Source organism: Pedobacter gandavensis, assembly GCF_032677645.1.
In the GTDB taxonomy this organism is placed as follows: Bacteria; Bacteroidota; Bacteroidia; order Sphingobacteriales; family Sphingobacteriaceae; genus Pedobacter; species Pedobacter gandavensis_A.
Map to the genome: position 1 here is coordinate 403552 of NZ_JAVTSB010000003.1, position 56540 is coordinate 460091.

General features: G+C 41.0%; 40 protein-coding genes, 1 tRNA gene and 1 pseudogene (1 of these 42 running past the window's edge). 30 read left to right on the forward strand and 12 right to left on the reverse strand.

The annotated features are described in order from the left end of the window. A protein-coding gene (locus R2Q66_RS07560) for a response regulator (protein WP_316747444.1) crosses the window boundary here: on the forward strand, window positions 1–255 show its 3' portion. 141 nt of this gene lie to the left of the window's left edge; 255 of the gene's 396 nt are visible here — the last part of the coding sequence; the start codon falls outside the window, past its left edge; it ends in the stop codon at window positions 253–255. 63 nt (window positions 256–318) lie between these two features. Here R2Q66_RS07560 and R2Q66_RS07565 read toward each other — a convergent pair whose 3' ends face one another. Further along, window positions 319–945 (reverse strand): tetratricopeptide repeat protein, encoded by a 627-nt coding sequence (locus R2Q66_RS07565; protein ID WP_316747446.1) that lies wholly within the window; start codon window positions 943–945, stop codon window positions 319–321. A 377-nt stretch (window positions 946–1322) separates the two neighbouring features. On the opposite strand from R2Q66_RS07565, the gene lon reads away from it, so the two are divergent. The 3 genes from lon to R2Q66_RS07580 all read left to right on the forward strand — a co-directional run bounded on the left by lon (window position 1323) and on the right by R2Q66_RS07580 (window position 5362). Continuing rightward, a complete protein-coding gene (gene lon, locus R2Q66_RS07570) occupies window positions 1323–3809 on the forward strand; it encodes an endopeptidase La (RefSeq protein ID WP_316747448.1) in 2487 nt (828 codons plus the stop codon). 24 nt (window positions 3810–3833) lie between these two features. Further along, entirely contained in the window at window positions 3834–4343 is a 510-nt protein-coding gene (locus tag R2Q66_RS07575; RefSeq protein WP_316747450.1) for a hypothetical protein, read from the forward strand. 62 nt (window positions 4344–4405) lie between these two features. After that, window positions 4406–5362, forward strand: coding sequence for a lipid A deacylase LpxR family protein (locus R2Q66_RS07580; RefSeq protein ID WP_316747452.1), 957 nt, complete (start codon window positions 4406–4408; stop codon window positions 5360–5362). Here R2Q66_RS07580 and arfB read toward each other — a convergent pair. Beyond that, window positions 5359–5781 (reverse strand): annotated as a pseudogene (arfB, locus tag R2Q66_RS07585) (alternative ribosome rescue aminoacyl-tRNA hydrolase ArfB); the annotation flags it as partial. The gene R2Q66_RS07580 and the pseudogene arfB sit on opposite strands and share 4 nt — an antisense overlap. Window positions 5782–5810: 29 nt before the next feature. Between arfB and cmk the strand changes: the two are divergent. From cmk to R2Q66_RS07610, 5 genes are all read left to right on the forward strand, one after another. After that, window positions 5811–6491 carry a (d)CMP kinase gene (gene cmk / locus R2Q66_RS07590; protein WP_316747456.1) on the forward strand — a complete coding sequence of 227 codons (681 nt, stop codon included), beginning with the start codon at window positions 5811–5813 and terminating at the stop codon, window positions 6489–6491. Window positions 6492–6732: 241 nt separating this feature from the next. Beyond that, window positions 6733–7320, forward strand: coding sequence for a TetR/AcrR family transcriptional regulator (locus tag R2Q66_RS07595; protein WP_316747458.1), 588 nt, complete (start codon window positions 6733–6735; stop codon window positions 7318–7320). Between the two features lie 55 nt (window positions 7321–7375). Next, window positions 7376–8539 carry an efflux RND transporter periplasmic adaptor subunit gene (locus R2Q66_RS07600; protein WP_316747460.1) on the forward strand — a complete coding sequence of 388 codons (1164 nt, stop codon included), beginning with the start codon at window positions 7376–7378 and terminating at the stop codon, window positions 8537–8539. Between the two features lie 9 nt (window positions 8540–8548). Beyond that, window positions 8549–11725: an efflux RND transporter permease subunit gene (locus R2Q66_RS07605; RefSeq protein ID WP_316747462.1), complete on the forward strand. Its 3177-nt coding sequence runs from the start codon at window positions 8549–8551 to the stop codon at window positions 11723–11725. 21 nt (window positions 11726–11746) lie between these two features. After that, window positions 11747–13153, forward strand: a complete 1407-nt coding sequence (locus R2Q66_RS07610; protein ID WP_316747463.1) for an efflux transporter outer membrane subunit — start codon at window positions 11747–11749, stop codon at window positions 13151–13153. Between the two features lie 99 nt (window positions 13154–13252). Here R2Q66_RS07610 and R2Q66_RS07615 read toward each other — a convergent pair whose 3' ends face one another. Genes R2Q66_RS07615 through R2Q66_RS07625 form a run of 3 tightly spaced genes read right to left on the reverse strand, consistent with a single transcriptional unit; the run spans window position 13253 to window position 18921 of the window. Further along, a complete protein-coding gene (locus tag R2Q66_RS07615) occupies window positions 13253–16432 on the reverse strand; it encodes a multidrug efflux RND transporter permease subunit (RefSeq protein ID WP_316747465.1) in 3180 nt (1059 codons plus the stop codon). A gap of 15 nt (window positions 16433–16447) precedes the next feature. Further along, window positions 16448–17563 carry an efflux RND transporter periplasmic adaptor subunit gene (locus R2Q66_RS07620; protein ID WP_316747468.1) on the reverse strand — a complete coding sequence of 372 codons (1116 nt, stop codon included), beginning with the start codon at window positions 17561–17563 and terminating at the stop codon, window positions 16448–16450. Window positions 17564–17571: 8 nt separating this feature from the next. Further along, a complete protein-coding gene (locus R2Q66_RS07625; RefSeq protein ID WP_316747470.1) occupies window positions 17572–18921 on the reverse strand; it encodes a TolC family protein in 1350 nt (449 codons plus the stop codon). A gap of 357 nt (window positions 18922–19278) precedes the next feature. Between R2Q66_RS07625 and R2Q66_RS07630 the strand changes: the two genes are divergently transcribed. From R2Q66_RS07630 to R2Q66_RS07650, 5 genes are all read left to right on the forward strand, one after another. After that, window positions 19279–19962 carry a response regulator transcription factor gene (locus tag R2Q66_RS07630; RefSeq protein ID WP_316747472.1) on the forward strand — a complete coding sequence of 228 codons (684 nt, stop codon included), beginning with the start codon at window positions 19279–19281 and terminating at the stop codon, window positions 19960–19962. Window positions 19963–19976: 14 nt separating this feature from the next. Next, window positions 19977–21296, forward strand: coding sequence for a HAMP domain-containing sensor histidine kinase (locus tag R2Q66_RS07635; protein ID WP_316747475.1), 1320 nt, complete (start codon window positions 19977–19979; stop codon window positions 21294–21296). An 81-nt stretch (window positions 21297–21377) separates the two neighbouring features. After that, on the forward strand, window positions 21378–21575 hold the full coding sequence (locus R2Q66_RS07640) for a hypothetical protein (protein WP_316747477.1): 198 nt from the start codon (window positions 21378–21380) through the stop codon (window positions 21573–21575). Between the two features lie 107 nt (window positions 21576–21682). After that, a complete protein-coding gene (locus R2Q66_RS07645; protein ID WP_316747479.1) occupies window positions 21683–22648 on the forward strand; it encodes a DUF1080 domain-containing protein in 966 nt (321 codons plus the stop codon). A gap of 92 nt (window positions 22649–22740) precedes the next feature. Beyond that, window positions 22741–22814 (forward strand) — tRNA-Arg (locus tag R2Q66_RS07650). A gap of 157 nt (window positions 22815–22971) precedes the next feature. Here R2Q66_RS07650 and R2Q66_RS07655 read toward each other — a convergent pair. Together R2Q66_RS07655 and serC are read right to left on the reverse strand one after the other, a co-directional pair. After that, window positions 22972–23832, reverse strand: coding sequence for an RNA polymerase sigma factor RpoD/SigA (locus R2Q66_RS07655; protein ID WP_316747480.1), 861 nt, complete (start codon window positions 23830–23832; stop codon window positions 22972–22974). Then, window positions 23829–24932: a 3-phosphoserine/phosphohydroxythreonine transaminase gene (gene serC, locus R2Q66_RS07660; RefSeq protein ID WP_316747535.1), complete on the reverse strand. Its 1104-nt coding sequence runs from the start codon at window positions 24930–24932 to the stop codon at window positions 23829–23831. Before serC ends, R2Q66_RS07655 begins: the two co-directional genes overlap by 4 nt. Before the next feature lie 316 nt (window positions 24933–25248). Between serC and R2Q66_RS07665 the strand changes: the two genes are divergently transcribed. After that, complete coding sequence (locus tag R2Q66_RS07665; RefSeq protein WP_265841666.1) at window positions 25249–25710, forward strand: Lrp/AsnC family transcriptional regulator; 462 nt, start codon at window positions 25249–25251, stop codon at window positions 25708–25710. Between the two features lie 294 nt (window positions 25711–26004). Beyond that, window positions 26005–26979: a GlxA family transcriptional regulator gene (locus R2Q66_RS07670; protein ID WP_316747483.1), complete on the forward strand. Its 975-nt coding sequence runs from the start codon at window positions 26005–26007 to the stop codon at window positions 26977–26979. Here R2Q66_RS07670 and R2Q66_RS07675 read toward each other — a convergent pair. The 3 genes from R2Q66_RS07675 to R2Q66_RS07685 form a co-directional block, all read right to left on the reverse strand. Then, window positions 26960–28360 carry a PepSY-associated TM helix domain-containing protein gene (locus R2Q66_RS07675; protein ID WP_316747486.1) on the reverse strand — a complete coding sequence of 467 codons (1401 nt, stop codon included), beginning with the start codon at window positions 28358–28360 and terminating at the stop codon, window positions 26960–26962. The two genes, R2Q66_RS07670 and R2Q66_RS07675, sit on opposite strands and share 20 nt — an antisense overlap. 106 nt (window positions 28361–28466) lie before the next feature. Continuing rightward, the gene (locus R2Q66_RS07680) at window positions 28467–29981 is read right to left on the reverse strand and encodes a SusD/RagB family nutrient-binding outer membrane lipoprotein (RefSeq protein WP_316747488.1); all 1515 of its coding nucleotides are present in this window, start codon (window positions 29979–29981) and stop codon (window positions 28467–28469) included. 36 nt (window positions 29982–30017) lie between these two features. Continuing rightward, the gene (locus R2Q66_RS07685; protein WP_316747490.1) at window positions 30018–33071 is read right to left on the reverse strand and encodes a SusC/RagA family TonB-linked outer membrane protein; all 3054 of its coding nucleotides are present in this window, start codon (window positions 33069–33071) and stop codon (window positions 30018–30020) included. Between the two features lie 75 nt (window positions 33072–33146). Between R2Q66_RS07685 and R2Q66_RS07690 the strand changes: the two genes are divergently transcribed. The 3 genes from R2Q66_RS07690 to R2Q66_RS07700 all read left to right on the forward strand — a co-directional run bounded on the left by R2Q66_RS07690 (window position 33147) and on the right by R2Q66_RS07700 (window position 37901). Beyond that, window positions 33147–34118, forward strand: a complete 972-nt coding sequence (locus R2Q66_RS07690; RefSeq protein ID WP_316747493.1) for an AraC family transcriptional regulator — start codon at window positions 33147–33149, stop codon at window positions 34116–34118. Window positions 34119–34242: 124 nt separating this feature from the next. Next, complete coding sequence (gene rpsA / locus R2Q66_RS07695; protein WP_265841660.1) at window positions 34243–36177, forward strand: 30S ribosomal protein S1; 1935 nt, start codon at window positions 34243–34245, stop codon at window positions 36175–36177. 86 nt (window positions 36178–36263) lie between these two features. Next, the gene (locus tag R2Q66_RS07700) at window positions 36264–37901 is read left to right on the forward strand and encodes a beta-N-acetylhexosaminidase (protein ID WP_316747496.1); all 1638 of its coding nucleotides are present in this window, start codon (window positions 36264–36266) and stop codon (window positions 37899–37901) included. 32 nt (window positions 37902–37933) lie between these two features. On the opposite strand, the gene R2Q66_RS07705 is transcribed toward R2Q66_RS07700, so the two are convergent. Then, window positions 37934–38332 (reverse strand): thiol-disulfide oxidoreductase DCC family protein, encoded by a 399-nt coding sequence (locus tag R2Q66_RS07705; protein ID WP_316747498.1) that lies wholly within the window; start codon window positions 38330–38332, stop codon window positions 37934–37936. A 228-nt stretch (window positions 38333–38560) separates the two neighbouring features. Here R2Q66_RS07705 and pyrR point away from each other — a divergent pair, with 228 nt between their 5' ends. From pyrR to R2Q66_RS07760, 11 genes are all read left to right on the forward strand, one after another. Next, window positions 38561–39109 carry a bifunctional pyr operon transcriptional regulator/uracil phosphoribosyltransferase PyrR gene (pyrR, locus tag R2Q66_RS07710; RefSeq protein WP_316747500.1) on the forward strand — a complete coding sequence of 183 codons (549 nt, stop codon included), beginning with the start codon at window positions 38561–38563 and terminating at the stop codon, window positions 39107–39109. A 1-nt stretch (window position 39110) separates the two neighbouring features. Next, window positions 39111–40043 (forward strand): aspartate carbamoyltransferase catalytic subunit, encoded by a 933-nt coding sequence (locus tag R2Q66_RS07715; RefSeq protein WP_316747502.1) that lies wholly within the window; start codon window positions 39111–39113, stop codon window positions 40041–40043. 132 nt (window positions 40044–40175) lie between these two features. Further along, window positions 40176–43193: a tetratricopeptide repeat protein gene (locus R2Q66_RS07720; protein ID WP_316747504.1), complete on the forward strand. Its 3018-nt coding sequence runs from the start codon at window positions 40176–40178 to the stop codon at window positions 43191–43193. A gap of 10 nt (window positions 43194–43203) precedes the next feature. Next, on the forward strand, window positions 43204–44907 hold the full coding sequence (locus R2Q66_RS07725) for a TonB-dependent receptor (RefSeq protein WP_316747507.1): 1704 nt from the start codon (window positions 43204–43206) through the stop codon (window positions 44905–44907). Window positions 44908–44962: 55 nt separating this feature from the next. After that, window positions 44963–46519: an SPOR domain-containing protein gene (locus tag R2Q66_RS07730; protein WP_316747509.1), complete on the forward strand. Its 1557-nt coding sequence runs from the start codon at window positions 44963–44965 to the stop codon at window positions 46517–46519. 3 nt (window positions 46520–46522) lie between these two features. Continuing rightward, window positions 46523–47233, forward strand: a complete 711-nt coding sequence (locus R2Q66_RS07735) for a MotA/TolQ/ExbB proton channel family protein (RefSeq protein ID WP_316747511.1) — start codon at window positions 46523–46525, stop codon at window positions 47231–47233. Further along, window positions 47233–47634 carry a biopolymer transporter ExbD gene (locus R2Q66_RS07740; RefSeq protein ID WP_316747513.1) on the forward strand — a complete coding sequence of 134 codons (402 nt, stop codon included), beginning with the start codon at window positions 47233–47235 and terminating at the stop codon, window positions 47632–47634. Before R2Q66_RS07735 ends, R2Q66_RS07740 begins: the two co-directional genes overlap by 1 nt. Beyond that, entirely contained in the window at window positions 47634–48449 is an 816-nt protein-coding gene (locus R2Q66_RS07745) for an energy transducer TonB (protein WP_316747515.1), read from the forward strand. The genes R2Q66_RS07740 and R2Q66_RS07745 overlap by 1 nt, the downstream gene beginning before the upstream one ends. Before the next feature lie 28 nt (window positions 48450–48477). Then, window positions 48478–49764: a folylpolyglutamate synthase/dihydrofolate synthase family protein gene (locus R2Q66_RS07750; protein WP_316747517.1), complete on the forward strand. Its 1287-nt coding sequence runs from the start codon at window positions 48478–48480 to the stop codon at window positions 49762–49764. Window positions 49765–49887: 123 nt separating this feature from the next. Beyond that, complete coding sequence (pafA, locus tag R2Q66_RS07755) at window positions 49888–51555, forward strand: alkaline phosphatase PafA (protein ID WP_316747520.1); 1668 nt, start codon at window positions 49888–49890, stop codon at window positions 51553–51555. A 187-nt stretch (window positions 51556–51742) separates the two neighbouring features. Then, complete coding sequence (locus R2Q66_RS07760; protein ID WP_316747522.1) at window positions 51743–55135, forward strand: methylmalonyl-CoA mutase family protein; 3393 nt, start codon at window positions 51743–51745, stop codon at window positions 55133–55135. A gap of 94 nt (window positions 55136–55229) precedes the next feature. Here R2Q66_RS07760 and R2Q66_RS07765 read toward each other — a convergent pair whose 3' ends face one another. Continuing rightward, on the reverse strand, window positions 55230–56210 hold the full coding sequence (locus tag R2Q66_RS07765) for an acyl-ACP desaturase (protein WP_316747524.1): 981 nt from the start codon (window positions 56208–56210) through the stop codon (window positions 55230–55232). Window positions 56211–56540: the final 330 nt, after the last annotated feature.

Here is a 56540-nt window from a genome sequence, read left to right on the forward strand (position 1 = left end):
GATCAGCCGGATTTATTACCAGATGTGATTTTTCTGGATTTAAATATGCCGGTATTGGATGGCTGGGGATTCCTGGAGGAGTATTTATTACTGGAGCCGAAGATTAGTAAGAAAATTGAGATTTATATTGTCTCTTCTTCGATCTCGCCATCAGAGTTGGAGCGTTCTCAAGGTATCCCGGTGGTAACCGACTTTCTGACTAAACCATTGAGTCGTTCCAAATTTGTAGAAATATTTGAAGGAGCAACCGTATAAAAAAAATGCCTGCTATTGCGGTTGCAATAGCAGGCATGAGCTCTTTTAAGAGAAATCCTTTTCTTATTTGATGCTGGCAACCTGTGCTTTAACATAATCGACTAAGCCGATAATGTCTTTACGCAAGGGCTGCACGATCAATACTTTCTGGAAATCAGCGATGGAATTGTTAAATAAAGCGATTACAGCTGTTTTTTCCGGACCTTTCTTCATCTTGTAAGATTTATAGATCGCGTAATCTTTATAAGCCAATCCTCTATTTTGCAACAATTGTATATCTTCTTCCCCATTTATCTCTATTGCCTTACTGAAATCTTTAATAGAAGATAGGTAAAAGTTGTCTCTCATTTGACTCAGGGACTCTTTTGGATCGTTTGCAATATTCAATCTCGCTTTACCTCTATAATAATAGGCAGAGTAATCTGAAGGCTTCACTACGATCAAACGGCTATAAGTAGCGATTGAATTTTCGAAATCTCCACATTGAAAGTAAGAATATCCCAGCATTTTTAACACATTAGCATTGTTCGGAGACTTCGCATCCGCTTTCTCCAATTGTCCAACTGCAGCTTTATAATCCCCCTTCATCATGGCTTGCATGCCTAATTTATCGTAGCCGCTGTTTTGTGCGATACCGACCTGAGCAGAAAAGACAAATAATAATAAGATGGTTTGCTTGAAATAGTTCATTAAGTTTTATTTAAAAATATTAAATATATTTAGATTTGATTCCCTGCCCGCTAATTAATTTGATACAAATTTTAGGCCCGGGGAATATAAAGGTATTTGAAGGCAACTATCATACCAGTTACAAATATCTCTCTTAAACGCTAAATAAATGAAAATATGATGAGCCGAAGAATTATTCTGATTTTTTTTCTAAAAAGGTCAGACAATTAAGCATCTTGTTTCCAGAAATCCAGTGTTATACCTGACTTTTTAACAGGGAAAAGGAGGTAACATTCTTTTGGCACAGGAGTTGAAAATATAGATAATACAATATAATTAATAATTTCGTAGACGGCATACTGTCAGATTGTCGTTTTTATTTTAGAAAGACTTAATAAATGAGTAAACAAGATCATTTTGATTTTAGCAACGCACTACCCATTATAAATGAAGATACAGAGTTTTTCCCGTTGATGTCCCAACAAGACGAAGACGAGATGAACAATGAAGAAACCCCGGAGATACTGGCCATCCTTCCTTTAAGGAATACCGTACTTTTTCCGGGAGTTGTCATTCCAATTACTGTAGGCAGGGACAAATCTATCAAGCTTATCAAAGAAGCTTATAAAGGCAACCGGATTATCGGGGTTGTTTCTCAACGGGATGTTTCTATTGAAGATCCTACTTTTGAGCAACTAAACAGTGTAGGAACAGTGGCGCAGATCATCAAGATGCTGCAAATGCCAGACGGGAATACCACGGTGATCATCCAGGGGAAACAACGTTTTCGCCTGATTGAAGAAGTTCAGTCGGAGCCTTACATTAAGGTAATTATCAGCAAGTTCGAGGAATCTAAGCACAAGAGTGATAAAGAATTTAAAGCGATGGTGGCCTCTATCAAAGAGATGTCTTCGCAGATCATTCAATTGTCGCCGAATATTCCTAGTGAAGCTGGTATCGCTTTAAAAAACATCGAAAGCACTTCTTTTCTAATCAATTTCATCTCTTCAAATATGAATGCAGATGTTTCTGATAAACAGAAAATGCTGGAAATGGGCAACTTGCGTGAACGTGCGATGATGGTGATGGAACTATTGACGCTGGAACTTCAAATGTTGGAGTTAAAAAACCAGATTCAATCTAAGGTTCGCACTGACCTGGACAAACAGCAAAGGGATTATTTTCTGAATCAACAATTAAAGACCATACAAGAAGAACTGGGTGGCTCTTCGTCGGATCTGGAATACGAAGCTTTACAGCTCCGTGCAAAGAAGAAGAAATGGTCTCAGCCAATTAAAGAACATTTTGGCAAGGAGCTGGATAAACTGGGAAGAATGAATCCCGCAGCACCTGACTATTCTATACAAATCAATTACCTGGAGCTCTTATTAGACCTGCCATGGAATGATTTCACGAAGGATAATTTTGACCTTAAACGCGCACAGCGTGTCCTGGACAAAGATCACTTTGGTTTAGAGAAAGTAAAACAACGTATTATAGAATACCTGGCGGTATTGAAGCTTAAACGCGACATGAAAGCCCCGATCATTTGTTTGGTAGGCCCTCCGGGAGTAGGTAAAACCTCTTTAGGGAAATCAATTGCGAAAGCGTTGAACCGTAAATATGTGCGTATGGCATTGGGAGGCATCAGAGATGAAGCTGAAATCCGTGGCCATAGAAAGACTTATATCGGTGCAATGCCAGGCCGGATTATTCAGTCGATTAAGAAAGCCGGTGCTGCAAACCCTGTATTTGTACTGGATGAAATTGATAAAGTAGGTTCTGATTTTAGAGGTGATCCTTCTTCAGCATTGCTGGAAGTATTGGATCCTGAGCAAAACTCCGCCTTTAACGACCATTATGTAGAGGCCGATTATGACCTTTCCAATGTGTTGTTTATCGCGACTGCGAATTCATTGAGCAGCATTCAGCCAGCTTTACTGGATCGTATGGAGATCATCGAAGTCAATGGTTATACCATTGAAGAGAAGATTGAGATTGCGAAAAAATACTTGTTGCCTAAGCAAAAAGAGCAACATGGCATCAAGACTAAAGACATCGTACTTAAGAATAGTCTGATTGAAAAAGTAATTGAAGATTACACCAGAGAATCTGGAGTTCGTGGTCTGGAGAAAAAGATAGGTTCCCTGGTACGTGGTGTGGCGACTAAAATCGCGATGGAAGAAACGTATGAGCCAAACCTTAGCTTAGAAGATGTGGAGCGCATTTTAGGTGCCCCTATCTACGATAAAGATCTTTATGAAGGTAATGAAGTTGCCGGTGTAGTGACTGGTTTAGCCTGGACTCAGGTTGGTGGTGATATTTTATTTATTGAGGCGAGTTTAAGCCCTGGTAAAGGAAAATTAACCTTAACCGGTAACCTTGGTGAGGTAATGAAGGAATCAGCAGTGATTGCTTTAGCTTACTTACGTTCGCATGCGGCTCTTTTTGGAATTGATTATGCCTTGTTTGATCAATGGGATATTCATGTACACGTACCTGCTGGTGCGACACCAAAAGATGGTCCATCTGCGGGTATCACCATGTTGACGGCCTTAACTTCTGCATTTACACAACGTAAAGTAAAATCTAACCTGGCGATGACCGGTGAGATCACCTTACGTGGAAAAGTATTGCCTGTTGGTGGTATCAAGGAAAAAATTCTTGCTGCGAAACGTGCCAACATCAAGGATATCATCCTGTGTAAATCAAACAGAAAAGACATCTTAGAAATCAAGGAAAGCTATATTAAAGACTTAAATTTCCATTATGTATCGGAGATGCAAGAAGTGATTGAGCTGGCCTTAATGAAAGAAAAGGTGAAGAATGCGCAGGATCTTAGCGTTAAGATCAGACCGGTTGCAAACCCGGACGGTTTTGCTTAATATTGTGGCACCAAACAAACCACAATGAAGAAATTAACATTAGCGCTACTTTTATCTGTCATCAGTATTTCCGGGCTTTTTGCACAGGAAAACAACACGAGCAGCACTCCTCCGGCAGTTTCGAGGGCACAAAACATCTTTATTGAACTGGGTGGTCAGGGTTTAACGTTTACCGCAAACTATGACTCCAGATTCTTCAAAAAAAGAGATGGTCTTGGGGGCCGTGCAGGTATTGGTTATTTCTCTGTAGATGGCGATAAGGTAACTACGGTTCCTTTATCATTAAACTACCTGCTTGGAAAAAACGGCAAGTACTTTGAACTTGGATTGGGTGCTACCTTTATCTCTACAGGTGGAGATGCAGAAGTACTTTTCAATAAGAACGAAAGCAATGTAATCGGTACCATGAGCTTTTTCTACCGGGTACAACCGGAAGATAGCGGTTTTGCTTTCAGGATCGGTTTAAGTCCGGTCTTCAGCAGAGACTTCTTCCTGCCTTATTATGGTGGTCTAAGTCTTGGTTATACTTTTTAGGATAAAAAATACGATATTCAACTCCGGCAAATTTGCCGGAGTTTTTTTTTAGCAAAATAATAATGAAAGTAATCAGTAAAGCAGTGCTATCCCTGATCTGTTGTTTAGCAGCGAATCAGGTTTCGGCACAAAGCTTCAAAAATGAGTTTGGGTTTAAGAGTGATAATGATTCTTACCTCATGCAAGGCTCTGACCGCTATTATACCAATGGTTTATTTATCAATTTCCGTCATGCTTTAAATCAAAGCGGGCTTCCGGAAAAGCTGGAAAAGAAAACTTATGAGCTAGCGGTAGGTCAGAAAATGTATAACCCTTATTCAGGTTCAGCACCGGACCCGGCAAAACAAGATCGTCCCTTTGCGGGCTATTTATATGCGGAAGGTGCTTTGAACTGGTTTTATAAAAATGAAAGCATTCTGAAAACCAGCGCACAGGTTGGCGTAACCGGCCCTTCCTCTCTGGCGGAGAAAGGTCAGGAGTTATTGCATAAAACCGTTGGTTTCTATAAGCTGGAAGGCTGGGATTATCAGATTAAAGAAGAGATGCAGGTCAATCTATCTGCTCAATACACAAAGTTGCTACACCGCTTTAAAGATCAGGCTGCTGACTTCTCATTTGAGGGTTATGCTAACGTAGGAACTACTTTTAGTGGTGCAGGAGCAGGTATTTTGTTTCGCGCAGGACGGATTAACCAGTTGTTCAATTCTGCAGCGACCAATTCGGTGATCGGTAATCAACCAAAGACAAAGAATTTAGTAAAATCGGAGTTGTTCTTTTATGCAAAACCGCAGCTTAATTTTGTGGCTTATGATGCGACGATACAGGGCAGTATGTTTAACAACAACAGTCCGGTTACTTTTGGGGTTAAACCAGTGGTGTTTGCACAGCAATTAGGATTTAATTACAGCAGTCAGCGATTTACGGTGGATTTTGGGATGATCTTTAAGACCAAAGAAGTGAAAAGTGTTGCCAGAGCACATCAATATGGCAGTATCAGTCTGTTTTACCGTTTCAATTAGTCCAGGGCAGGACGTTTCCTCAAGGTTTTCTTCGAGGAAACGCTCTGTTTGTCCTGTAGCCTTCTCCTGATCACCGATTTCGGTGTTTTGGTAGGCTTTCTTTTCTTTTGAATGTGCAGCGCTGATTTCAGCAGGGCAATCAATTTCAGCATCGTTCTTTCTTTGTTCATTAGCTGACTTCGATCTTCCTGAGAAACGATGTGCAGGTTTCCTTCCTGATCCAGGCGATTGGCTAACCTTTCCATTAAGAGCGCTTGCTCTTCTTCCGTAAAAAAACCTGCGGAAGGAATATGGAGGATCAACTCTACCTTACTGGAAACCTTGTTTACATTTTGTCCGCCTTTACCCCCACTACGTGAGGTTTTAAAGCTGACAACTTTAAGGATATCTTCTTTATTGGGTATCATACCGGCAAAAGTACCTAAAGAAAATACTAACTTTGCGCTATATGAGGAAAAATCTGGTTGTAGCTATTGATGGCTACTCATCATGTGGAAAAAGCACATTAGCGAAAGCATTGGCAAAGAAGCTGGGTTTCATTTATATTGACAGCGGAGCGATGTACCGTGCGGTAACGCTTTATTTCATCCGCAATCATGTAGATATTAATGATACTGAAGCGGTAAAAGACGCCTTGCAACATATAGAACTAAACTTTCATTCCAGGGATTATGAATCGCACATTACATTAAATGGCGAAGAGGTATCGGAAGAAATCAGGAAGATGCCGGTTTCGGAAGCAGTTAGTGGTGTATCGGCTAATAAATATGTCCGTAAGGATATGGTAAAACAGCAGCAACGCATGGGCAAATCCAAAAACATAGTGATGGATGGCCGTGACATTGGAACTACTGTTTTCCCGGATGCACAGGTAAAGTTCTTCATGACTGCCGATCCGAAAGTAAGAGCAGAACGTCGTTTCAAAGAGATGCAAAGTAAAGGCGATACTTCTACGAGTTTAGAAGATGTATTTGAAAACCTTGCACATCGCGATTACGCGGATACTACCCGTGTAGAAAGTCCGCTGACCCGTGCAGAAGACGCGGTAATCCTTGACAATACCGAAATCACCCCGCAGCAACAGCTTGATTTTGCATTGGAACAGGTAAAACTTCATTTCCCGGCCTAAGGCCAATCCGTTTTTACGAAATTTTGCAAAGCAATTTGCAGGATCAGTAAAAATGACCTGAATAACCTAATTATTGTACCTGACAAAGGTAATTATCACCATATAGAGAAGGGCTTTTAGCCCTTTTTTTTGTCAATAATCAGTTACAAAGCCTCCCTAAATCCAAACATTACAATTCCATGTTTTAACTCAAAAGGAGGTTTAATACTTTTGTTTAACAAATTTGTCAAACTCAAAGTATATGTCAACTCGCGACACTGGTACGGAACAATTAATCAAAGATACAGCCAAGCACCTGTTTTTTGCGGAGGGCAAATTACATGCCACCACGCAGGAAATCGCGGATGCGGCCGGCGTAAACCGGACCCTGGTAAATTACTACTTCCGCTCCAGGGACATCCTGTTTGACCAGGTGTTCAAGGAAGCACAGGAAGGCTTTGTCTGCACGCTGGACGAAGTATTTGAATCCAAGATGCCTTTCAAAGAAAAGATCAGAAACCTGATCACGGTATTCATCAAAGAAACGGCACAATACCCCTTCCGTCAATTGTTCATCATTACCGAGATGAACAGACATGTAGAGATGCAGGCTAAAAAAGCCTCCCCAAAAAAAGTACAGCTTTTTATGAAGGAAGTAGCCGAAGAAATGGATAAGGGCGGACTTAAGAAAATGGATCCAAGGCAGTTTATACTTAATTTATTTTCCTTAATGGCACATCCTTTCCTTACTGCACCCCTTCATAAAGTCTTATTTGGCATGAATGATGAAGAGTACGCGACTTTGATGGAGGATCGTAAGCAACTGATCTACGAAACCATTTTTCCTTAAAAATAAACATATATAATTTCCATTTAAAACACAAAAACGAACAATACCCATAAAAATGAGATACACAATTCAATCACTATTATTGCTTCCGGCACTAATGATTATCAGTTCATGCGGAAATAGCGGACAGAAAGGCGGCCCGGCAGGGGCGGCTCCTCAGGTCAAAGAATACAAAGTATTAGAGTTGCAGCCACGCAGCGCAACGTTAAACACCGATTACCCTGCAAGTATCCAGGGCCAGCAAAATATAGAAATCAGACCAAGAGTAGATGGGTATGTAGAGAAGATTTTTGTAGATGAAGGCGCGGTAGTTAGAAAAGGACAGCCATTGTTCAAAATCAATGCTCCACAATTTGAGCAGGAAGTGCGTACGGCTACAGCGAGCATCAAAGCTGCAGAAGCTGATGTTAGCGCTGCAAATATGGCGGTAAACAAAGTAAAACCATTAGTAGAAAAAGACATCGTATCTAAATTCGAATTAGAATCTGCACAATATACTTACCAGGCGAAATTAGCTGCACTGGCACAAGCAAAAGCAGCCTTATCTAATGCAAGAACCAATTTAGGTTATACTACCGTAACCAGTCCGGTTGACGGTGTAGTAGGTGCGATTCCTTTCCGTTTGGGAAGTTTAGTGAGCGGTAATAATGCCGAACCTTTAACTACCGTATCAAGCACAGGAAACGTATATGCTTATTTTGCATTTAATGAAAAACTGCTGCTTCATTTCTTTAAAGACGGCAGTGGTATGACGCTTGCACAAAGGCTGGCTAAACTTCCTGAAGTTTCCCTGATCTTATCTGATGGTACTTTATACGACCATAAAGGACGTATTCAAACCATTACAGGTCAAATCAACACGACTACAGGTTCTGCCAATGTACGTGCAAGTTTCCCTAACCCTAAAGGTATGATCCGCAGCGGTAGCAGTGCTACAGTAAGGATTCCTGATCCAATTAAAGATGCGCTTCTGGTTCCACAGAGTGCCACTTTCGAATTACAGGATAAACGCTTTGCAGTTGTAGTAGATAAAGACGGTAAAACGAAAAGCACTGCCATCAAGGTGATGAAAAATACTGCCGGTACTTACTTCGTGGTTGAAGAAGGACTTAAAGCAGGTGATAAAATCGTATTAGAAGGCGTTGCCACGTTAAAAGACGACACACAGATTAAAGTATCCCCGGTAAGCGATGCAATTGTTTACGCAGATTTAAAATAAGATCCATATATGTTTAAGATATTCATACAGCGCCCGGTGCTGTCTACAGTGATCTCTGTGATCATTGTGATCCTGGGACTACTAGGGCTGCTCGCGCTGCCCATTTCACAATACCCCGACATTGCCCCTCCTACCGTGCAGGTTTCTGCGTCTTATACGGGTGCAAATGCCGATGTGGTACTTAAAAGCGTAATCATACCACTTGAAGAGCAAATTAACGGGGTAGAGAACATGACTTACATGACCTCTACTGCAACCAATGATGGTTCTGCAAGTATTAACATCTTCTTTAAAGTAGGTACAGATCCCGATTTAGCTGCCGTAAACGTGCAGAACAGGGTATCCAGAGCCACCAGTTTATTACCTCAGGAGGTAACACAAGCAGGGGTTACGGTAACCAAGAGTCAGAGTAGTAATCTGTTGATTTTCTCACTTTACAGTGATAATCCGGCATACGACCAGACTTTCTTACAGAATTATGCAAAGATCAACCTTGTTCCCGCGATTCAAAGGGTAACTGGTGTAGGTAATGCAACGATTTTCGGATCTAAAGATTACTCGATGCGTATCTGGTTAAAACCGGATATGATGGCACAATACAGCCTGATTCCTGCAGATATTTCTGCTGCACTAGCAGAACAGAATATTGAAGCAGCGCCAGGTAAATTTGGCGAGAACGGCGACGAAGCTTTTCAATACGTTATCAAATACAAAGGAAGGTTAACTAAAGCCACAGAATTTGAAAACATCGTAGTTAAAGCAGCAGGCAATGGCCAGTTGTTGCGACTAAAAGATGTAGCCAGAGTAGAGCTGGGTTCTTTAAGTTATGCCTCTAACATTACCACCAACGGTAAACCTTCGGTAGGTATGGCGATTAGTCAGACTCCGGGTTCCAATGCAAGAGACGTAATTATTGAATCTAAAAAGATCATTGACCAGGCGGCAAAAGACTTCCCTAAAGGCGTAAACTATGTTTACCTGGTGGATGTGAATGAAAACCTTGATGCTTCAATTGAGAAGGTAATACATACCCTTATTGAAGCCTTTATCCTGGTATTTATCGTTGTATTTATCTTCTTACAGGATTTCCGTTCTACCTTAATTCCTGCGATAGCAGTACCGGTAGCAATTGTAGGTACCTTCTTCTTCTTAAACTTATTTGGTTTTACGATCAACTTACTAACCTTATTTGCACTCGTCCTCGCCATCGGTATTGTGGTGGATGATGCGATTGTGGTGGTAGAGGCGGTCCATGCCAAATTAGATCATGGTTATAAATCAGCCAGAAAAGCAACCATCGATGCGATGAGTGAGATTTCAGGAGCGATTATTTCGATTACTTTAGTAATGGCCGCGGTATTTATTCCGGTAACCTTTATTACAGGTTCTACGGGGGTATTCTACAAGCAATTCGGTATTACACTGGCCATTTCGATTATCTTATCCGCAGTAAATGCCTTGACATTAAGTCCGGCACTATGTGCTTTATTACTGAAACCACATACAGACGACGTTAAGCATCAAAGCTTTGTACAGCGTTTCTATACGGCTTTCAACGTATCATTTGACAATATCACCAGCAAATACAAAAAATCTATCCAGTTCCTTTCTGTTAAGAAATGGATTGTACTAGCTTCTATTGTATTGTTCAGTGGAGCTTTGGTTTTCATGATGAAAACTACACCTTCAGCTTTCGTTCCTTCGGAAGATCAGGGAACTATTTTTGCCAATATCAGCTTACCGCCATCATCATCTCTGGAACGCTCTACGATCATCGCGAAGCAGGTAGATAGTCTGGCACACACCATTCCGGAAGTAAAAAACACTCTACGTATAGTTGGGCAAAACTTTACCGCTGGTCAGGGTAGTGCTTATAGTATGGTAATTCTGAAACTGAAAACCTGGAGCGATCGCGACCGTGGTATTGAGGAGATCATAGGCGAACTTTTCAAAAAAACAGCAGGCATCAGAGATGCGAGTATTTTCTTCATCTCTCCTCCTACGATTCAGGGATTTGGACAGAGTGGTGGATTTGAGTTCCAGGTACAGGATAAAGGCGGACATACCGTTCAGGAACTGTTCAAGGTAAACTCTGATTTCCTTGCCAGTCTGGCTAAACGTCCGGAAATTCAATATGCGACGACTTCATTTAACCCGAATTTCCCGCAATATATGCTGGATGTGAATCTGGAAAAATGTAAAGAAGCAGGAATTACGGTGAACTCTGTATTGAACACCTTACAAGGTTATTACGGTGGATTGTATGCTTCAAACTTTAACCAGTTTGGTAAGCAATACCGTGTCATGATTCAGGCAGATGCCAATTACCGTAAAAATCCAGAAGGATTAAACAAAGTATTCGTTAGAAACAGCAAAGGAGAAATGGCGCCGATCACGGAATTCATCAACATGACCAGGGTATACGGTCCGGAGTCGATTTCGAGGTTCAACCTTTTCAGTTCTATTGCAGTTACAGGTGCACCAAATGCAGGTTACAGTTCTGGTGACGCGATTAAAGCGATCCAGGAAGTTGCTGCAGAATCATTGCCTGCAGGTTATGGTTATGATTTCTCTGGTCTTACCCGTGAAGAATTAGCTTCTGGTAGTCAGACTGTGTTTATCTTTATCTTATGTCTGGTATTCGTTTACTTCCTGTTGAGTGCGCAATATGAAAGTTATATCCTTCCATTTGCAGTAATTCTATCCATCCCATTCGGTTTGGCAGGAGCTTACTTATTCTCGATCATCTTTAAATTAAACAGTAGTATTTACCTGCAAATCTCCCTCATCATGCTTATCGGGCTACTGGCCAAGAACGGTATTTTGATTGTAGAGTTTGCGCTGGAAAGAAGACGTCAGGGACTGGACATCGTACAATCGGCCATTCAAGGTGCTGTAGCACGTTTCAGACCGATTTTAATGACTTCTTTTGCCTTCATCTTTGGATTGGTTCCATTGATGTTCTCTACAGGTGCAGGTGCGGTAGGTAATAAATCTATTGGTACAGGTGCAGTAGGCGGTATGCTTATCGGAACGATCTTAGGGGTATTTGTGATCCCGGTATTGTTTATCATCTTCCAGACCTTACAGGAAAAAATCAGCGGTCCATTACATTTAAAGACTTACGACGATGATGACGAAGACGCCATTGATCCGACTAAAGCTAAGAAAGCGCCGCAGCATTAATTCATTTATTAAAGAGAAACGATGATTTTATCCTATAAAAAACAAATGTTCACCCTTGCACTGGCGGCTACCGTTTTTGCTTCCTGCCGGGTAACTAAGCCTTACGAAAGTCCGGAGTTAAAAACGATGGGACTGTTTCGTGAGCAAACTTCAACAGACAGCATAACCATGGCGAATACGCCATGGCAAACTGTTTTTGCTGATCCTCAATTGACGGGATTGATCCAGGAAGGCCTGGAACAAAATCTTGACCTGAAGAATGCGGTTCAGAACATTGTACAGTCGAAAGCAACCTTACAACAAAGTAAGGCTGCATTTTTCCCTACGCTAACCGCTGATGTGAATGCCTCAAGGAATAAGCAATCGCAGGCTGGATTAAACTTTCCTCCGGGGATCAATATCAATACACTGACGAATTCTTTCAAAGCGCAGTTGAGCACTAGCTGGGAAGCTGATATCTGGGGTAAACTAAGCAGCGCGAAAAGAGCTGCCTTAGCAACTTACTTCCAAACGGATGCAGCAAAAAGAGCGGTACAAACGCAACTGATTGCTGATATCGCGACCAGTTATTATACCTTACTTGCTTTAGACAGTCAGCTGGAAATTACCCAACAGACTTTAAAAAGCAGGATTATTGGTGTAGAAACCATGAAAGCATTAAAAGAAGGTGCCGTAGTAAATGGTGCAGCAGTAGTGCAGAGTGAAGCCAGCAGATATGCGACAGAAGTAACGATTCCTGATTTAAAAAGAACGATCAGGGAGACTGAAAACGCGTTAAACATCTTGTTAGCTAGAGCTCCGGGCCCAATTAACCGTGGTAAACTGTTAAGTCAGAATCCTACCAACGATTTAAAAATTGGTGTTCCTACGCAATTGTTAGAAAACAGACCAGATGTACAAAGTGCTGAATTGGCTTTCAGAAGCGCATTCGAAAACACGAATCTGGCCCGTACTTATTTCTATCCTTCGCTAACCATTACCGCAACCGCTGGATTGTCGAGTCTGGATCTTAAAGATTTCTTCGACAAGTCTGTATTTTACAACTTGTTGGGTGGATTAACACAACCAATCTTCAATAAAGGCTTGAATAAAGCCAGATTAGCCACTGCAAAATCCGTTCAGGAACAAGCAGTAAACACCTTCCAGAAAACATTACTGGTAGCGGGTAAGGAAGTTTCTGATGCGTTATATACGTATCAGACTGCGGTTGAAAAAGAAGATGCACGTGCAAAACAGATTGCTGCTTTACAAAAATCAGTAGAGTACACTCAGGAATTGTTGAGATTCAGTTCTGCTACAAACTATACAGATGTATTGACTTCAGAGCAAAGCTTACTTGCTGCGCAATTGAGTGGTGTTAATGACAGATTGCAGAAATTACAATCGGTTGTAAACCTATACAGAGCATTAGGTGGCGGTTGGAAATAACCATCCCTATTCGTTCAATAAAAAATGCCTCCTTAAAGTATGACACTTTTTGGAGGCATTTTTATGTTAAAGGAATGCAGAATATTAGTTTAAAACCAATTAATCATCTTCTGCGTGTAAAGTGTTTTTATGATCTTCCGGATTATAGCTGGCTTGTAATTCGGCCAGTTTTTTCTTGCCATAAGCCATTTTAGTGATCAGTACAAACAATACCGGCACAATGAACAGGGCTAATATCGTGGCGGATAACATCCCCGCAGCTACCGTCCAGCCAATGGTCTGACGGGAAACCGCACCTGCACCGGAAGATAAAATCAATGGAATTACCCCCAGAATAAAGGCTACCGAAGTCATGATAATTGGTCGGAGTCTTAACCGCACCGCCTCAATCGTGGCTGCGATCAGCTCCATCCCCCAGTCTACCCTTTCCTTTGCAAACTCTACAATCAGAATCGCATTCTTGGCGGATAAACCGATCAGCGTGATCAATCCCACCTGGGCATAAATATTATTATCCAGTTTTGGGAGGAAGGTTAAGGCCAGAATCGCCCCAAATAAACCCAGTGGTACCGAAAGCAGGATGGAAAAAGGAACAGACCAACTTTCGTACAAGGCTGCCAGTAACAGGAATACAAAGATAATGATCAATGAAAAGATCAGGGTCGTACTGTTTCCCGCTTCCGTTTCTTCCAGACTCAGTCCGGAGAAATCATAGGCATAATTGGCAGGTAAGGTTTGAGCGGCCACTTCCTGCAAGGCTTTCAGCGCATCGCCGGAACTTTTACCCGGTTTTGCAGCGCCCCCAATCTCAATAGAGCGGAAAAGGTTGTAGTGATTGATGATAGAAGCATTTTCGATCACCTTATAAGACACCAAAGCACTCAACGGCACAGAAACTCCCTGGGCATTCATCACCCTCAGGTGCTTCAGGTTGTCGATATTTGCCCTGTAATTGGTATCTGCCTGACTCACTACGCGGAAGTTCCTTCCGTATTTGGTGAAATCATTGATATAACTACTCCCCAGATAAGTCGAAATAGTACTGTAAACCGCAGCAATGGAAACGCCCATCTTTTTCGCCATATCCCGATTCACCGTCAATTTATAATTCGGTGTTCTCGAGTTAAACAAGGTATAAGCCATGCCGATTTCCGGTCGCTGATTTGCCGCGGCGAGGAATTTACCCACATTGGCTTCAAACTCCTTGATGTCTCCACTTTGTTTCTCCTGAATCTGCAAGGTAAAACCTCCACTGATCCCCAGTCCGGGAATTGCCGGCGGCGAAACCACCAGCACACTACCATCCTTATCACCGGTAAATGATTTGGTTAAACCGGCCATAATCGTACTCACATCCTTTTTACGTTCTTCCCAGTTTTTAAGCTGTACAAAGAAAGTACCGGCATTAGATTTAAAGGACCTGTTCAGGATATTGATCCCGCTGATGGAAGTGATATTGTCTACTTCCGGATTGTTTTTGCGGATGCTGTCTGTGATCCTTTTGATAAAAGCATCGGTACGTACCGCAGAAGATCCTTCAGGTAAAGTGGCACCGACTAAGAAAATACCGGCATCCTCATTAGGGATAAAACCCGTAGGTTTTTTCACAAATAACCCACCAGTTCCGAGATAAATACAAATCAGGATAATAATCACCAAAGGGGCCGACTTTAAGCATTTTTTAACCCCCACAGAATAGTTATGGGTCAGCTTGGCAAACCAGCGGTTAAACTTGAAAAAGAACTTATTTAACCCTTTTGAGTCTTTATTTAAATTCATTGGTGTCAATAGCAATGAACACAAAGCCGGTGTAAGAGAAAGCGCGATAAAGGCTGAAATCAATACAGAAACGGCGATGGTAATGGCAAATTGCTGATAAAGTAGCCCAACCATTCCAGGGATAAATCCAACCGGAATAAATACCGCAGCCAGGATCAACGCAATCGCGATTACCGGTGCCGTAATGTCGTTCATCGCTCTTCTGGTGGCATCGGGAGCCGATAAACCATCATGATCCATATAATGCTGTACCGCCTCTACCACTACAATCGCATCATCCACCACAATACCAATGGCGAGGACGAAACCAAACATGGTTAAGGTATTGATGGAGAAGCCAAAGAGCGTAAAAAAGATAAATGTACCAATAATGGAAACCGGGATCGCCAGTACCGGAATCAGGGTGGCCCTCCAACTTTGCAGGAATAAAAACACCACCAGGGTAACCAGCACCAGGGCTTCAATTAAGGTGTTCACTACCTCAGAAATGGATACTTTCACTACAGTAACCGTTTCATAAGGAATGGTATAATCCAGGTCTTTCGGGAAAGATTTTTTCAATTCATCCAGGGCCTTTTGAATCCCATCAGCCGTTTGAACGGCATTACCTCCCGGGGTCTGGTTGATCATCATTAACGACGCCACTTTCCCATTTACTTTAGAGCTATTCGCATAGCTAAAGGCGCCTAATTCTACGCGGGCTACATCTTTCAGAAAAACTAAAGAACCATCTGCTCCGGTTTTAATGACAATATTTTTAAACTGATCAACGGTATTTAAGTCGCCATCCAGGATGACCGAAAACTCAAATGTCTGCGCATTATGTTGTGGCGGAGCACCCACACTTCCTCCCGGAATTCTGGTGTTTTGCTCCTGCACTGCCGCAGTAACATTGGCCGGTGTTAAATTATAACTGGCCAGTTTATTGGCATCCAGCCAGATCCGCATACTAAACGGCTGACCGAAATTCTGCACATCTCCTACCCCTTTAACACGGAGTAAAGCGTCTTTTACATATAGATTGACATAGTTAGAGATAAATTTATCGTCGTAAGTTCCATTCGGAGAATACAGACCTACCACCATCAAAATATCATTATTTGCTTTCTTAGTGGTTACGCCTAAACGGGTAACGGCCTCCGGTAAAGAAGGCTCTGCGATCCCCACCCTGTTCTGTACATCTAAGGCGGCGATATCGATATTTGTCCCTACATCAAAGGTAACGGTGATGGAAGAACGACCATCAGAGGTACTGTTGGAAGATAAATACTTCATTCCGGGGGTACCATTGATCTGACTTTCAATAGGGGTGGTCACTGTTTGCTCCACGGTTTGCGCATCAGCCCCTGTATAAGCGGCGGAAACGGTTACTGTTGGCGGTGCAATACTTGGGTACTGACTGATCGGTAAGGTTGTGATAACAATAGTTCCAATCAGTACAATTAAAATAGAGATGACGATGGCCGTGACCGGGCGCCTGATAAATACTTCTGAGATCATAAGCTTGAAATTCTTTTAAAATTTTACCACGGCACCAGGCCTTACATTTTGTGCACCCTCGGAAACGATCAGTTCACCAGCCTTTAAACCCGATTTTACCACTACATTTTTATCGAATTGTTTACCAATTTTGATGATCCGTTGCTCCGCTTTATTGCTATCGGCTACCACATATACATTAAATTCACCCAATTGCTCGATAACCGATTTATAGGGAATCACCAGTTCATTTTCGGTAGACTTGTTCAGTACTTTCATATTTACGGTCATCCCCGCAATCAGCCTACCATCCTCATTGGGATAACCAATCCTTACGGTGATCGCTCCGGTTGCAGGATCTACCGCTCTATCGAGGGCGATAATTCTACCCTGACGTTTATATAAACTGCCATCCTGGAGTTGTACCGTAAAAAGAGAGTCTTTTACTGCCTGAGGATTGTTCTTCATACTGATGAAATGCGGGATATCTGCCTGATTTACGGTAATGTCTACCGCTATTGGATGACCAGTTGAAACGGTATTTAAAATCGTTGTAGAAGGCGCAACCAAAGAGCCCTGTTTTACCTGGGAGATACCGATAGTTCCGGTTAGCGGAGATACAATCATTGCATTTTGCAGGTCGTTATTTGCCGAAGAAAGGTTTGCTTTTGCCGCGGCCACCTGCGATTCTGCATTGGCGAGATCCGTTAAAGCGTAATCTACGCGCTGCTTGGCAATGGCATCCTGTGCAGCCAGATTTTTATAGCGTTCCGCATCTTTTTTAGCTTTATCACGATTGGCCTGTGCCATCTGTACATTTGCTTTAGCAGCATTGTAAGCGGCCTGGTATTTGGTGCGGTCAATTTCGTAGAGCTTCTGCCCTTTCTTTACTTTTTGTCCGTCCTTCACATAAACAGCGGTGATAAAACCACCAACCTGTGCGCGGATTTGTACTTCATCCAGGGCTACTACAACCCCCGGATAGGAATCTACCGTGGTAACCGGCTCTGCAGCTACCTTATAAACGGAGACTGGTGTAGCCGGTGGAGGTCCCTGCTGCTGCTGCGCAGCTTTATCTCCATTACCGCAGGACGCTAAAAAAATGGACCCCAAAATAACAATAGCTGGTTTTAAGTGATTAATCGTCTTCATTTGAGTACTTATTGGTTTACGGTAATTGTGCCTAATGCTTGTTGTACATCTAGTCTGGAAGCCAGTAGACTGTACAATGAATTTAAATAATTGAGTTGTGCGGTACGCAGGTCTGTTTCGGAAGTCATCAGATCCAGATAAGCCTTGATCCCTTCATCATATTGCAATTTGATGGTCTGATAAACCTGGCGGGAAATCTCCACATTGGCGCCCGCTGTTTTCCAGTCGTTTAAATTCGCCTTATAAGTGGCCATCGCCTGCACATACTGACTCTTAATCTGGTTTTTAACATTCACCAGGTCGAGGTCTATCCTTTGCTCCTGCAATTGTGATTTTCTAAGTTCCTGAATCCGCTTCGTCCCCTGGAAAATAGGTAAGCTCAGTTTTAAACCGAACAAAGAACTCGGGTAGTTTTTATCATACAAATCGCCGAAGTTATTATTCAGGTAATTGAAATTGTAATTGATAAATCCGGAGACATTGGGTAGGAAAGACCATTTATTATAGTTGGTATTTAAATGTTGTAATTGCCTTTGCGTTTGTAGTAAGCGATACTCAATTCTATTCTCATAAGTTTCTCTTTGATTGGTATCAATCAGAATTTCATTTTCCATCTTTACCGCATCAAAATTTAGGCTGAAGTCTTTGTCGCCACCATAACCGATCAGTTCTTTCAGGTAGGCATATTTATATTTAATCGCCTCTTCTGAGCGCTTTTTATCTGCTTTGGAATTGCTCAGACTGATCTGTGCGCGCTGATAATCGGTTTTATCGACCAGGCCGTTCTCATATTGTGCCTTCGCATCTTTGAGCTGTTTCTCTAATCGTGCAATGTTTTCATTGATGATCTTTAACTGCTCTATACTGGTTAACACATCATAATAAGCCTTACTGACGCCAACTACCGTATTAATCTTGGTGTTTTCTGTGTTTTGCTTATACTGTTGTCTGTAATATTTGGACGCTTTAGAGGCCTGAATCAATCCGGCGTTTAGAAACTGCTGGTCGGCTTGTAAGGTAAATGCGGAGGTATGTCTGGTGCCAAGTACGAGTTGCTGACTTACGCCGCCCATCGTGAGCACACTGACCTGCTGTTTGAGGTTGTTGTTGTAAGTGCCGGTACCATTAATTTGAGGAAACCAGCCCGAAAGTGCCGATTTGATGTCCCTTTCCCCGATTTCTTCATCGATCAGTGATTGTTGCACCCCCGGTTGATTTTGGAGCGCATAGCCGATCAGGTCCGGAAGCGTGGCTTTTTTCAGTTCTGTGGTGTTCCGTTCCGTTTGTCCAAAAGCCACTGAACACCAGGTCACCGGTAGGATCAGGAGAAACGTTAAGATCGATTTTTGTAGTTTCATAAGGTAAGAAAATGAAGTATTTATAAATTCATCATAGTTTGTTATTCTTGCTATAAAAATGAATACCTGATCACCTTACTCCACATCTTTCCCTACCGATACTCATATGTTCATTTGATATTACTGATTATCCAGATGAAGGGGGATTCTTAATGGATATTGCCGAAGTCTTTATCATAAAACAGGGTTTATTTAAGGCTGATATTTTTGACGCATATGATTGGACAACAACCTACGTATCAATATTGTTTCAGCATTTAAGAAATTAAAATATAGCGCTGTCAGGCTGGGATTCAACTATTTTAACCAAAAATCAAATGCCTGATAATAATCGTTTTTTTATGTAATATTGACCGCATGAATATTCTGATTGTAGAAGATGAGAAAAACCTGGCCCTGGAAATCGCAACGTTTCTGGGTAAAGAGGGCTATACAATAGAACATGCCTGGAAGAAATCCTCCGCAGCAGAGAAAATATTTGTGAACACTTACGATTTTATTCTGCTGGATCTTGGCCTTCCTGATGGCGATGGTTTTGAATTACTCCATCAGTTTAAACAGCTGAAAGACCGGGAAGATGCAGTGATTATTCTAACCGCCAGGGGCGATGTGGAAGATCGTATTAAAGGATTGGAATCCGGAGCAGATGATTACCTGCCAAAACCTTTTTCCCTGACGGAACTGCTCGCCAGAATGCATGCCATCATCAGAAGAAAACACAAGCTGGAAATGAACGAGGTAAATATTCACCACTTTATTCTGGATATTAAAAACCATAAACTGAGTTTCGAAGGACAAAAGATCAACCTGACCGGGAAAGAATTTGAGATCTTTAATTACCTGGTGTTGAATAAAAACAGGGTAATTTCGAGGATCAATCTGACGGAGCATGTATGGGGTGATATTCTGGAAATCAATTCCGACTCGAACTTTGTAGATGTGCATGTTAAAAACTTAAGGAAAAAGCTGTCTGTACACGCGCCTATTGATTGGTTTGAAACGGTCAGAAGTATCGGTTACCGGATCAATTCGACGTTATAAACACCCCCGAAAAGATGAAACTGCAACTCAAGCTTGCTTTATACAATACCCTAACCAAGGTGGCGATCATCACCCTGATGGGGATTTTAATCCTGGTCTCGATCAACCGGATTTCGGTGAACCACATGCACCAGCGCCTGATCCAGAAAAAGAATAAACTGGTGACGAACCTATCCAGTGCCGCGATCAATGACCTGCTGACGCAACAAAAAACTTTTACCGATTATAACTTATTAAAGGAAGAATACATCATTCTAAAGGAGGTGAAAAACAACCATAAAGAGAAGTTAAAACAACATTTTAGTCAGGAAACACGGGAAATTGAAGGCAATCAGGAGGAATATCAGATCCTGAGTGCGGAGTTCAATTACCAGGGAAAAAGATACCTTTTAGAGCTCGGAGAAACCATGACCACCGTAGGGCAGCTGGAACATACCATTTCTGTCTTTACTTTTTTTATCCTTCTAGCCGCTGTAGTCCTTACCCTCATCAGCGACCTTGCCTTCAGTAAATTCTTACTGGCTCCCTTTTATCAGATTATCGACCAGAAACTCAACAAAGTAAATGATCCGATTAGTTTCAATTATGAACCGGTAAAGACAACTACGGAAGATTTCAGGATATTAGACCAGAGTATCAGTACACTCATGAATAAGATCGCTGATCTTTTCCTATCCGAGAAAGAATTCATCGCCAATGTTTCTCATGAACTCCTCACCCCCATCTCTATTTTAAATACCAGACTGGAAAATCTGTTGAACGATGAGAAGTTAAGTGTGGAAGGCGAAAATAAAATCTTTGCCTGTTTAAAAACGCTGAACCGCCTCAAATCTATCATCAACAGCTTGTTGCTGATCTCTAAGGTGGAAAACAACCAATATAAAAAACCGGATACGATTGTACTGAAAGAAATGATCCAGGAAGTTTATGAAGAACTGGAACATCGGTTGATCATGATGAACCTGACTTTTACCATCAATTTATCGCAATCTTATGTTTTCAAAGGCAACCGTTCCCTGTTCCATACCTTATTGATGAATATTATAAACAATGCGATTAAATACAACCTTCCCTCGGGAAGAGTCCTGATTTACGATACAGTTGTTGGGGACAATTATGCCTTAGTTATAGAGGATACCGGTCAGGGAATGGAAGTAAATCAGGTTTCCCATGCTTTTCAGCGCTTTGAGAAGTTCCAGTCGGAGAAGGAAGACAGTTATGGATTAGGCCTTTCTATTGTAAAAAGTATTGCCGCTTTCCATGAGCTGGAGCTAGAAATCGAGTCGGAAATCGGTAAGGGAACACGGGTTACCATCATTTTTGAAAAAAAATAATCGTACTCCTTCAATCTTCATAAAATCTTCATGTTTGATGAGCAACTTTGATCTAACAAATCACATAAAACAATTAAAAACATGAAAAGAACAATTTTAGCGCTTGCATTAGTTGCAACAACTTTCGGCGCATTCGCACAAACTCCTGCTGCAACAGCAAAACCAGTAGCTCACAAAGCACATGCAAAAGTAAAAGCAGTAGCTACTAAAGCTGAAGTTACTAAACCAGTAGTAGCACCAACTGCAAAAGCAGCTGTTAAACCTGTAGTAAAACACTAACAAGTCTTAACCACCTCGTTAAGAACTATAGCCTAAGGGGATATTCAGATATGGATATCCTCTTTTTTTTGTACTTTGGTTTCAACCACACAAATCTGAACCAAATTATGAAAAAAATCTTTTTTGTTCCGCTTGCCTGCGCTGCAATATTTTTAAGCTTTGCTCCGGTAAAGAAGCCCGTTACAAACCCGGAAGAAAAGCAACCAACTTCTAAAGGAGCTGCGAAGCAAAAGGTTTCGAGCCTGACTGCGAATCCCGGGGCAACAAGCCCAGCGATTAGTAAAGAAATTTCAAAGCCACTGGCAGCTAAAACAACATCCAACCCACCGGCTAATAAAAACGGATGGATCTCCCTGTTTAATCAAAAAGACATCAACGATTGGTTTGTAAAAATCGCGCACCATGAGGTTGGCGAGAATTACGGCAATACTTTCCGCGTGGAAGATGGCATGGTCAAAGTAAGATATGACCAGTATGGCGACTTTAACGACCAATTTGGCCATTTATATTATAAGGTGCCCTACTCCTATTATCATTTAGTAGTAGAATACCGCTTTGTAGGAGAATTGCAGAAAGGTGCACCCGATTATACGCTAAGAAATAGCGGAGTCATGTTCCATTCTCAGGATCCAAGAACAATGCCTAAAGAACAAGACTGGCCGATTTCTGTAGAAATGCAGTTTTTAGGTGGATTGGGTGATGGCAAACCAAGACCTACAGGAAATATGTGTTCGCCGGGAACGAATGTAGTATACAAGGGCAAAATTGCCGCCTCCCATTGTCTCAATTCAACTTCAGAAACTTATCATGGCGACCAATGGGTTCGTGCCGAGCTGATCGTTTTAGGAGACTCGCTAATTACACATATTATCAATGGAGATACGGTATTACAATATTCTAAACCACAAATTGGTGGTGGTACCGCTAATAATTACGATCCCAAAATCAAAATCGACGGCAAGTTATTGAGCAGTGGATTCATCGCCTTACAAAGTGAAGGTCAGCCGATTGACTTCCGAAAAGTAGAACTGAAAGACTTATCTGCATTAAAAGAAAAAACCAGGCGTAAATAGACTGGATTTCTTCATGAAATATTTGTTGCTGTCAGCTATTGCAGGTCTGCTTTTTTAGTCATACATTTGCCCCACCAAAAATATTGGGAAATGCATCCATAGCTCAGCTGGATAGAGCAACGGTTTTCTAAACCGTAGGTCATAGGTTCGAATCCTATTGGGTGTACAAGGGATTTATCTCTTAAATTAAGGCGAAGTTGCTCCAGACTTCGTCTTTTTTTGTTTAAAGGGTATAAATTCTTTACATGATGAAGCTCTCCTGTATAGAGAACAGGATATTACTTCTTAAGAGGGAACATCTCTCCAAACGTCCCCTCCAACTGCTAAAAATATTCAGCTAAATACGGAGTCCGGCAATTCTGTCTTAAAGTTTTCAGTGCCCTGTCTTTTAATTGCCTGATGCGTTCCTTGCTCAGGTTAAAAACTTCCACCATATCATCTAAAGTTAGCGCGGTATGGTTATCTAGTCCGAAGAAAAGGGTAATGATCCATTTTTCCCGTTCCGGAAGTACACCTAAGGTGCGTTGCAAATCTTCCCTTAAAGATTCGGTCATCATCAGTGCATCTGTATTTGGCACATTGGTATTTGCCAGACTATCCAGCAAGCTAAAACCGCTTTCCTCATTGGTGGTCATATCCAATGAAAACGACAAAGGCGCACTTGATAAATAATCAGAAACTTTATCTTCTGACAGCTCTGTGACTACAGAAATCTCTTCATAAGTAGGCAATCTTTCTAACTGTTGTTCCAGTAAATCCGTTGCTTTATTGATTTTGATGATGCCCAGCACCTGATTTCCCGGCAGGCGAATCATTCTCTTTTGATCGGCCAATGCCTGCATGATGCTCTGACGAATCCACCATACGGCGAAAGAGATAAATTTGAAACCCTTGGTATCATCAAATCGCTCTGCGGCTTTGATCAATCCCAGATTCCCTTCCGAAATCAGATCTGCCAACTGCAAACCTCTGTTTTGATACTTTTTGGCAACAGAAACGACAAAGCGCAAATTGGTTTTCACCAGTTTATCCAGAGCTGCCTTGTCTCCTTTTTTGATTCTTCTGGCCAGGTTCAACTCTTCCTCTACATTCACCAGGTCGATTCTTCCGATATCGGTCAGGTATTTATCAATAGATTCAGAGTCGCGATTGGTAATGGATGGTGCAATTTTTAATTGTCTCATACCCTAACTTTATTTTCTAATGATACTTTTTGGTTTAATAATTTCGCTTCAAAATCCTGCATAGATTTCACGAGTACTTCTACACTCGATATTGGCAATGCATTGTATAAGGATACCCTGAAACCACCGGCAGTAGGAAATCCTTTGATTCCTACGATGCCATTGGACACCGCGAAATCCAGGAAGGCTGCTTCCAGCTCCTGATCATACATTTTAAACGTCACATTCATTCTGGACCTGTCAACGGGATTAGACAGACCATAAAACAAGGTATTTCTATCGATCTCCTGATACAACAATGTTGATTTGGCGATATTTTCAATTTCCTGCTTTGCCACACCTCCTTTTTCTTTTAGCCACCTCAAATTGAGCATGGCAACATAAATTGAGAATACCGGAGGAGTGTTAAACATAGAATTATTATCTCTATAAATGCGGTAATCAGACATGGAAGCGATTTCATCGCCAAGATTTTCCAGCAAGCTGTTTTTAATCAGCACGAGGGTCATACCAGCAGGGCCCATGTTTTTCTGCGCACCAGCGTAGATCAGGTCAAAATCGGCAACATTAATCACTCTGCTGAAAATATCAGAAGACATGTCACAGATCACCGGAACAGCAGTAGCCGGGTGACTAAACATTTCCGTTCCTTCTATGGTATTATTTGAGCAGTAATGAAAATAAGCAGCGTCCGCTGGAATTTGATAACCTACAGGAACATAATCATACTTTTTATCTTTTGAAGAAGCGATGACATTTACCTCGCCAAAAAACAAGGCTTCCTTGATGGCTTTCAGGGAAAAGAATCCGCTATCCAGATAAGCAGCTTTTTTACCCTGCTGCAGGAAATTCATGGCTAGCATAGAAAACTGTGTGCTGGCACCACCCTGTAAAAACAAGACGCTGTAATCTGCGGGAACACCCAGCAATGATCTTACCAGATCCTGTGTTTCATTGATGACTGCTTCAAACTCCGGAGTACGATGGGAAATTTCTAAAATACTAAGGCCAATGCCGTTAAAATCCCTGACAGCATCCGCTGCCTGATCTAAAACTTTGGCCGGTAAAATACATGGACCGGCACCGAAATTGTGTTTGATCATTATGTTATAGGTTTTGGTTGATAGCTCCAAAGTTCGGTAGGTCAAAACGGATATCTCATTTTCCACTTACATTCAGCAAATTTTTCTGTTTTGACTGCTTTATACCATACAATTTTTGGGTAGCAATTCCACACTGGTGATATGGCAGAATTTAATTTCCTTACTTTCTTCTTTTTTAAGGGGTTAAGGTATCTTATACACTATCCTTTAGCGGAAAGAGCGGAAATGTTCCATAAAAAATAAATAATACTATATTTGAGCCAGATTACTATGTAATTCACCTACACTAAGCTAGAAATCTATTTCCTGAAAAATGTCTAAACTAGATCCTACCCATCTTGGAATTTTGCGCCTGTTACAGGAAGATGCCCGCATGACGCATAAAGAACTCGCCAGAAGGTTAAGGAAAAGTGTTTCCCCGATTTTTGAACGGGTAAAATGGCTGGAACAAAACGGCTATATTAAAGGCTATACCGCTTTGGTAGACCTGCAAAAAAGCAGTAATAGCATCATTTCCTTTACCCATATCCAGATGAACGACCATTCTGAGGAAGCATTGAGTGCTTTCCAAAAAGAAGTGGTGCAATTTGAAGATGTAAGGGAATGTTATTATATCACCGGAAATTTCGACTTTATCCTTAAAATTGTATCTCCGGATATGAAAGGTTACAATGATTTCCTACGCGGAAAACTGTCTAAATTACCCAATGTAGGCAGTGTACAGAGCTTTCTGGTCTTGTCAGAAGAGAAAAGAGATACCAGTTACAAGATCTAAAGGCAAATTCTTCCCTACCCCCTCCGGTAAACCTTTTCTAATCACCAATTGTTATTACGGTAATGCCCGACAATGGCTATAGCATTGCTATACTGCTTTTGGCTACCGGATAGTAAGTACGGCAATTCCGCGCCATTTACAGGCAAATAAACCATCCGGGACTGAGCAGACATTGCATAATGGCCCTACAAAGGCCCTATAAGGTGACACCTCTTCAACCCAGCTACCCAGGTAGTTATCTTATTGATTATGAGATATAATTTACTAATTTGCATCCTCTAAACCGTAAGTTCTATGATACAGGTAGCTTTATTACTCCCCACAAAATACCGTTTACTAAGCGTAGCCGCGATTCTGGATGTGTTTGATACGGTGAATCGCTATTATGAAGAAATCGGTAGGGAACCTCTTTTTCAGATCAACCTGATCCGTAACGCCACAGTTTCACCAGAAGGTAACCTTTTTGAAAAATACAATGCCCTTTCCTTATCGGAATCCGGACAACAAAACCTCATTTTAATCCCTGCCTTCGACAATCCGGACCTGAATACTGCCGTCCACCAAAACATGGAGTACCTGCCCTGGTTGCAACAGCAATATAAGAAAGGTGCAGAACTGGCTAGTTTTTGTACTGGTGCGTTCCTGTTAGCCGCTACAGGCCTGTTAAACGGGAAGAGTGCCACTACCCATGTCAATGCCAGCGGTGCCTTTGCCAACTGTTTTCCGGATGTTTATTTTAAACCGGAAAAGGTGGTTACGGTAGACCAGGGGATTTATACCAGTGGCGGATCAACGAGTAGCTTTCATTTGATGCTGATGCTGATCCACAATTACTGTAACCGCGATACCGCAATTCACATTGCCAAGATATTTTCTATTGATATGAACCGGGAACAGCAAAGCCATTTTGGTAGTTTCCATCCGGTAAGGGATCATGGGGATGAGCTGGTTGCGAAAACACAGCTTTGCATTGAAAATGCGTATAGAGAATCGGTAACCATTGAAGATATCCTGCATAATATCCCTTCCAGCAGGAGGAATATTGTGCGCAGATTTAAACAGGCTACCGGAAATACCCTGATTGAGTATTTACAAAAAACCAGAATTGAGGCGGCTAAAAAGCTTTTAGAGCAAACCAACCTCAGTATTCTGGAAGTAATGTTAGATTCCGGCTATAATGATCTGAAAACTTTCAGACAGCTTTTCAAGAAAAACTCCGGAATGACACCTAAAGATTATCGGGATAAGTTTAAGCCGAAAGCTGCATAGCAGGTACTTGCTTTACCTTTTTCTTTCTTTTCTTTTTTAACTTGTTCAGCCAGATCAATGTTCCTGTAACCGGCAGACTGGTTGCAATCAGACAGGCCAGAAAATAAATGATCTTGGTAAACATCCCATATACATCACCCAAATGCAGGGCTTTGATAGAACCGGAAACACGTTCGTTGAAAGGCTTATCGCTAAACACTTCCGTTTTAAGGACGCTACCGGTATATTGATCTAAAAGTATTTTATCACCTGCAGCAGGGGCAAAAAATCCTGTTCTATTCTTCATCACCGTAATCGCCGAGGCAGAGTCTTTGGCTAAACTGATGCTGTAATCACCTTTATAAGGTAAAGCTGCATCCGCTTTTTTAAGGTAATCGCTTAGGTTTAATGGAGCAGCACCCGCTACAACTGTAGAAACAGGGTCTTTAGGCGGCTCAAATCCCTCAGGCTGATAAGTACCCAAAGTTTTCCTTAACGCTTCCCTGTACCATGGGAAGGACCATTGCGGACCCGTAATCCCCATCAGAAATAAGAATATACAAGCATAAAAACCTAAACTATTGTGTAAATCGTGGTTGGTTCTTTTCCAGCTTCCAGACCATTTAACCTTTAAACCTTGTCTCCATGATTTAACCCTTTGAGGAAACCAGATCACCATTCCGGTAATTACACCAATCGTAAATAGAATGGTCGCAGCGCCACTGATATAACTTCCCAGTTTTCTGTTTTCCAGTTCACCGAAAATCGGTTTTTCTATTTTATCTAATAACAACCATCTATGCAGGCTAAACATGGTTTTCAGGAAAGAAGCCGTTGCGCCTTTCACTTCCGAAATATTACCAATCACCTCGCCGGTGTATGGATTTACCGCAAAAGCCGAAGGACGTTTACCTTCTTCAGGCTTGCCACCTTTTCCAGCTTTGTCTTTTCCACCTTTTCCTTTTTCTCCTTTGCCTTCCCGCTGACTATTTTCTTTACCTTCTTTTCCTTTTCCAGCTTGCTCATTTCCTGCTCCCGCAGTAGCCAACATGCCTTCTTTTTTATCTTTCCCGGCTTTATCACCGTCTTTCATCTTTACCATAAACTGGTAAGTCCGGTTCGGATCTGCCGGAATTTTTACAGAAACTACTTTCCCTCCTGTGCTTTCTTTCACTTGTTTGATCAGCGACTCAATCGGCATTGGTTTTGCAGCTGCCGGAGCAGTTACTTTATACAATTCAGGATTTGCCATCTCTTTCAATTCTGTATTGAAAACATACAGGGTACCACTTAAACAAACCAGGATCACAATGATCCCGCTTCCTAATCCAATCCATAAATGGATGTCGTTAAAAAATTTACGTGTTTTTTGCCAGGCGCTTTTAGGTGTTGTTGGTTTCATTAAGGCTATTTTTTACAAATATAAAACAAATCCGCAATTATTTAGACTTAGTCTTAATAATTGCGGATTTGTTACTATGGGGTGGTTTAATTGTTTGTTGACTGGCTTATTTATTCCACCAGATCTTGCCAACAGTTACGTCGTCATTACCTTGTTTTCCGGCTTCTGCAGCGTTAGTTTGGCGCTCCGACTCCGGATACATCAATCTTAATGGTCTTGCGGTTGGCGAAGGAGCCAATAAGGAATTAGGAATCCCAGGGAAGCCTAATCGTCTATAATCACTCCATGCTTCCAGACTACTGATGCTGTTTAAAGCCAGCCATTTCTGCTCAATAATCCTTTTGATACGTTGATCTGCCGGCACTTCAGTTAATTTCACTGTTTTCTGGTCATTGTAAGCCGTAAATAATCCAGCATTTACCTCCATATATTTGAAGGACTCAGCAATTCCCTGTTCGTAAAACGTCTGATCAGATCCAGAAATCCAGCCTCTGTTCGCCGCTTCGGCTTGTAGAAATAAACTTTCAAAAGAAGCCAATAAGACTAATGGCTGATCAAAGCTTTTGAAAAGACCAGTTGCTTTTCCATTGTTTTCAGTAGGCCCTTTAAAGGCAGAGGTTTTCTTGGCAGCATACTGCTCATCTGCATTTGGATTTCCAAAAAGCACCCCTTTAAAAGCACCATCAATGCTAACATATAAAGCCGGTAATCTTGGGTCTTTCAAACCGGCATAGGTATCAATCAGGTATTGTGTTGGACGCAAGCTCACCTGGTTGGTTGCAGAAGCATTTACGCCTCTGTAATTGGTTTCCCAATAAGGATTCATTTTACCTTTAGAATTGATATAACCCGGTTTGGCGGCAGCACTTTCTCCCAGGCCTAAGAATCCGGTTCCTTCCTGTTTGATTTTATCCAGCTCTGCTGTAATGAAAGCATCATTACCGGCTTGCGACTGGCGGATCAGGGCTCTTAACTTTACTGTATTTGCAAATTTCGTCCAGAGTTGTTTGTCGCCACCAAAGATCACATCTGCTTTAGCCGGACTTTGATCCGGAGCAGCCGACTTAATCTCATTGATCCCTTCGGTAATCAGCTGAACAGACTTTTCATATACCGTCTTTCCATCTTCATATTTAGGTTGCAAATATTGTGTTCTGTTCAATGCCTCCTCAAAAGGAACGTTGTTATAGATATCTACCAGGTGCAAAAAGTGCCAGCCCTGCATGATTTTAGCAATTCCGGAATAAAACGGTGCATTTTCTTTTTGCGCCTGTTCTCTGATCAATTGATAATATAATAAGGTATTATAAGTGCCTTCCCAGATTGGAATCCCATCTCTGGTACCGCGGATACCTACCCCATTATAAGTCTTCTCTTTAAAAAACTGGTTGTTTGCTTCTTTGGTAGTCCCCCAGTAACCTGCCCAAAAACTGGCCAGCTGATTGATTTGTATCGTCTCCTGGTTTACAGTACTAATTAAAGCGCCAGGTAAACGCGCACTTAAAATCAGGTATTGTTCTGTTGGTTTATTCGGATTGTCATTCACATCCAGGAATTTTTCGCAGGAGGTCAGACTGAATAAGCCGGCCGCAAAAACGAATATTTTTATACTTTTCTTCATGATATGTTATTCTTCAGCGTGTATATCTTTAATAAATTAGAACGTAACATTCAGGTTAAAACCGAAGGTTCTGGTTGGCGGAATTTGTCTGAAACTCAGGTAACCATCCGTTTGATTGTACAAGGATTCAGGGTCCCCATAGGTATTGCTCTTATGTCTGACGATGAATAAATTGGTACCTACCAGACCAAAACTAGCTTCACGGATTACTTTTTGTTTCGCCAGTAAGGCTTTAGGTAAAGCATAGCTGATGCTAAGTTCTCTTAGTTTAAAGAAGTCGGACTTTGCAGCAGTATTTCTTTGTACATCCCCCTGGAAACTCCAGAAAGCTTTATCGCCTTTAGAATAAACAGAATTGTTTTCTACATATACCGGATCGGTTGCAGTCCCGGTATTGATCACCGAATTCGGGAAGATAAAAGGCTGACGGCCATAAGCGGCAGTAGCTGGATGTGTACCTGCTTTATACATTCTCGGCACGGCCTCAGAGTATAACCAACCACCCAGACGGGCATCAAACTGAGCGCCAACAGTAAATCCTTTAAAATTAATCATCGTGCTTAAACCCATCTGATAAGGAGGAACCATGGTGCCAAGCGGCGCGCTGTCGGGCACAGTAGTTGTATTTCCATTCGCATCTACAATCACTCTTCCCTGGTCGTCTCTTTGGTAATCACTCACCTTTAATAAAGGATAGCTTTGTCCAACTACGGCATAAGCCTGTCTGAACATTCTGAATTCTTCCTGTCCGCCGAAAATAGTTTTCACCTTATTATTAATATGTGTGAAGTTAAAACCAACATTCCATCTGAAGTCGTCTTTACGGATCACATCACCACTGATACTTAATTCAATGATTTTATTGGTCAATCGCCCTGCGTTAACAATCGTACTGTTGTAACCGGTAGCACTTGAAATCGGCGCATCAAAAATCTGTCCATCTGAATCTGAATACACGTAAGCTGCTTCAAAGTTTAAGCGGTCCTGGAAAAAGCCTAACTGCGCACCTACTTCGTAAGAAGTCACAAATTCTGGTTTGATATTTCTGTTTGGACTGGTTAAGTTAGGTGTAAACCCTACTAATCCGCCAAAAGGAAAACCGTTGATCTGCTCATAAGCATTATTTAAGCTATAAGGTTCCAGGGTTACGTTTCCTGTTCTGTTGTAAGAAGCGAAGATCTTACCGAAAGAAAGCACTTTACTGTCTTTTAAAGACTTAATTGCTTCCGTAAACACGAAAGAAGTACTTACACCAGGGTAGAAATAAGAGCGGTTTTCTTTGCTCAAAACCGAAACCATATCGTTTCTACCCGTTAAGGTTAGGAACAAATAGTTGTTATATCCGGCAGTAAACTCGCCATAAGTACCCAATGCTCTGTATTTGGTAAGAGAAGCAGAACCGTCTAACTCACCGGCACGGCTACCAGGATTGAATAAATCCGGGAATAACAGGTTGGCACTTCCTACTGCAGTCAGTTTGGAATCATCCATGCGAATGTTTTGTCCGACCAATAATCTGGTGGTAAATTTCCCGAAATCCTTTTTAAAGTTCAGGATTAAATCACTGTTTACCCTGCGGAAATCGTTGTTACCATCGTTTACGGAACCATTCACATTCCTGTTACCTGAAGGAGAAGCTAATTTATTCGTGGTTGCTCTACTTTCTTCTGAAGTACTGTACAATCCGATGCGGTAAATTGCAGAAAACCATGGTGTAAATTCATAATCCAGTTCGATCTTACCATTAACGGTTTGCTGATTAGAGGTATTTCTGTTGTTATCCATTAAGAAAAATGGATTTTTTGCGCCAGTAGCGTCCGTATAATAGTTGAGTGGGTTTGCTTCTGAATTTGGATCTCTCCAGTTTTTCATGCGTTTAAGGTCCAGATTTGCCGGTTGCACATAAGTGCTATACCATGGGCCATCTGGCGTGGTATTCCTGTTTGCAGCAATATAGTTCACATTATAAGAGGTGTTCAATTTGCCAAAAGTTCTGGAACCGTTAAACCTCGCTCCTGTTCTGGAGCTTTTATCGCCAGGAATTACTCCTTTGATATTGACATTCTGAACCGAGAAATAGTAGGTTGATTTTTCATCACCGCCAGAAAATGAAAGGTCATTCTGTAAAGTTCTACCGGTTTGGAACATATCCAGGCGGTTGTCTTTAGAAGGTGCAGCATATAACGCGGTTGGTTGTACGCCGTTTGGTAGTTTTAAGCCCAGGTCTCTGATGCTGCCATCAAATGCCGGTCCCCAGGATTCATATTCTGTAGGAGAATACACGCCATTTTGCCCCTGACCGAATTGTTTTTGTGCTGGTGGCAACAAATGAACGTCAGAAAAGGTGGTGGTATTAGAGAAGCTAACTAATCCCTGACCCCTGATTCCTTTTTTGGTGGTGATCATTAAAGCACCATTGACGCCTTCTGAGCCGTATAATGCTGCTGCATTTGCGCCTTTCAGGACGGTAATATTTTCTATATCATTTGGGTTTAGACGTCCGATATCCGGAACAGGCACCCCATCTACTACGTATATCGGATTGTTTTTGGCATCGTTGAAAGAACGGGAACCACGAAGTCTGATTTGTACCAGCTGATCGGTTTTACCCGTGGTGGCATCGTTCATATTGATTCTCAATCCGGCAACTTTACTCGCCAGTCCTTGTAGAGGATTGACAACCTTACCCTGGTTTAGGTTTTCATTGGAGATCAGCGTTGCTGAAGTTCCCAATTCCCTAGCCTGGCGTTTGATACCTAAAGCACCGGTAACCATAACTTCTGACAATTGATTTACGGAATCTTCCAGGTAGGCATTCAGCACGTTTTTTTCTGCGGTTACTTTATGTTCTACAGTAACGTAGCCAGTATAAGAAAAGATCAGTAAATCACCGGTTGCGGCCTCGATAGCATATTTACCTGCTGCGTCAGTACTCACGATCTCATTGGTTGATTTGCGGATTACACTTGCGCCTGGAAGGGTTACTCCAGTCTTTTGATCTATCACTTTCCCGGTGATCTTCCTTACCTGAGCAAGGAGACCTGTTGAGATCGTTAACAGGAAAATAATTAGGGTAGCTGTTTTGTTCATGTAAATATTATTTTGATATTTTATTAAGATTTAATCTTAATAACTTTAACTTCGCCGCAAAGATATCAGTAGCCGATGACGCAAAAGGGAGAACAGATGACGCTAAAAGGAGAAATAAAGGAACGTTCATTTTACGGATCTAAGGATCTTACTATTGGCTATTCGAAGAAAAAAGCTGCGTTAAACACTGACAACAGACCTTCTTTGTTTATGGAGCCTGAACATCAAGCTGGTTATCAAATGATATTCGTACTCAAAGGAAAATTATCTTTTGAAGAGGAAGGCTTATCAGAAGCCTTGCCCCTGCTGGAAAGTCAGCAGTATAATCTACTCTGGAGCCCTGGCAAATCTGTTTTTCAGGAAGCCTTTGCGGAAGAATCAAATGAGATTATCCAGGTAGCGATCAGTGCTGTTTTCTTATCCCGGTATTTACCGGAAGATCATCCTGCGGCTATTCATATGAACACGCCCAGCGAACTTGTCTCTGAAAACGTTATTTTATTCTCGGCACAGCATTTACACATCACCCCGGAGATCAATGCGATTTTAAACGGACTCGAGAACTCCCCGCATACTGGCTTTTGTGAACGTTTATTTCTGGAATCTAAGGTAATTGAGTTACTGGCCATCAAGATTTCCCAGCTGGAGCTGCTGCAACAGCAACCTGTTCCCCGTTTAAAGCAGGAAGAACTGGATAAAATGCAGGAAGCGCGGGAAATTCTGATTCAGAACATCGACCGTCCCTTTTCTTTAAGGACATTGGCACATATGGTAGGCACTAATGAGTTTAACCTGAAGAAGCAATTTAAGGCGGTATACGGGACTACCGTTTACGGATATCTGAACCAATATAAGATGGAACAGGCTAAAGCCATGTTACTTCAAGGGGATTCCAGGGTGTCTGAAGTGTCGGAAAAGATGGGTTATAAACATGCTACACATTTTACGAGTGCCTTTAAAAAATACTTTGGCTACCTACCCAACAAGATTAAGATGTTCCTGCTTGTTTTTGACCCGGAATTCTGTCTGGTTTTATTCACTACATAGTACAAAACGACCGTTTTTCAGCCAATCTCTTCTAAATCAACAACATTTATCACGAAATTCTTTTCTTTAAATTATTTTATTTATACCTTTGTAGTCCCTCACGGGAAAAGGAGATTAAATTTTAATGGCTAAGAAACAAGTAGCAGAAAAAGAACTAGAGGCTAAAAAAGCCGAATTACAAGGTGCAGACGCTCGTCTCACTGAAAAAGAGATCATTGAATCAGAAGCTGATTCAGTTTCGATCGAAAAGATCAAATCATCGTTAGCAACACCTGATCAGGATTTTGATTGGGATGCAGATGATAAAGTTTTCGGAAAATACTCTGATGAAGACCGTAAGAAGTTTGAAGACATGTATACCGATACTTTCAATCAAATCAACCAAGGTGAAATCATCAGCGGTATTGTTGTATCTATCAACAATAAAGACGTAGTATTAAACGTAGGATTTAAATCTGACGGATTAGTATCTACTTCTGAGTTCCGTGATACACCTGATTTGAAAATTGGTGACACTGTTGACGTATTCGTGGAAGCTCCTGAAGACGCTAACGGTCAGTTGATTTTATCTCGTAAAAGAGCTAAAACCCAAAGATCATGGGAGTCTATTAATGAGGCTCTTGACAATGACAGAATCATCAACGGATTTGTTAAAAGCCGTACTAAAGGTGGTCTTATCGTTGACATCATGGGTGTTGAAGCATTCTTACCTGGTTCACAAATTGACATCAAACCTATCCGCGATTACGATGTATACGTGGGTAAAACAATGGAATTCAAAGTTGTTAAGATCAACCATGAGTTTAAAAACGTAGTAGTTTCTCATAAAATCTTAATCGAAGACGATTTAGAAAGCCAAAAAGTTGAGATCGTATCTAAACTTGAAAAAGGTCAGGTATTAGAAGGAACTGTTAAAAACATTACTGATTTCGGTGTATTCATCGATTTAGGTGGTGTTGATGGTTTACTTCACATCACTGATATTTCTTGGGGCCGCATAGAGCATCCAAAAGAAGTATTAAGCTTAGATGAGAAAATCAACGTTGTTGTTCTTGACTTTGATGATGAGAAAAAACGTATTGCATTAGGATTAAAACAATTGACTCCACACCCTTGGGAATCTTTAGATACTAACTTAGCTGTTGGTTCTAAGGTTAAAGGTAAAATTGTTACTGTTGCTGATTACGGAGCTTTCTTAGAAATCATTCCTGGTGTTGAAGGTTTAATCCACGTATCAGAAATGTCTTGGTCACAAAACCTACGTAGCCCACAAGAATTCTTGAAAGTTGGCGATGAAATCGAAGCTGAAGTATTAACTTTAGACAGAGACGAACGCAAAATGAGCTTAGGTATTAAGCAATTAACTCAAGATCCTTGGCAAAATGTTGCTGAAAGATATCCTATCGGAAGCAAACATACTGCTGTAGTTAAAAACATGACTAACTTCGGTGTATTCGTGGAAATTGAAGAAGGTATTGATGGTTTAATCCATATCTCTGATCTTTCATGGTCTAAAAAAGTTAACCACCCTAACGAATTCACTAAAGTAGGTGATACATTAGACGTAGTTGTTCTTGAATTAGATGTTGAAAGCCGCAAATTGAGCTTAGGTCACAAACAACTGGAAGAAAATCCATGGGATACTTTTGAAACTATCTTCACGTTAGATTCAATTCACCAGGGTACTGTTGTTAAAGTAACTGATAAAGGTGCTGTTATTGCTTTACCATATGGTGTAGAAGGATTCGTTCCAACTAAACACATGGCTAAAGAAGACGGAACAACTATCAAAGCTGAAGAAACTAATGATTTCAAAATCATTGAGTTTAACAAAGATGCTAAACGTATCGTTGTTTCTCATGCCCGTATCTGGGAAGAGGCTAAAGCTGAAGCTGTTGCTGAAGAAAGAGCTACTAAGAAAAAAGAAGCTAAAGCTTCAAACACTGCAGTTAAGAAAGTTAAAGATTCAGTTGAGAAATCAACTCTTGGCGATCTAGGCGTACTTGCTCAATTAAAAGAGCAAATGGAAGGTGAAGAAAGCAAAAACAAAGCTAAATAATCTTTTAAGCTAATATATTAAAGGCATCCCATTACGGGATGCCTTTTTTTTTGCTATTTTAACCCGATACCCCCGTTTTATCTTCTATGAGAGCCTTTATTTCCATCCTGAGCGTATTGCTTTGCCTTCAGCTGAATAGCTTTGCACAATACCCTGCCCCTGCTTTAATCCCACAACCTGTGGAAATGAAAACAGGGAAAGCAACTGATAATTTTACCATCGCCAATCAGCGTACGCAGGTTTTTATCAGCGACAGTAGTCTTCGGCCTTCCGCAGAATTCTTCATCAACTTTGTGAAAAAACATTATTTTCTGGAGCTGACACTGACTACGCTGGCCGATGCCAACAGAAAGAATGTGATTAACCTGATTCAGGAAAGTCCTGCTTCCATGGCTTTAGCTAAAACCCCGGACAATCCGGAGCGCTATAAACTAGATGTTTTAAATGTTGCTGTAACCATTCGTTCCCCTTCGCCGGCAGGTGTGTTTTATGGGATTCAAACGCTGATCCAGCTGCTGCCTCCTTCTGCAAAACCGCTTCCTTTACAGGCAAAGGCAGTCAGCATTACCGATTATCCACGATTCGCTTACCGCGGGATGCACCTGGATGTAAGCAGACATTTTTTTAACGTGGATTTTGTTAAAAAGTACATTGATTATCTGGCCATGCATAAGCTGAATTATTTTCACTGGCATTTAACCGATGATCATGGCTGGCGCATTGAGATTAAAAAATACCCCCGCTTAACTACTGTTGGTGCCTGGAGAGATGGTTCCATTATCGGTCTATATCCCGGAAAAGGAAACGATGGCATCAGACATGGCGGTTATTACACCCAGGCGGAAGTAAAAGAGGTGATCAAGTATGCGGCAGACCGCTACATCACCATTATTCCTGAAATTGAAATGCCTGGTCATAGCATGGCCGTACTTGCCGCTTATCCGGAATTGAGTACTACGCCTAAACTACCGAAGAAAGTAGCAGAAACCTGGGGTATCTTCAATAAATTCAACAATGTTTTACTCCCTTCTGAGCAAACGTTTAATTTTATGGAGGACGTGCTTACAGAGGTTATGGCGCTATTCCCCTCCCCTTACATTCATATCGGTGGAGATGAGTGTTCCAAAATCTGGTGGAAGCAATCTGCTTTTTCCCAGCAACTCATTAAAGAGAAGGGATTAAAAGATGAAAACGGCTTGCAGAGTTATTTCATCCATAGGATTGAAAAGTTTGTGAACAGCAAAGGAAAAACAATCATCGGTTGGGATGAGATTTTAGACGGTGGCCTCGCTCCCAATGCTATTGTGATGAGCTGGCGCGGAGAAAAAGGTGGTATCGCCGCTGCAAAACAAAAACATAAGGTGATCATGACACCTGAAAACTTCATGTATTTTAACCATTCCCAGTTTTTAAAGGAAGATTCTCTAACCGCTTCCCGGTATGTGCCATTGGCTAATGTCTACAATTATGAGCCTGTGCCTGCTATACTGACGTCTGCGGAAGCCAAATACATCTGGGGTGCGCAAGGTAACTTATGGACAGAATACATCACTAATCCAGCGAACGTGGAGTATATGCTCTTTCCAAGATTAGATGCTTTAAGTGAAGTGTTATGGAGTCCGAAGTCGAAACGCAGCTTTCCTGATTTTCAGAAAAGGCTGAAGCAGCAATTGAGAAGGTATGATTTTATGGGAATCAGATATAGTAAGAAGTACGCGTTATAGCAGCTTTCTAAAGGAGATTTTACTGGAGCTCTTTACAGGAATTTTGATTTTAGCTCCGGTGATGGAATCATGCAGCTGTCCTGCTTACCCCAAATGCGGTACCTGTTTTTTGAAATCAGCTGATAGAAAAAATCTCTGATAAACGGCGGAATGATGATCAGACCGTAAAGCATTGGCCATAGTCCGCCAAGTCTTTTGGCGATGCGCAATGCAGCGGTAGAACGGTAATAGGCTTTCCCTCCCTCCAGGAGCACAATAGTGTTCAACCCATTGTTCAGTATTGCCGGTTCCGCTTTTGCGGCATCGCTTTGCAATGCTGCAAAACGAAAATAATCCTGCTGATCTCTGTTGATAATGAACTGCACAGTATGATTACATAGATTACAAATCCCGTCAAAAAATATCACTCCGTGTTCTCTATTCTCATCCATTTGCCTGCTTTTACCTTAAAGAGTATCCTTATTCAAACATTGTTCCGATACTGGAATAGGACAAAGATAATTTTTAATTCGGGCAGGGAATCTATAGTTTTATAAATAAGACACTTAAAGGATTTTAGGATGGGTATCTATTCTTATTCCTAAAAACTGATGCAAAAATTCCGGTTTCAACTTTACAGAGTTGGAACATTTTGTTATATTTGACCAATCCTTTAGTCAATGCAAAAAAGAACCCTGCTAGACGGTCAGAAATTCCAGATCACAATTAAGAGACTTTGTCATCAATTAATTGAGAACCATAACGATTTTTCAAATACTGTTTTAATTGGCATTCAGCCAAGAGGCAGTTATTTTGCCGATAGAGTGCAAAATGAACTGTCCCAAATCCTTAAGAAAACCACGATAAAGAAAGGCAATCTTGACATTACCTTCTTCCGTGATGATTTTAGAAGGAAGGACGGCCTCGTAGCCGCCAACGCCAACACCATAGATTTTATTATTGAAGGGATGAACGTAATCCTCATCGATGATGTATTGTGGACCGGACGTACCATACGTTCTGCCATGGATGCATTATTGGCTTACGGCCGACCTGCACGAGTAGAACTCATGGTCTTGATCGACAGGCGTTTTTCAAGGCACCTACCTATTGAACCCGATTATATCGGCCAACAGGTAGACAGCTTAAATTCACAACACGTGAAAGTGAGTTGGAAAGAAACAGAAGGAGAAGACAAAGTAATCTTAATATCAGAAAGCAATAAATAACATGGCAGAAGAAAAATTATCAACCCGACATCTTTTAGGTATCAAAGACATTAACCGAAATGATATTGAATTGATCTTACAAACTGCAGATAATTTTAAAGATGTCATCAACAGGCCGATCAAAAAGGTCCCTGCATTGAGAGACATCACGATTGCGAATATTTTCTTTGAAAATTCAACACGTACAAAACTGTCTTTTGAACTTGCAGAAAAGAGACTTTCTGCGGATACGATCAATTTTGCTGCTTCTTCCTCTTCAGTAAGTAAAGGAGAAACGCTGATTGATACGGTAAATAATATCCTGGCCATGAAAGTGGACCTGGTGGTGATGAGACACCCTTATGCCGGAGCTGGTCAGTTCCTGAGCAAACATGTCAATGCACAAATCGTGAACGCTGGCGACGGCGCACATGAACATCCAACACAAGCACTTTTAGATGCCTTCTCTATCCGCCAGAAACTAGGTGATGTGGAAGGTAAAAAAGTAGTGATTGTAGGGGATATTTTACACTCCAGAGTTGCCATATCTAACATCCTTTGCCTGCAAAAGCTAGGCGCAGAAGTGATGGTATGCGGCCCAACCACCTTGATTCCCAAACACATTGAGAGTTTAGGTGTAAAAGTAGAACACAACCTCGTCAAAGCTTTAAACTGGTGCGATGTAGCCAATATGCTACGCATCCAGCTGGAAAGACAAGACATCAAATACTTCCCTTCCCAAAGGGAATATGCCATGATGTATGGCTTAAACAAGCAAATCCTGGACAACCTGGATAAAGAAATCATTGTCATGCACCCTGGCCCGATTAACCGTGGCGTAGAGATCACCAGTGATGTGGCCGATAGTAAGCAATCAATCATCCTTGAACAGGTAGAAAACGGTGTTGCTGTGAGAATGGCGGTACTTTATCTGCTTGCTTCTCAAAGAGATTAAAACTTCGGAAAGTTTTTTATAACATTCTTGTTTTCTTTTCGTTAAAGCCATTGTTATCAACAGTTGTTAGTTTCTTATGCTGACAAGACCTAATACTATTTTTATATTCGTAGCAACCATATTTGAAATCAGATGCAGAAAAAATACCTTTTTATTCCGCTATTCTTAGCAGGTAGCTTTACAACGGGCTATGCGCAGTCCAGCATACTAGTCCGCCTAAATGAAAATTATCGAACAGGTCTGGAGTTACTGGACAATGAAAAATACGGTGCAGCAGCCGAACAATTTAGGCTGGTAGATAAAGCCCGTCAAAAAGCAGATGCACAACAGGAAAGTAATTCCGAATTGTCGCTACTCAAAGAAAACGCAAAGTTCTATGCCGCAGTTTGTGCTTTAGAACTAGGAAACAATGATGCAGAAAGTCTTTTCCAGAAATTTATAAAAGATTATCCGCTGAATGCAAATACGAAACTTGCTTATTTCCATGTTGGTAATTCGTATTTCGCTCAGGAAAACTATAAAAAAGCGTTAGAATGGTTCGAAAAAACCGATCCTTCTACCCTTTCCCAGAAACAACGTCTGGAATACCAATTCAAACAAGGATACGCGTATTTCATGTTGAAAGACATCGAAAAAGCAGAACCTTTGTTTGAAGCTGTTAAAAAAGAAAAATCTCCATATCAGGAAAGCGCAACTTACTATTTCGCTTATATCAACTACCTGAACAAGGAATATAAAACTGCTTTAGCCAACTTTGAAAAGCTAAAAGGTTCGCCTACTTACGAAGAAAGCTATCCTTATTACATCACTTCGATGTATTATCTGGATGAGCGCTATGATGACGTCATCAGTTATGCGGTTCCAATTTTAAAAACTACAAAACAACAGTACGAAGCAGAAATGCTGAGTCTGATTGCAGCTTCTTATTTTGCGAAATCTGATTATACAAAAGCAGAGCAGTATTTCCAGGAATACTATTCGAAAAGTAAATCAGAGGTTAAAAACAACTTGTTCATCTATCAGTACGGTTATTCATTATTCCAGCTGAAAAGATACCAGGAAGCCGTTGCAATTCTTGAAAAACTAGACACAGATGATGTGTACCTGCAAAGTGGTATGTATACGCTGGGTCGCTCTTTCATTCAATTGAAAAATAAAGAAAAAGCACGTAGTGCCTTCTTTAGATCTTCGAGACTTGATTTTGATAAGTTCATACAGGAAGAGGCATGGATCAATTATGCCCGCTTAAGTTATGAGCTTGATTTCAACCAACAGGCACTGGAATCGACACAGAGCTTCTTAAAGCAATTCCCTAAATCGCGCAAAGCGAATGAAGCAAAAACTTTGTTGGGTGAGATCCTATTAACCAGCAAAAACTACCAGGCAGCAATCGATATTCTGGAGCCTATTCCGGATAAATCTCCGGAAGCTAAGGAAGCTTATCAAAAAGTGACTTATTTCAGAGGTTTAGAGTTCTACAATGAACGCGCGTTCCCAAATGCGCTATCTATGTTCCTGCGCTCAGAAAAGTTCCCTGAAGATCAGGAAATCCATGCATTGAATACTTACTGGAAAGCGGAAGCCAGCTACGAATTGAGAAAATTCGGAGAAGCCGTGCAAACTTTTGAGAAGTTTCTGGAAATGCCGGGAGCCGATAAAACTGAGGTTTATAACTTCGCAAACTATGCATTGGCCTATGCCGCCTTCGAAGATGAGCGTTATGGAAAAGCTGCTGCCTATTTTGAGCGCTTCCTGAAAGGAAATGATAAGGATACGAAAACTGTAAATGATGCGACCATCAGACTTGCTGACTCCTATTTCGTAAATAAGAGCTATGGCAATGCCTTGGTCAACTACAATAAAATCATCGCTTCCAAAGCAACCGGAGAAGATTACGCACTATTTCAACGTGGTATGATCCAGGGCTTAGAAAGTCAAAACGATGAAAAGATCAATACCATGCAAAGTTTGTTAAAGCAATTTCCAACTTCAAACTATGCTGATGATGCCGGTTTTGAAACGGCTTATACATATTTCAATAAAGGTGATCTTGACAAGTCTAAAACTGACTTAACGGCCTTAATCAGCCAATACCCACACAGTAGCTATGTGCCACGTGCCTTAGTGACTATCGGCTTGGTTCAATACAACCAGGATCAGGATGATGCGGCTTTGGAAACGTTTAAAAAGGTTATTGCCGACTATGCAAGTAGTGAAGAGGCTAAGCAAGCACTGGAATCTATCAAGAATATTTATGTAGATAAAGGTGATTCAGAAGGTTTCATCGGCTATGCCAAAACTACACCTATAGGAGATTTCTCTATCGCAGAGCAAGATAATATTGTGTTCCAGGGTGCCAATAACCGTTACCTGAAAGGTGATGCGAAAGGTGCATTCGAAGCTGTAAATGCTTATTTCGATAAGTTCCCGAAAGCTATCCATGATAAGGAAGCTAAGTTTATCAGAGCAGAGGCATTGGTGAAATTAGGAAGACCTGATGAGGCGATTCCTGATTATGAGTATATCCTGAACGATTGGACCAGTGATTATACAGAACGCTCTTTAGTGAGTATCTCTAAATTATTCCTGGATCAGCAGAAATACAATGAAGCCATCGTTTACCTGAAAAGATTAGAAACAACGGCCGATTATAAAGTACATTATACGTATGCCATCAACAACTTGTTGAAAGCTTACAGTGCATTGAATATGCCGGATGATGTGATCAAATATGTAGCCCTGATCAAGGAATCTGATAAGTCTTCTCAGGAAGAAAAAAGCAGTTCTGATCTGTATGCAGGAAAGGCTTACTTAGTGAAAGCGGATACGACGCAAGCCGTTAAAGCCTTCAATAATGTGGTAGAAAAAACTAAAACACTGGCCGCTGCTGAAGCGAAATACAATCTTGCTGCCATTCAATATGCAAAAAGAGAGTACAAAACTTCTACAAAAACCTGTTTTGACCTGATCAATAATATGTCTTCTTATGATTACTGGGTGGCGAAAGCTTTCATCCTCTTAGCAGACAACTATGTCGCATTAAAAGATAATTTACAAGCGAAAAGCACACTACTGAGCCTGATAGACAACTATGATGGTAAAGATGATATTGTACCGACTGCTAAGGAAAAATTAAAGAAAATTAAATAAGACAAGCACGATGAGATTGACGAAACTAATATATAGCACCCTACTTTTTGTGACTGCCGGATCTCTAAACGCATTGGCACAGGATACAAAAACTACAGAGAAAAAATCTGAAGAAAAAGCCGTAACGGAAGAAATTGAAGTTGTTCGCCCTTATAAACCAGTACTGGCAGAAGCCGTTAAACTGAGAAGAAGTCCGGATTTAAATACCGTAAAAACTTATAAAGCTAAATTCAATTATAGTCTGACCGACAGGAAACTGGAACTGAATTCTGATATCAATAAACTACAGGCACAGCAGGTAGCTAAAGAAAGAGAAACAGAATTGATCAATAACTACCTGAAAGGTGGTTTCGGTAACCGTTCTACAATACTGGGTGAGGCCTATATCAACCTTGGTAGAGATGAAGCTTTACAAGCCGGTGCTTTCTTTAAGCACTTCGGTCAGAAAGGTAAATTAGAAGGACAGCAGGTTAACCAACAACAATTAAGCGTTTTTGGAAGAAGTATCGGCGAAGTGGTTACCATGAGTGGTCGCATCAACTACCAGAGAAATGGCTTCTCTTTCTATGGCTTTAACCCTGAAAAACCAGAGTTGAATCTAAACCCGGAAAAACAATCGCTAAACTTTATTGAAGCCGAAGGTGAAATTGTAAACAAGTTTACGGATGATCCGGATGCTTTAAGCTATGCCGTTAAATTAAACGGGTACTTGTGGAATGATAAGTATGCTGCCAAAGAAAAATCTATCATTGTTAATGGTTATGTGAACAAAAGAATCAGCAGTTTCAACTTAGGTCTTGCTGCTTCCACAGAATTAGGAAATACTAAAGATGCCTTAACCAGCGTAAATAACAACCTTTTAAAATTAAATCCATACATCAGATTAGAAGCCAATGGCGTAAAAATCAATGCAGGAATTAACTTCGTACAGGAGTTTGGTACTTTCTCGAAAAGCAGAATTTTCCCTGCCGTTACCGCAGATTTAACCCTGATTCCTGATTACCTGCAATTATTTGCAGAAGTAAAAGGTGATGTAAACCGTAACTCTTTAAAGCAGTTTAGTGATGAAAATCCATTCCTGAATGCTAACATCGACATCAAAAACTCTGTAGAGAAATTGTCGTTCAGTGCCGGTATTAAAGGTACTGGTGGCCCGGGATTTGGCTACAAAGCCAGAGTCTACCACAAGAAGATTTCTGATATGGCTTTGTTCGTAAACAACTTCGACAACCCTACCCGATTTGATGTGATCTATGATTTTGGAAACACCACAATGACCGGTTTAGAAGGTGAAATCTCCGTTCAGGTGAGCAATTCATTGAAATGGACTGGTAAATTGAATTTCGAAGATTACCAACCAGCTCAGGAATCAGCCAGTTGGTTTAAACCTCAAATGAGAATCACTTCTGATTTATTATATAATGTAACTGATAAAATTACCTTAAATGCTTCGGTAGCAGTTCAGGATGCGAGTAAAGCAAAATTATACAAACAAGCCCCGGCTAGTCCTTATGTAGTTCCTGATCCAGCAAATGAAACTATTGTAAGTGTTAAAGGTTTTGTAGATCTTGGCGTTGGTGCCAGCTATAAGATCAACAACAAGTTTTCTGCTTTCGCAAGAGCAAATAACCTGTTCAACTCTTCTTACAGCAGATATCTTTACTACCCAACTATCGGAACCAACATCTTTGCAGGATTAACGTATTCCTTCTAAGCGGTTTTCGATTTAATAATTGGTGGATATAGAATTAAAATTTAATTTTACCAGAATGGACATGTTATCATACCTTACAGTACTTATTAAAACCCGTAAAGAGGTTGGGATCCCCGGACTTGGAACGATCTATAAAAAGAAATCTCCGGGAAGGTATGATGCAGCAACACATTCCTTTTTGCCGCCCAGCTTTGTGCTGGACTTCAATCCGGAACTGTTAGAGCAAAGCTTGCTCATTGACCATATCTGTAAGCATAGAAATATATCTCCGGACTCCGCCAGTTATTTTGTAGAGCAGTTTGTCGGGGAAATAAAAAAGCAACTTGATGAACATCAGGAAGCTAGTTTAGCACCCCTCGGCACTTTATATCAATCTTCAGGAACACTTAGCTTTAAGCCCTTAAATGATCAAAACTTCGGTTTTGATTTTTATGGTTTACCACCTGTCAAAGATGAACTTTCAGCAGCACCGGTTTCTGAAGCTGTTAGTGCTACTGTAACTACCTCAGAAACTGAGCCTCAACAGGAAGAACTTCCTAAAACTGAAGATCGTCAGCCGACTGAAGAACAGCTGGAACTTGAAAACAGCAATGCTGACCTTAGAGAAGAGCCTTTAAACCCTCCGATTATTGAAGAGGTCGCTGAGGAAGAAGCATTGTCGGACGAGGAAGTATTACTGAATGAAGGCGCAGAAGATATTGCCTATGAGCAAATCACTGATCCTATTGAACTTTCAGTAAATCCAGAAATCCCGGTAACAGCAGAAGCTCCGGTAACACCCGAAAAAGTGCTGCTTTCTGAGCAGGATGAACAACCTGTTTTTGAAGAAATAGCAGAGGTTGAAGCACCAAAGCAACCAGTAGCACAACCAGAAATTGAGAGTATTGGAAACATTGAAGAGCAACCAAAAGCGGTATTTGAAGAGCCTGTAGTTACGCGTCCAAGTATTAACGACATCTATGCGCAAGCTAGTAAAACCGTTGATGTGCCGATTATCCCTGTCGTCCCTAAAATATCAGGAAATGAAGGTTTCTATAATTCTAACGATGAGCCTGAAGAAAGAACCGGAATCCCGGTTTACCTAAAGATCTTAATCGCAGTTTTATTAATTCTGATTGGATTGGTAGCAGGTTATTTTATCCGTCCTGATCTTTTCGATTCTATATTGAAAATGGGCAAAGACCCTATTGTTGTCCCTGTAACTGCTAAAAACAGCGTGCAAACAGCGGATTCTCTCGCTTCTGCGGATAGTATGAACAATACTTTAGCCCTAAATGACACCCTGAAAAAAGATACGCTTGCATCTACAGAAACAACCGTAACGAATGACCCTAAAGCTGCACTGGCCAATGCTCCTGTGCAGGAAACTGGAATCACTTATGAAGTTATTGGCGCCTCAGTAGCCAATGAAAAGGAAGCTGAACGCTTTATCGCCCAAATGAAAAAGCTGGGACTAAATGCAAAGGCTATACCTCCTATTCCAGGGAAAAAGAAAATAAAAATCAGCATTGCAACGTTTAATGACTATAACAGCGCCGATGCAGAGAAACCTGTACTGGAGAAAAAGTTAGGCATTAAAGATTTATACATACACACAAACAAACCATTATAAATTATGATCGCATTAATACAGGGTGCTAATGATAGCCTTAACCAAATTGTTGATACCGCTAATAACGCCACTCAAGCCGTAACTGCAGCAGCTCCCGAACTACACTTCATCGACCTCCTTTTTAAAGGTGGATGGGTAATGATCCCACTAGCTTTCCTTGCATTTGCAGGACTGATTATTTTTGTTGAAAGATATCTGACCATTAGAAAAGCCTCTAAAACAGAGTCGAACTTAATGCTTAACATTAAACAATATATCCAGGAAGGTAGACTGGACAATGCCATTACTTTATGTAGAAACAACAGCTCTCCGCTTGCCAGAATGCTGGAAAAAGGATTGAAAAGAATTGGTCGTCCGATCAAAGATATTGAAGCTGCAATTGAGAACACCGGAAAACTGGAAGTATCCAAACTGGAGAAAAATATCGGTATCCTGGGTATCATTGCCGGTATCGCTCCGATGCTTGGTTTCGTAGGTACTATTATTGGGGTAATCACAATTTTCCATGATGTATCCATCAAAGGAGCAATCGAAATCGGTACCATCTCTGGTGGTCTTTATACTAAAATGATTACTTCTGCAACTGGTTTGATCATCGGTATCATCGCTTATGTATTGTATCATATCCTGAACATGATGGTAGAACGTATCATCTTAAGAATGGAAACTGACGCTATTGAGTTCATCGATCTATTAGAGGAGCCAGGAAAATAATGAATCTACGCAAAAGAAATAAAGGAACTGTAGAGGTTCATACTTCCGCACTGAATGATATCATGTTCTTCCTGATGCTGTTTTTCCTGCTGGCATCTGCCGCAGTGAACCCTCAGGTAGTAAAACTGTTATTACCAAGATCGGAATCCGGACAACAATCTGCCGCACAGAAAACCGTGACCGTATCCATAGATGAAAAGTTAAATTACTACGTAGATAAAGAACGTACAACACTTGAAGGTATCCTTCCGGCAATTGAAACTTATCAAAAAGCATCTCCAGACCTGACTATCGTACTTTATGTAGCCAGAGGAGTTTCCATCGAAAACACGATGACGGTATTTGATGTAGCTAACAAGTTAAAACTTAAAGTTGTACTCGCTGTAGAACCTAAGAAATAATGACGTATCCAAAGGAAGAAAATAATTATCCTAAAGCAGTAGCCATCTCTACTGGTATTATGATTGCCCTCATTGCATTGAGCTTCTTCATTGTGATTGGGTCATTCCAGCCTCCTGTGGAAGCAGGTATGGGTGGTATGGTGGTCAACTACGGTACCGCTGTAACCGGAATGGGATCAGATTATACCAGTATTGAAGAACCTTCTGCAGATCCGAATGCCAATCAAAAAGCACCGGATAAGGTAGTTCCAACAGAACCTACCAAAGAGACGCCTACCCAGCAAAATAGTACCAAAGAGATTGTCACGCAAAGTACGGAAGATGCCGTTAGTGTAAACACAAAAAGCAGCACTAAGAAAGCAGCGCCTACCGCTACAGTAGAAAGTAAACCTGCCAAACCGGTCATCAACCAAAACGCACTTTATAAAGGTAAAGCCAATAAAGGTACAGGTGGCGGTGATGGAACCGGAACAACTCCGGGAAATCAAGGCGACAAAGACGGTGATCCACTGGCTAATAATTATGGCGAAGGCGGATCCGGATTTGGCGAAACCCCGATTGCACTTAGGAAATTCACCAATTTAGTAACCCCACAAGATGATGGTCAGAAGACCGGTAAAATTGCGGTAAGGATTAAAATCAATAAAAGTGGTGTCGTAATCGATGCAACTCCAGGCGTTAAGGGAACAACTCTTAGCGATAAAGAGCTGTGGCGAAAATGTAAAGAAGCCGTAATGGGCGCCCGTTTAACACAGGCAGATAATGCTCCTGATGTTCAAATCGGTGTGGTAGTCTTCAATTTTAAAGTAAAATAAAACCTGGTATTCTTTTTAGAACTCCAAAATGAACTATAAACAAACCCTCGATTACTTGTACAGTAAACTACCCATGTTTACTCGTGTTGGCACTGTAGCCTATAGAAAAGACTTACACAACACCATCGCCATGTGCGATCAACTGGGAAATCCACAGGATAAGTTCAAAACCATACATGTAGGTGGAACCAATGGCAAAGGTTCCACTTCACATATGCTTGCGGCAATCCTTCAACAAGCCGGATACAAAACGGGACTTTACACCTCTCCGCACCTTAAAGATTTCAGGGAACGCATTAGAATTAACGGGGAGATGATCCCCGAAGCTTTTGTAGTTGATTTTGTGGAAGAGCAGAAAAGCTTAATGGAAGAATTGCAGCCTTCATTTTTCGAGGTCACGGTAGCCATGGCTTTTTCCCACTTTGAAAAGGCAGAAGTAGACATCGCGATCATCGAAGTTGGACTTGGAGGTCGGATTGATTCAACCAATATCATTACTCCGGAACTTTCCGTGATTACCAATATCAGCCTTGACCATACCAATATCCTGGGGACTACCCTACCAGAAATTGCGACTGAAAAAGCTGGAATTATAAAAAATGGTGTCCCCGTAGTCATCGGAGAAACACAAGCGGAAATTTCGAAAATATTTATCCAAAAAGCGGCGGAAACCAATAGTCCTATCTATTTTGCTGACCAGGAGTTACAACTCCAGCAGCTTCAAAAAACAGGTAAATACCTGGATTTAATGGTAGGAAACGGAAACACAACTTTGTATCCGCATTTAGAATTAGACCTCAATGGTGCTTATCAACGTAAAAATATACTGACCGTTCTTGAAGCTATTCAAATCTTAAAACAACAAGGTTTTAAAATTGAGGACGAAGCTGTTTATACCGCAGTAAAGAATGTAAAAGGCCTCACCGGACTACAAGGAAGGTGGCAGACTTTAGCTGAAAACCCATTAGTGATCTGTGATACCGGGCATAATATGGCAGGTATTACAGAAGTCATGCAAAACATCAATGATACTCCGCATGATCAGTTACACATCGTGATCGGGATGGTTAGAGATAAAGATATCAGCGGTGTTTTAAAGCTCCTGCCAACAGATGCACATTATTATTTCTGTCAGCCGGAATTGGAAAGAGCATTACCAGCATCTGAGCTCGCAGAACAGGCTAAAAATCATCATTTAATTGGTGATGTCTTTCCAAGTGTCCAATTGGCCTTTCATGCGGCGAAAGATAATGCAAACGCTAATGACCTGGTATTCATAGGTGGAAGCACTTTTGTAGTCGCCGAAGTACTATAAAATCTTTACATAATAGTAATCTCAATAATTACTTCGATTAACTACCTTTAAAAATTCTTTAACACCTAAATAGGATTCGTTTATTTAATGATAAACGAATCTTTGCTTTTAAAATAATACAGAATGAAAAGAGTTTACCTGTTATTTTCTGCACTGCTTATTACCTGTAGTGTATCAATGGCACAAAAGAAAACAGCTATTGTTTCTAAAAAAGATTTTCCGGCATCAGTCGACAGACCGAAGCTGGTAGTTGGTCTGGTGATCGATCAAATGAGATGGGATTATCTTTACCGTTATTACAGCAGATATTCTGCCGGAGGTTTCAAAAGACTAATCAATGAAGGTTTCTCGGCAGAGAATACGTTCATCCCCTACACCCCTACTTACACGGCTTGTGGTCATGCTAGTATTTATACTGGTTCTGTTCCGGCAATCAATGGAATCATCGGTAACGACTGGTACGATCCACAATTAGGACGTAATGTATATTGTGCGGAAGACACCACTGTGACCAGTGTTGGCAGTACCACAATGGCTGGAGTAATGTCTCCAAAAAATATGTTGACCACCACTATTACTGATGAACTTCGTTTAGCCACAAACTTCCAGGGAAAAGTAATTGGTGTTTCGATGAAAGACCGTGGTTCTATCCTACCGGCAGGACATACGGCGAATGCAGCGTACTGGTTTGACGGACAAACCGGCGACTGGATCACCAGCACCTATTACATGGCTCAATTGCCAACATGGATGCAGGATTACAATAAAATCAAGCTCGCTGATAAGTTTTATGACAAAAACTGGCCAACCTTATATCCTATTGAAACTTATACTCAAAGTACAGCAGACGATAAAAACTACGAAGGAAAAGCCAGAGGCGAACAAAGCCCAACCTTCCCTCATCCTTTGAAATTATACAAAGGGAAAAACTATGAGATGATCAAAAGTACGCCTTATGGAAACACCATGACTTTAGATCTGGCTAAACTAGCCATCCTATCTGAAGATCTTGGAAAAGATGACATCACTGATTTTCTTGCTGTAAGTTGCTCTTCTACCGATTATGTTGGTCACCAATATGGCCCTAACTCTATCGAAGCAGAAGATACTTACCTGAGATTGGACAAAGACCTTGCAGATTTTTTCAACTACCTGGACAGTAAAGTAGGTAAAGGAAACTACCTGTTTTTCTTATCGGCAGATCATGGTGCAGCACACGTACCTGGTTTCATGGCAGAACATAAATTACCAGGTGGTACCGTTGATGATGGTCCGGTTATGAAAGAATTAAATGGACGTTTGGAAGCAAATTTTGGCGTTAAGAAAGCCATTATCAAATCTATGAACAACCAAATCTATTTTGATCATAAAATAATTAAAAATGCAAAAGCCGACTTTGATGCCATTAAAGCTTATAGTATTGAATTCTTAAAAACTCAAACGGGTTTTATGGATGCTGTAGATTTAACTAAGGTTGGAGCAAGTAGCTTACCTGAACCTATTAAAACAAGAATCGCCAATGGTTACAATGCCAGAAGAAGCGGAGACATATACTTCCTGTTGAAATCAAACTATTTTGATAGCAATAGCAAGACAGGTACAACCCACGGTTCCTGGAATCCATATGATTCTCATATTCCATGTGTATTCATGGGCTGGAATGTAAAACCTGGTAAAAACAACAAAACACATTACATGACGGACATCGCAGCTACATTAGCGGCTATGTTACACATACAAATGCCTAGTGGCTGCGTTGGCGAACCCATCACAGAACTAACCAACCAATAAAATTGAGGAACATTTAACTTTCAATACAAAAGAGTTAAATGATTGACCACTATCATACATTTAAAAGACCGTCGGGATTAATTTCCCGACGGTCTTTTTTTATGCCCACAGTTTGTATTGATTTAGCTATGCTCACCACCTAAGCCCGTTTTTTGTTACATTTGATTACCAATTATAAAACCATCCTATGGAGCAAATCAAAATCTATAAACCTAAAAATAAAATACGTTTTGTAACTGCAGCAGCTTTATTCGACGGACATGACGCTACAATTAACATCATGCGTCGAATCCTTCAATCCTCAGGAGCGGAGGTTATACACCTTGGTCACAACCGTTCTGTAGAAGAAGTGGTCAATTGTGCCATTCAGGAAGACGTACAAGGTATTGCCATGACCTCCTATCAGGGAGGCCATATTGAATATTTCAAATACATGTACGACCTCTTACAGGAACGCGGTTCTTCCCACATCAAAATTTTTGCTGGCGGTGGCGGTGTAATCCTTCCATCGGAAATTGCAGAATTGCAGGAATACGGAATCACAAAAATCTACTCTCCGGATGATGGTCGCAAAATGGGCCTTCAAGGGATGATCAATAATATGCTTGAGCAAACAGATTATATTACCGTAACCAGTCTGAATGGGGAGCTTAAAACCATCCCACAAAAAAATGTGAAAAGCATTGCCTCGGCAATTACCGTTGCGGAGAATGATCCTGAAGGTGCACAAGCCTTTGTTGATGAACTCAAAAAGCTAACTATAAAAAATCAGGCTCCGGTCCTAGGTATTACAGGAACTGGCGGATCAGGAAAATCTTCCCTCGTCGATGAATTAGTGAGGCGCTTCCTAATGGAAGTAAAAGACAAAACCATGGCTATTATCTCTGTAGATCCTTCCAAACGCAAAACCGGTGGTGCTCTACTTGGGGATAGGATTCGCATGAATGCGATCAATAACCCTAGAATCTACATGCGCTCTCTGGCCACCAGACAGGCTAATTTAGCACTATCCAGAAATGTACAGGAAAGCATCGACATCTGCAAAGCTGCCGGATATGATCTCATCATAGTAGAAACCTCTGGAATTGGTCAATCAGACACCGAAATAACGGAACATTGTGATGTTTCCCTGTATGTCATGACGCCAGAATTTGGTGCAGCTACCCAATTGGAAAAAATCGACATGCTTGATTTTGCCGACCTGGTCGCCATTAATAAATTTGATAAACGTGGTGCTTTGGATGCCTTACGCGATGTGCGTAAACAGTATAAACGCAACCACAATCTATTTGATGCAAAAGATGAGGATATCCCGGTTTTTGGTACCATGGCTTCCCAATTTAATGATCCGGGTATGAATAATCTCTTTTCAGCCCTGATGGATAAAATAAAAGAGAAAACCAAGGTTGATTTTGATGCGCAAATGGAACTCAGCGATGAACAGTCTGAGAAAATCTATATCATTCCACCTGACCGGATCAGGTATCTTGCAGAGATTGCAGAAGCCAGCCAAACCTATAATGAATGGGTGGAAAAACAAAGTACTATTGCAAGGAAGTTATATCAGCTACAAGGCGTAATTCAGCTTTCTAAAGAAGAGAAGTTAAATAAAGAACTTCCAGGTACCGCAAGCATAAACGATAGCTTACAGCATGTTTACCAACACCTGGAAGAGCAGCTAGATGGCGAATGCAGAAGATTATTGCGCCAATGGCCAGATACGAAAATCAAATACAAACAAGAGTTCTTCGTTTATAAAGTCCGTGATAAAGAAATCAAGCAACCTTTGTACTATGAATCTTTATCAAAGTTAAAAATCCCTAAAGTATCACTCCCACGTTATGAAGACTGGGGCGATATTTTACGCTGGTTACTTACAGAAAATGTACCTGGAGAGTTTCCTTATGCTGCCGGTGTTTTCCCCCTAAAACGTGATGGAGAAGACCCAACACGTATGTTTGCTGGTGAAGGCGGTCCCGAAAGAACAAATAAAAGATTCCATTATGTGTCCTTAGGTCAACCTGCACACCGACTTTCTACCGCATTCGACTCCGTTACCTTATATGGTGAAGATCCACACATCAGACCAGATATTTATGGCAAAATAGGCAACTCGGGTGTGAGTATTGCCACCTTAGATGATGCCAAAAAATTATACTCTGGTTTTGACTTATGTGCGTCCTCCACCTCAGTGTCCATGACCATTAATGGCCCTGCCCCTATGTTATTAGGTTTCTTTATGAATGCGGCCATAGATCAGCAATGCGAAAAATACATTATAGAACATAACCTTCAGGAAGAAGTAGCGGCTAAAATCAATGCCCTGTATAAATCAAAAGGAATCCAGAGACCGAGCTATAGTGGAGTACTACCAGAGGGTAATAATGGCTTAGGTCTGATGCTGCTTGGCGTAACCGGTGATGAAGTATTGACACCAGAAGTTTATGCGAAAATCAGAGCTTATGCTATAAGTACCGTTAGAGGTACTGTCCAGGCAGATATACTAAAGGAAGACCAGGCCCAAAATACCTGTATTTTTTCTACAGAATTTGCCCTGAGAATGATGGGTGATATTCAAAGCTATTTCATCACTGAAAAAGTACGCAATTTCTATTCTGTATCTATTTCAGGTTACCATATTGCGGAAGCCGGTGCAAATCCTATATCACAACTTGCCTTTACTTTAAGCAACGGCTTTACTTTCGTAGAATATTACCTGAGCAGAGGAATGAATATTGATGATTTCGCGCCTAACTTATCCTTTTTCTTCTCCAATGGGATTGATCCCGAATATTCTGTAATCGGAAGAGTCGCCAGACGCATCTGGGCTAAAGCCATTAAAAACAAGTATAAAGGCAACGACCGTTCCCAAAAATTAAAATATCATATCCAGACTTCCGGCAGATCATTACATGCACAGGAAATTGATTTTAATGATATCCGTACCACATTGCAAGCCTTGTATGCAATCTATGACAACTGTAATTCCCTACATACCAATGCTTACGATGAAGCAATTACCACGCCTACAGAAGAATCTGTTCGCAGAGCGATGGCCATTCAACTCATTATTAACAGGGAATTAGGATTGGCAAAAAATGAGAACCCACTACAGGGTGCTTTTATCATTGAAGACCTAACAGACTTAGTGGAAGATGCAGTATTACAGGAATTCAAACGTATCAATGATAGAGGTGGTGTTTTAGGCGCGATGGAAACCATGTACCAACGAGGTAAAATTCAGGAAGAAAGTCTTTACTATGAGACTTTAAAACACAATGGAGAATATCCTATTGTAGGGGTGAATACCTTCTTAAACAAAAATGGTTCTCCTACTGTTGTTCCTGGAGAAATAATCCGGGCTACAGAAGAAGAGAAACAATACCAGATTACCGCATTAAAAGCGTTCCAGGATAGAAACTCAGATCATACAACCGCTATACTTAAAAAATTGCAAAAGTCGGCCATAGCCGGTGAAAACATCTTTGAAGAACTTATGGAAGTATGTAAGGTATGTTCATTGGGACAAATTTCAAATGCCTTATATGAAGTTGGTGGACAATACAGAAGGAACATGTAATTATAGTTTTTAAACAACCAGAAAAGTTGAAATAAAACAAGAAGGCCTGAATAAATTATTCAGGCCTTCTTGTTTTATTTTAATCAGGTATAGCTTAAGAATGTATCCAGCTAAATTTATAATCCATTGTAGGGTTTTTCATTCTATCTGCTACGCGCAATAACCTGTTAGGTAAAGCCATGATATAATCACGGGCTTTCTCACCGCTTTCATTTAAATCGCGCATACTATCTAATTTCCATTCTTCAATGAGTTGTTGCATAATTTCCACATAGTCTACTGCGGTATAAACGCCTAAACGCTGTGCAGCATCCGTAAAGTGACCGAAGGTTTGTCCGATTTTAAGCCCCATTTCACGAAGGAAATGAGCAGGCATTACAATCTTCTTACGCATCATATCTTCAAAAGCAATCATTGCTTCATTCGGATCAACTTCAAATATTTTAGCCATGAAATCTTTGTATGCTTTCGCATGGCGAGCCTCATCAGAAGCAATTACACCACACATTCTTGAAAGTAGGACATCGCCATCTTTCTTAGCCATAGAGGCTACCCTTCTGTGCGAAATATTGGTAGCTAGCTCCTGGAAGCTGGTATAAACAAAGTTTCTGTATGGATCATGTCCGGTACCTATATCAAATCCATCAGCAATCAGATACTGAGTAGAAATTTCCATCTGGCGCATATCAACGCGTCCTGAAAGATAAAGGTATTTATTTAGTAAGTCTCCGTGTCTGTTCTCCTCGGCAGTCCAGTGACGTACCCATTTCATCCAGCCACCTTGTTCATTTTTAGTGATATCATCTACCATCGTTAACCATGATTCATAAGTAGGCAAAGCCTCTTCTGTAATCGTATCACCGATTAAGACTGCAACCAGGTCATAAGATAACCCATCTGCATTCTCACGTAATTGTTTTATATCCTGGAAAAATGTATCACTGGTTGAATCCGGCAAGAAATCAGAAGGCTGCCAATTAGTATCAATCGGTTTCAAGTAAGTGTCCATCACCTCAAGCATATAGCCCTCAATGTGTAACATCACTTCTCGTCTTTTTTCTGCGAAAAAACTCATTGTTTTTTTATGTTTTAAATTAGTTTCAAAGATAACCAAAAATTGCATAATCTGTCGTTACACTATTATTTTATTCGCAATTAAGGCCTTTAAAAGGCAAGCTTCCCAACATTATATTTGGCACTACTACCTAACAACATCATACAAAAGAATAAGTTCTCCATAAAGGCAATTGAAAAGCTATTGTTACGTAATCTATACTAATAGCCATTACAATAAGGATGATCATCAATCAGACTGTATTGAAAAGGACTATAGTTTTACCGTTTCCGGGAAGCAGGAAAGATATCCTGTAATCTGAAGAACAGTATAGCTTTGTAAAAAAAGTCC

What these genes read in the sequence shown, in the direction of transcription:
- R2Q66_RS07565 (WP_316747446.1), bottom strand. Translation starts at nt 945, where the DNA reads ATGAACTATTTCAAGCAAACCATCTTATTATTATTTGTCTTTTCTGCT.
- lon (WP_316747448.1), top strand. Translation starts at nt 1,323, where the DNA reads ATGAGTAAACAAGATCATTTTGATTTTAGCAACGCACTACCCATTATA.
- R2Q66_RS07575 (WP_316747450.1), top strand. Translation starts at nt 3,834, where the DNA reads ATGAAGAAATTAACATTAGCGCTACTTTTATCTGTCATCAGTATTTCC.
- R2Q66_RS07580 (WP_316747452.1), top strand. Translation starts at nt 4,406, where the DNA reads ATGAAAGTAATCAGTAAAGCAGTGCTATCCCTGATCTGTTGTTTAGCA.
- cmk (WP_316747456.1), top strand. Translation starts at nt 5,811, where the DNA reads ATGAGGAAAAATCTGGTTGTAGCTATTGATGGCTACTCATCATGTGGA.
- R2Q66_RS07595 (WP_316747458.1), top strand. Translation starts at nt 6,733, where the DNA reads ATGTCAACTCGCGACACTGGTACGGAACAATTAATCAAAGATACAGCC.
- R2Q66_RS07600 (WP_316747460.1), top strand. Translation starts at nt 7,376, where the DNA reads ATGAGATACACAATTCAATCACTATTATTGCTTCCGGCACTAATGATT.
- R2Q66_RS07605 (WP_316747462.1), top strand. Translation starts at nt 8,549, where the DNA reads ATGTTTAAGATATTCATACAGCGCCCGGTGCTGTCTACAGTGATCTCT.
- R2Q66_RS07610 (WP_316747463.1), top strand. Translation starts at nt 11,747, where the DNA reads ATGATTTTATCCTATAAAAAACAAATGTTCACCCTTGCACTGGCGGCT.
- R2Q66_RS07615 (WP_316747465.1), bottom strand. Translation starts at nt 16,432, where the DNA reads ATGATCTCAGAAGTATTTATCAGGCGCCCGGTCACGGCCATCGTCATC.
- R2Q66_RS07620 (WP_316747468.1), bottom strand. Translation starts at nt 17,563, where the DNA reads ATGAAGACGATTAATCACTTAAAACCAGCTATTGTTATTTTGGGGTCC.
- R2Q66_RS07625 (WP_316747470.1), bottom strand. Translation starts at nt 18,921, where the DNA reads ATGAAACTACAAAAATCGATCTTAACGTTTCTCCTGATCCTACCGGTG.
- R2Q66_RS07630 (WP_316747472.1), top strand. Translation starts at nt 19,279, where the DNA reads ATGAATATTCTGATTGTAGAAGATGAGAAAAACCTGGCCCTGGAAATC.
- R2Q66_RS07635 (WP_316747475.1), top strand. Translation starts at nt 19,977, where the DNA reads ATGAAACTGCAACTCAAGCTTGCTTTATACAATACCCTAACCAAGGTG.
- R2Q66_RS07640 (WP_316747477.1), top strand. Translation starts at nt 21,378, where the DNA reads ATGAAAAGAACAATTTTAGCGCTTGCATTAGTTGCAACAACTTTCGGC.
- R2Q66_RS07645 (WP_316747479.1), top strand. Translation starts at nt 21,683, where the DNA reads ATGAAAAAAATCTTTTTTGTTCCGCTTGCCTGCGCTGCAATATTTTTA.
- R2Q66_RS07655 (WP_316747480.1), bottom strand. Translation starts at nt 23,832, where the DNA reads ATGAGACAATTAAAAATTGCACCATCCATTACCAATCGCGACTCTGAA.
- R2Q66_RS07665 (WP_265841666.1), top strand. Translation starts at nt 25,249, where the DNA reads ATGTCTAAACTAGATCCTACCCATCTTGGAATTTTGCGCCTGTTACAG.
- R2Q66_RS07670 (WP_316747483.1), top strand. Translation starts at nt 26,005, where the DNA reads ATGATACAGGTAGCTTTATTACTCCCCACAAAATACCGTTTACTAAGC.
- R2Q66_RS07675 (WP_316747486.1), bottom strand. Translation starts at nt 28,360, where the DNA reads ATGAAACCAACAACACCTAAAAGCGCCTGGCAAAAAACACGTAAATTT.
- R2Q66_RS07680 (WP_316747488.1), bottom strand. Translation starts at nt 29,981, where the DNA reads ATGAAGAAAAGTATAAAAATATTCGTTTTTGCGGCCGGCTTATTCAGT.
- R2Q66_RS07685 (WP_316747490.1), bottom strand. Translation starts at nt 33,071, where the DNA reads ATGAACAAAACAGCTACCCTAATTATTTTCCTGTTAACGATCTCAACA.
- R2Q66_RS07690 (WP_316747493.1), top strand. Translation starts at nt 33,147, where the DNA reads ATGACGCAAAAGGGAGAACAGATGACGCTAAAAGGAGAAATAAAGGAA.
- rpsA (WP_265841660.1), top strand. Translation starts at nt 34,243, where the DNA reads ATGGCTAAGAAACAAGTAGCAGAAAAAGAACTAGAGGCTAAAAAAGCC.
- R2Q66_RS07700 (WP_316747496.1), top strand. Translation starts at nt 36,264, where the DNA reads ATGAGAGCCTTTATTTCCATCCTGAGCGTATTGCTTTGCCTTCAGCTG.
- R2Q66_RS07705 (WP_316747498.1), bottom strand. Translation starts at nt 38,332, where the DNA reads ATGGATGAGAATAGAGAACACGGAGTGATATTTTTTGACGGGATTTGT.
- pyrR (WP_316747500.1), top strand. Translation starts at nt 38,561, where the DNA reads ATGCAAAAAAGAACCCTGCTAGACGGTCAGAAATTCCAGATCACAATT.
- R2Q66_RS07715 (WP_316747502.1), top strand. Translation starts at nt 39,111, where the DNA reads ATGGCAGAAGAAAAATTATCAACCCGACATCTTTTAGGTATCAAAGAC.
- R2Q66_RS07720 (WP_316747504.1), top strand. Translation starts at nt 40,176, where the DNA reads ATGCAGAAAAAATACCTTTTTATTCCGCTATTCTTAGCAGGTAGCTTT.
- R2Q66_RS07725 (WP_316747507.1), top strand. Translation starts at nt 43,204, where the DNA reads ATGAGATTGACGAAACTAATATATAGCACCCTACTTTTTGTGACTGCC.
- R2Q66_RS07730 (WP_316747509.1), top strand. Translation starts at nt 44,963, where the DNA reads ATGGACATGTTATCATACCTTACAGTACTTATTAAAACCCGTAAAGAG.
- R2Q66_RS07735 (WP_316747511.1), top strand. Translation starts at nt 46,523, where the DNA reads ATGATCGCATTAATACAGGGTGCTAATGATAGCCTTAACCAAATTGTT.
- R2Q66_RS07740 (WP_316747513.1), top strand. Translation starts at nt 47,233, where the DNA reads ATGAATCTACGCAAAAGAAATAAAGGAACTGTAGAGGTTCATACTTCC.
- R2Q66_RS07745 (WP_316747515.1), top strand. Translation starts at nt 47,634, where the DNA reads ATGACGTATCCAAAGGAAGAAAATAATTATCCTAAAGCAGTAGCCATC.
- R2Q66_RS07750 (WP_316747517.1), top strand. Translation starts at nt 48,478, where the DNA reads ATGAACTATAAACAAACCCTCGATTACTTGTACAGTAAACTACCCATG.
- pafA (WP_316747520.1), top strand. Translation starts at nt 49,888, where the DNA reads ATGAAAAGAGTTTACCTGTTATTTTCTGCACTGCTTATTACCTGTAGT.
- R2Q66_RS07760 (WP_316747522.1), top strand. Translation starts at nt 51,743, where the DNA reads ATGGAGCAAATCAAAATCTATAAACCTAAAAATAAAATACGTTTTGTA.
- R2Q66_RS07765 (WP_316747524.1), bottom strand. Translation starts at nt 56,210, where the DNA reads ATGAGTTTTTTCGCAGAAAAAAGACGAGAAGTGATGTTACACATTGAG.